Genomic DNA, 57,671 nt, shown 5'->3' on the forward strand with positions numbered 1-57,671 from the left:
GCTAACTCACGTTTTAAGTTAGTGGAAGCTCCTTTATACGGAAAGATAAAATGTGAAAACCCACGAATATCAGAGTGCTAACCGCAGTTGAGATTTTTGCCTTCGTGCCGTGTGCTTAACTTTTTATATTAATATGAAAGGAGTAATCTTATTCATTCTCAGCTTTAAAAAGTATCTCAATCTCCAAATTGCCTGTCAAGGAGAGCACTTGACAGCCAATTTGGAGATTGAGGAGCAGTTAGTAAGCTGAGAAGGAGATTCCCTAGCCTTGAAAAGGCTGAAACCTGTGACTATTATACTATTACATATTATTCATGAAAAACAAAATATTGAATTTCACCAAAAATTTTTTCGTTGATCTTCTTGTTTTCATCTTTTACATAGATTGTAATGTTGACAAAATTATGTTTTTAATATAATATTTTTTCTTTCTTTCATTTTCTCACTAAATTTTTATTTATTTCTTTAAGAAAAAGGGACTTTATTAATCCTTTTCTTTTAATTTTTAATAAAATTTTCATTTATGGTCTATTCATTTAGCAGAATATGTTCAATTTTGCAATTAATCCATATTTCTTCAATAATTTCACAAATATATCATAATATTACACAATTCCGCATTGTTCTACATTCCATTTCTGATACACCTTAAAATCGATAGATTTTCTCCAGTAAAACATGGTATATACACTTATCCCGCTTACTAAACATCGACTTAGTAAATCGCCACATGACTTTCGGTTTGGTCAGCCATTGAATTTTGCAATATTTTTTTGATTTTCGAGGACTTTCTTCGCAAGGAACTTCTTTACCGGTTCAACCATAGCGCCCAGGATGTTAAAAATTTTCCGGTTCTGTTCATCGAGCGAGTTCCGGAGAAATTCTGTTGCGACCATACCTGGACTTAGCGTGCCCACTTTGATATTTGTCTGCTTGGCCTCGATAGCCAATGAGCGGGTAAAATAGCTGACAGCACTTTTTGAGGTACCATACAAAGTCATCTTTTCGCGCATCATCCCATTGCTGCCGAATCCCTCTATGTTAAAGATTTGCCCGCAGCCTTGTTTTAACATGTGATGGAAAGCCACATGGCATCCATTCATCATACCTTTAAGATAGGTGTGAACCACCTTATCGTTCGCCTCTTCGTCCAGTTCCCAAAAGTATTTTCGCTCTTGGTCAATTCCAGCATTATTAATCCAAATATCAATCGTGCCAAACTGCTTTTCAGCATAATTCCACAACTGCTCCAATTCATCCCGATTATGTACTGCTGCCGCATACCCTTCAACCATATCGGGATACATTTCTCTAAGACTTTGTAATGCGGTATCAACACTTTCCTGTGATTGTCCATTGATCATGACCCTGCACCCTGTCCGTAAAAATTCCCGGGCCAGGCCATAGCCAATTCCTCTTGTACTCCCGGTAATGACAACATGCTTCATAACTTGCCAACTCCATTTCTATGAGAATACTGAGTACCTATTAATGCCATTATATGACTTTTTTTCAGTGGACATAGGCTGCTGGCAAGTGATGAATATATAAATTTCGTGAACAGATCGCCAAGATGATTTCTCTTTAGATACTTATATAACTTGCTCACTAACAATATACTTCATTATAATGGTAATATAGACGAACTCTGAAAAAATCTCTTTCATCCATTTCTATTTTATCTTCCAATTATTCTTCTTAATTTTTACTCACTATACACCTATGAAACTTCAAAATTCTGTACTCCATTTCAACAGCATGATCTCTCTTCTTGTTACTGTATATTTTTTTCAGCCACATTTTTCTGGACTTTTTATTTTTAATAATTTATTATAATGACTAAATAATAATTATTATAAATACTATTTAATAATTATTATAATTATAGTGTCTAAGTTTTTTACTAGATACATAATTATATATAAATAAATTTACATAAAAGGAGAGATAAGAAATATGGATGCTAAGCAAAATGGTAACATCGAGGGATGCCCGTTTCACGGCGGTGCGACTAGTGTCAAATCAAGTGGTACGACCAATCGGGACTGGTGGCCCAACGCGTTAAACTTGAATATACTCCGTCAACATGACAGAAAATCGAACCCTATGGGAGAAGACTTTGATTATACAGAGGAATTTAAAAAGTTAGACTATCCTGCGCTTAAGCAAGATCTTCGTGATCTCATGACAACCAGCCAAGATTGGTGGCCTGCTGACTATGGCCATTACGGTCCTTTCTTTATCCGTATGTCATGGCACGCGGCCGGTACCTACCGTTCTGGAGATGGCCGAGGAGGCGGCGGAACTGGCAACCAACGGTTTGCCCCGCTTAACAGCTGGCCTGACAACGCAAGCCTGGATAAGGCCCGACGACTACTTTGGCCAATTAAGCAAAAGTATGGGAACAAGATTTCATGGGCTGACTTGCTTGTACTGGCCGGTAATGTTGCGATTGAAGACATGGGTGGTCCGACAATCGGTTTTGGAGCAGGACGTGCTGACATCTGGCATCCGGAAGAAGACATTTATTGGGGTACTGAAACGGAATGGCTTGGGGATAATCGTTATACAGGTGATCGTAACCTTGAGAATCCACTTGCTGCTGTTCAAATGGGGCTTATCTATGTGAATCCGGAAGGTCCAAATGGTAAACCAGATCCGGTCGCAAGTGCCAAGGACATTCGTGAAACCTTTGCCCGCATGGGAATGAACGATGAAGAAACAGTGGCTCTCATTGCCGGCGGTCACACTTTCGGTAAGGCACATGGTGCTGGTGATGCCGCTCATGTTGGTCGAGAGCCAGAAGCGGCTCCGATTGAAGCACAAGGCTTAGGATGGATCAACTCCTACGGTTCCGGTAAAGGACGTGACACGATCACGAGCGGTATTGAAGGTGCTTGGACCGCGAACCCAACACAGTGGGATAATGGTTACTTTGAACTATTATATGGTTATGAATGGTGGCTGACAAAGAGTCCTGCAGGTGCATGGCAGTGGCTGATTGTCGACCCTGCTGAAGAGCATCTTGCCCCAGATGCAGAAGATTCGTCGATTAAAGTGCCAACGATGATGACCACGGCTGATATGGCTTTGCGTCATGATCCTATCTATGAGAAGATTGGTCGTCGTTTCTACGAGAACCCGAATGAATTTGCCGATGTATTCTCCCGCGCATGGTTCAAACTGTTACACCGTGACATGGGTCCTAAAGCAAGATATCTAGGTCCGGAAGTTCCGGAAGAAGATTTCGTCTGGCAGGATCCTGTACCAGCTGGTAATTATGAGTTAACAGAAACTGATATTGCTGATCTTAAAGCAAAAATCTTAGACTCGGGATTGACCGTTAGCAAGCTAGTAACCACGGCCTGGGCTTCTGCCAGTACCTATCGTGGCTCTGACCATCGCGGAGGTGCCAATGGTGCCCGCATTCGTCTTGCTCCACAGAAGGATTGGGAAGTCAATAAGCCAGAACAACTGGCACAAGTGCTTCAGGTACTAGAAGGCATTCAAAAGGAATTCGAAAAAGAAGTCAGCCTGGCCGATTTGATTGTCCTTGGCGGTTGTGCCGCTATCGAGAAAGCAGCCAAAGAGGCAGGCTTTGATGTAAATGTTCCGTTTGCTCCTGGTCGCGGTGATGCAACCCAAGAACAAACAGATGCTGAAAGCTTTGACGTGCTGGAGCCTGTCGCTGATGGTTTCCGCAATTATCAAAAGCAGCAGTTCAGTGTAAGTCCGGAAGAACTGCTAATCGATAAAGCTCAACTTTTAAACCTGACTGCACCGGAAATGACCGTTCTTATTGGTGGGATGCGTGTTCTGGGTACGAACTATGGCGGCACTGCACACGGCGTATTCACCGATTCTGTAGGACAACTCACGAATGACTTCTTTGTAAACTTGCTTGACATGGGAGTGGCGTGGAAGCCTGTCGGAGCAAACGTCTATGAAGGACGCGATCGCAAAACAGGTGAAGTTAAACGTACAGCGACTCGAGTGGACCTCGTGTTTGGTTCAAACTCCGTCCTCCGTGCCATTGCAGAAGTGTATGCTCAAGATGATAACAAAGAGAAGTTTGTCCGTGACTTTATCGCGGCTTGGGTTAAAGTGATGAATGCTGACCGCTTTGATCTTAAGGCGGTTGAACAGAAAAAAGCTCAATTAGCAGGTATGTAAGTTTTACGAAGAAACCGCCGTTGATTTGACGGCGGTTTTTGTCTTTGATGCCAGGCACCATCCAAATAGAGATTAATAATTCCCTGAATTGTTCCTCTCAAAATATCCCGCAATAGCCGGAAAACTCAAGAATTCCTTCCTCATCTCCCGAAACGAAATGGCCCCCTTTCCTCTAGTAAGCTCAAAATCTAGTGAATATTCATGACAATTCACTGGGGAATGATGAAAACTTTTAGAATAGAATTGAATTGCCTCTTGCTTGTTGCCTGCAAAGATAAAGACAAAATCCTTGTGGTTCATTTTCAATGAGTAGATGCCAACTTTATGAAAACCTAATACATTATTTTGAATCATTCCCTTTACTTTTTTATGGTCCGCTTGGTCTAAGTCGATTTTTGACATATGGTCATCTAATGAAATTTTCTTCTCCGCAAGTAAGTGGTGGATGTAATGGGCCAATGCTGATTCTTCAAAACGAAGACAATCCATGTAAAGATCTTTCACAATCATGTGATCACCCCTCAATATAAGTATTTTCGGCTAAATAGAGGTTACAACGGCAGATTGGATTCCTTTCGTTCTTCAATCCTTCCTGTTTCCTGGTTGTAATTTACAGCGAGGCTTCCAACGGGACCATTTCGGTTTTTAGAGATAATGATTTCAAGGGAATGATCCTGCGAGTTCTTGTTATAATACGCTTCACGATACACGATACAAGAACAAAATGACATCGGCATCCTGTTCGACACTGCCCGATTCTCGAATATCAGACATCATCGGCCGTTTATCAGCTCGTGATTCCACTGAGCGATTGAGCTGCGCCAGACAAATAACGGGGCAATCAAACTCCTTCGCCATCGTTTTCAGGGATTTCGATATTTCAGTGATTTGTAAATGAGAATTCCCTCCGAAAAATTGTCCTGAACGGATAAGTGTTAGATAATCGATAAACAGGATTGGTTTCTTGTGTGGAAATTGATTCATCAGCTTTCTCGTTTTTGCTCTCATTTCTGCAATCGTTTGGCCTCCCCCATCAAAAATTTGGATATGGGTTTCACTGAGGTTACTAATCACATCTGACCATCTATTCTTTTGATTTGAATTGAGCATTCTTTTTGGATCCCTCATTTTAGCCCGGTTAAAGCCCCCTGTCGAAGCCATTAATCGCGAAGTTATCAGCTTTTCAGGCATCTCTAAGGAAAAGACGAGCGGCAGAAATCCTGACCAGCCCGACATTTTTGCAAAATGGAGCATCATGTCGGTTTTTCCCATTGATGGTCTTGCTGCGAGAATCGTCACTTCCCCATTCCGAAAGCCACCCGTTACTTTATCGAGGTTTTCGATACCCGTTGTTGCCTGTTCCGTGAGTTTTTGATCTTCCCAGGGAGCCTCATAGATATCTGCCAACGCATTTTGCAGTGAGGTGTGATCATCCATTTTCATTTGGTTAATTTTATCCAATTCAGCAATGACTTTCGCAATCTCCCAATCATTCATCGCAGCAACGGTTAAGATGTTTCTCTTTTCTCGTTCCTTCCACGAGTCAAGAATCAGTTTCTCCATTGCATCAAATTTCTCCACGTCCGCATATGATAACAGCTCAGAAAGGTAAGACATACCCCCGAATAATTCGAGGTCAGGTAAGGTAGTAAAGGTAATCAAATCAACATTCTTCCCTACACGGTTAAACTCGACCATTCTTAGCATGATTTCTTTATGCCGTGTACTAGCTAGCTGTTCAGGTTGGATCACAGTATCCTTGAGCAAATACTCCGCCTTCATCAAGCTTCCTAAGAACGCTTTTTCCGCGATACTCATTCCTCTTCACCTGCCGTAAAATCGAGGTTAATTCCACGTGGAATATCTCTTCCTGCAGAAAACGGTACGGTTGAATGCCTTTGTACAGGCCTTTGCTCCTCTTGATAGGCATCGATTTCTTCTACGGTCAATAGATTTTCATTTTGCCAGTTTTTCAGAATTCCAACCACATAGTTCAACTTTCGCTTGTTACTAGCACAAGCAATATTCATGGCTTTTAAAATGATCTCTTTCGGCTGCAAGAAACTAGAATCATCTAACCAAGATAACAGCTGCTGTTTCGCATTTACGTTCGTGAAACCAAATCCATTATTGTCCCAAAAATCAACAATTTCTTTAACAACCACCTCTTTTTGATTCGTTCGTGACGGATGCTCGCTGTCTGGATTTTCCACTATATTTGGTTGAAAAGATTCTTGTTGTTTTTTATTTTTATTTTTATTTTCATTTTCTTTTTGTCCACGTACCGTATAACTAATCGAGTACGAATCATCTAACTGCTCGTAATCCTCTTCTATGTATGGATAACTTTCATCTTTGCCTCTATATTCCCCGGCAAATAACAGTTCTTCTTGTCCACAAAACGAATCAAAAAGACTACGCATTTCTTCCTTAAGAATGGATTCCGAAACATATCGAATCAGCGAGGTATCCACCACTTCCTTTAGTTCGGAATAAATACAATCCATGATCGGTTTCCCGCCTTTATGCAGGTTATTTCTTGCCCAGTCTTTAATTGCAAGTTCTCTTGTTTCTGGATTGTAACGAATCAATTTGTGAAGCTCGGTGAACCGTTCCATTAACGCCTGCACACTCTCAATCGAATATCCCAAATCAAAAGCCATCTGTTTTTTGGTAATTTTATAGATTCCAATTTGGGTCGTTTCTGGATTGGTAAGTAGATACAAATAGAAATATTTGTCCTCCGGACTCATCTCCTCAGAAACCATTGGATTCTTCCAAAAATCCGTGCGCACCATTCGATACTTTGCCATCTTCCACCACTGCCTTTCTTCTACTAAAATTCCTTCAAACTTTATATAGAAATAAATGAAGAAAAAGGTCATATGTTTTTCATTTAAATGTGGATAATTTATGACACCTTTTCATCACCTTGTCCTTTGCGAGGGCTTTTAGTGAAATTCCTCGTCTCAATTCCTCTACAATATATCGAGATCGGTGAAATCTAGCGAATGACCATTTTTCATATTTGAGGGCTATTTTAGAGCGTAAACGTCAAAAAACGCCTCCAAATGTGATTTTTGGAAGCGTTTTTTGCAATTTCAGTCACTTTTGAGCTTATTTTCGTACGAAGCTATTTATACTGTTTTAGGAGAACAATATGATACTATTCGCATGGACCTGAATTGGGTGTTTCTACAACGGGACATTTTTCCCCATCTCTGATTCGGGAAGTCTGTTTAATTGATTAAACGTTAATCCCGATACGTTGACTTCGCCCCATGGATAAATCCAGGGGATTCTTTTTTAAACCTTCATAAAAGCTGCCTGTCGGCGGTGGCTTCCAGGTCTTACTACTTCTCCAGCTCATTACGACATGTAGTAAAAACTACATACCGCAGCCCAATCATAGGCACTACGCCACTGCCCTTTTAGCTTCATTGTGCGAGACAATGGGAGCTAAAAGGACTCGACGATACTTTGTATCTCCTATTTTAGGTAGTTTCCGATTTTTCGTTATTTGTTTATTGACAGACTTATCCAATATATTTATGGCACCTACTACATCCCGATGTCCTTCAGCGCCGCACTGACAGTCGAAGTTTCGATTCCTTTGTTTGCTGAATTCTCCACATGACGGGCACGTGCCGGAAGTATAGGACTCTTCCACAAGTTGGAATTTAGCTCCTCGAAGTTTTAATTTGTATTTTATTTTTTTGATTAATTGCCCAAAACTCCAATTAGACAATTGTTGACGAATTTCTTTACGGTTTTTCTTTTTCTTTTTCGTATTTTTTTGAACGCCATCCGGGGTTCCTATATAGAGTGTTTTAATTTGGTTTTCCACACACCAATCCGTGACCATTTTCGAAATAGCATGCAATAGATACTCCATTTTCCGTTCCAGTTTTTCTAAAAAACGGCGTTTACGCAAAAAGAGTTTATACCTTTTATTCGAACCTGGCTTCTTCCGGCTAATCAGCTTTTGAAACTCTTTCAACCTTTTGTTTCTGTAGCGCTGTAACGAGCGAAGTTCCCTTCCTGTTACAATGAGGTGAATTTTCCCGTTACTTAAAACGGCCGCATGGATGATTCCTAAATCGCAGCCAGCTTCCTTTTTACCTTGAATCTGCATTTGTTTTGGTACTTCTACTGCTAGATGCATCCAGTATTGATTTTTGTGCCAAACGATTTCGGCACTTTTTATCGTATGGAAATCAATGTGCTTCGGTTGAGGGATCACTAAGGGGGATTGTTATTTTCCATTGCTAAACCTGAGATTTTTACCAGTTGATTTAATCGCAGCTTTTTTATATTTAACGGAAAAATATTTTTTGTATTTCCAGGGGTAACGCCACTGTTTCTCACCTTTTGCCCGTAGCTCCCTTGTTCTTTTGCACGTTTCTTCATGTAACTCAATGATCGCTTGAATCGTTTGCGAATGTAATTTATGTGTGGTCGCATTGTACCATTGCTTTTTTTCAGATGCACTTGTCCAAACCTGATAGGCATCATATAGCCACCAATGAAGATCTAAGCAGTCATTCCACAAATTTGCTGCTTCCTTACGTAAAGTATCGACTAAGCTTCTCTCCTCGCTGGTTAAACGGAGTGGAAATTTCCGAATGACAATATCTCCTATCGATTCTGTTTCCTTTTGTTCTTTCATGTTCTTTTTATGGGGTTCCATTTATTTTTTCACCTCCTTATAGAACATTTGTTCTATAAACTAATTATACTACTATGGATTAGGAAATGATAGTAAAAAGTTAAAAATATGGCTTATATCCCCATTTCTGAAGAAAGGGGTTTTACGCCACTATTTGATAATCATACCAAAAGACCCAACCATCCGTTTCTTTCCCCTTAAAGAGTAAACAGTCCAAAAAAAGTAAAGACAAGCAGTAAATGGGCCACAAAAACAAGAAACGTACCAGAAATGCTATCATGTTTACCTGCCACAAGGTTTAAAGAATGTGCCAACAATAGGAGGATTCCAGAGAGGAATTTTCATTCGTTTATCCTTACATAATAAATTTAGATAGGTCCTGTATGAACGCCCAACAGCAATGATTTGAAGAGATAGGATAAACACTATATATATATTAAATTCCATGTTTGTCCATTTCTAATTATGCTTGTTTAACATATTTTAAATTATATTCAAAACCTACGTTTAATTGGAGGCTCTTATGTCTAATCAAATTAATATTTTCAACCTGCATGTAAACGGGATGACATCAAATGCAAGCATTAATATAGGAAAAACCTTACACAATAGCCATACTGCAAACTTAAAATTATTTGGTGCTAATTTTTCAATGGGAGATTTTTCACCTGCTAAATCCATAATTATTACGGTGATTCAAGATTCCGATATAAGTGATCAAGGTCAAAATGAAAACCCATCTTCATCAGACAAAAGTCAATGATGGTTCTAGACCGAGACTTTGTAATAACTCCTTGCAAATTCCTTTTCCTCTTTTAAAAGTTTCCCTGCCATTTTTTTCACTACAAGTAATTGCTCTAGAACATTTAAATAGGGGATAAGATTTCTAGTTTGTAGGATAAATCCTATTTCCTCCCGCCGCAATTGTACTAAATCCATAGGTTTTAATTCATTAAGTCTTACCGTTAAGAATGACCTCACCTTTAGATGCATGGAGTAAGGCGAACAGTGACTGGCACTGTTTGCCTGGTGGACTTTCTTCAATGTTAACAGGGAAGAATGTTAAAGAAGCACAGAGCATAATTAAGCCCTGTGCATTTTTCATATGCTTTTCGCCATTATTCTATTGAAAAGTACTAGCTGATTCCAGGAAATCTCATTTTTAAGCGTTTGGTGACAGGAACACCGAGCTCCTTTTCCAGACGACGTTGCATCTTATCAGCGATATGCTTGGCATTATTAAGGAAATCGTGCTCCACGAGCGTTTGAATGTACTCCCAGTAGGTGCTTTTCAGGCATCTCTAAGGAAAAAAATAGTGGCAGAAATCCTGCCCAACCCGACATTTTTGCAAAATGAAGCATTAAGTCGGTTTTACCCATCGATGGTCTGTCGGCGAGAATCGTCATTTTCCCACTCAATAAAAATCACCACTGGCCAAGTAACACCACAGTCCATGCATTTGCGTGTTCCTTTCAATTTACGTTGTTATAGATATAATAGAACAGATGTGTTATAATATGTATAGAACAGATTGGAGGGAAGTAACATGATTATTCGAATTGAACCTGATTCCGATATTCCCATTTATCAACAAATCACCAATCAAATTATCGAAGGAATCGCTGGAGGATTGATTCAGCCAGGTGACTCCCTGCCGTCTGTAAGGGCTTTTGCATCAGACCTTGGCGTAAACATGCATACAGTTAATAAAAGCTATCACCAATTAGAGAAAAAGGGAATCATCCGCATAGCCCCTAAATCAGGAGCAGTGATCTCTTCCCCACAAGATTTCAATGAATCCTCAAGCGATCGATTGAAAGACGAATTTAAACCACTTATCGCAGAATCTCTAGTTGTAGGAATGTCCAATGAGCAAATTCAACAACTTGTCTCTTCTATTATTGAAGAGTTAAGGAAAAGCAATAAAAATCTCATGTAACAAGGGGGCGCATATCTATGACTTTGGCCATTTTTCTTATCATTGCGATTATTCTGGTTGGAATCCAAACCGGAGTTCCTTTTTTAGTCAAACGGACCGTTATATTTGGGGTCACCGTCCCAGAGAAATACCTAAAGAACGAAAAGCTTACATCTTACAAAAAGGGATATGCACTACTAGTTTCCCTTCTTTCATTTGTGGTTTTAGCCGGCTATCTTCTTTGGGCACTATTAAATAACCCTTCTGAAGAACAAACTGTGCTGGTTGGGACGCTCATCCAATTTGGCATCATTCTTTACAGCCTTTCCCTTTATTTTTTCTATCACGGAAAAACGCTTCAATTAAAGAGGAAAAATAAATGGGTTGAGGGTCTAAAACAAGTAAAAGTCACTGATTTATCCGTTCGGTCCCAGGATGAAATGCTTCCTTGGTATGTATATTTACTGCCAATCGTAATAACTGTTGGAGTCCTCGGATACACCATTCACCAATACGACCTGCTGCCGGAACAAATTCCAACTCACTGGGGAATTAACGGTGAAGCCGATGACTTTACAGAAAAAACGCCCATGTCTGCAATCTTAATGCCGCTAACCTTTTTAATTATGCAGTTCATGTTTTTAGCCATTCATAATGGGACGAAGAAATCCGGCATCAAATTAAGCGCCACTAATACTAGCGCTTCGCGCATGCGCCAGCTCACATTACGGAAAAATTCAAGCTGGTTTATGTTTATCATTAGTTTCTTGCTGACCATTATGTTTAGTTTCTTTCAATTAAAAACAATTCACCCTGATTTATTTGCAGGAATTTCCATGGCGGCAGTACCAATCATTTTCCTTGTCATTACATTTGCAGGAACCATCGCCTTTGCTGTAAAAGTAGGACGATCAGATAAGCTCGGCATGGATGAAGCTGAAGAGGGAATAACCGATTTCGACGAGGATGCCCATTGGAAAGGCGGCCTCATTTATTTCAATCGGAAGGATCCGTCAATCTTTGTTGAAAAACGATTTGGCATAAGCTGGACACTCAATTTTGGCAACCCGATTGGTTATCTTATTGTCCTTGTACCATTGGTGATCATCTTAGTGATTTCGTTTTTGTGAGGTTTGGTCCATTCATCTAAAAACCATTTTTGGGATTTTGTTAAATATTATTATTTTGACAAAAGGACGTCACTAGTAAACTTTGGTGTGCCGGCATTCTGGCCATTTTTTTCTCGCTTGAAAAGAGGATTTTATTGCCAATTCTAGATCCTCAAGTGAGGCACGAGGAATTTCAGCAATAGCCTCCCCGGAAAATGGCGAAAATAGACTGGTATATTCTTCTGCCTCCAGCCATTGACCGTTAATCAGTAACTTTTATTTCACTATACTTTTTACCAATAAAATCCCTCCGTTTTAGGCTTAAGGTCAAAATCTATACAGGAAACCGTAGACATCCAGACATTATTAAAATAGAAATGTGCCTCTGTTTGGTTTCATAGATTAGAGGCACATTTAACTTGTAATTATTAATTTAATCTGCAAAAAGTGGTTTAGGAGTTTGCCAATCTCTTAATGTTGTTTCTAAATGAGCACGAACCGCGTTTTCTGCTTCAATTGGATCCTTATTTTTCAACGCATCAATTATACGGAGATGCTCTGGAATGGACTTTACCTTTTCAATCGGATTTGTGTAAAAAGAATCCTTTAAAATTAAATAACAATCTGACCAGTTCACAAGCGAAGTTACTTGTTCGATTAAGCATTTATTTTCGGTTGCCAATGCTGGTAATCGATGAATTCGATTGTTTATATTGATAAAATTCTCAAAATTTCTAGCTTGGTACGCGTCAATTTCTTGTTCTGAGAGTAAAAGCAGCTCATCGATATATTTTTGTGTAATCACCGCAGCAGCTGTTCTAGCTGCAAATGACTCTAATAAGATTCGCACGGCGAAAACATCCCTAACCTCTTTGTCTGTAGGATCATGTACAAAAGCTCCCCTACGAGGGAGAATTTTTACTAAGCCTTCCTTTTCTAATTTTTTAAAGGCCCCTCTTACAGGTGTTCTACTCATGTTTAAATTTTTCCCAATCCATTCTTCCGTTAATTGTTGACCAGGAAGTAAGCGTTTTAACATAATGGCTCTCTTAATTTTTATATAAGCATCTTCTTCAGCATTTCTAAATTCATTCGTCATCATCATTCACCTTTAATCATTTAATATCTACACAGAAGATATTGTTTTTAAAGCTTAAAACTCTTCATTCGGTGATCAAAATACTACAACTTTGTCTCGCATCCTTTGAATTCCTTACCAATTTAAATGACCCACTCCTGGCTGAATAAATTCCCCGGAAGACCCTTTTTTCATTTGTGAAAGCCATTGATAGATATTATACGCTCCCATTGATACTTCCATATCCGCGTCAGAAGATGCTTGATTGGACTTTAATTTCCCAGGATGGATTGCGTGTACGGAAATCCCTTTCCTCCTATATTCTTGATCCAGACAGATGGTCAGCATATTCTGAGCTGCTTTTGCTATTCGGTAAGAATACGAAGTTCCTAGGTGGGTAAATTCTTGATTAGCTGTCATCTGAAGTGAACCTAATCTTGATGAAACATTAATAACTCTCGGAAATAGTGATTTTTCAAGAAAGCTTTCGGCAGCTTTAATCGTTCGAATTACACCTAAACAATGGACATTAAACACTTGTTGTACTTCATCAGTCGAAACTGCCTGAATTTCATTTCCTTTACCGGAATTACCGGCATTGTTTATAAGTATATCCAGGCGATCGGTTAATTTAGTCAATTCATTTCGAATAATCAATTCACTCTGATCTAAACTGATATCAGCTATGATAGGATAGATTCTTTCTTTAAACTCTGCCTTTAGAATCTCTGCCGATTGGGAGGTACGAACTGTAGGAAAAACCTCATTTCCTTCTTGATGAAAGATTTTCACCAGCTCATACCCTAATCCCCGACTCGCTCCAGTAATCAACACCTTATCCATTTGTCGTCCCCTTAAACATTTCTTCTTTCTAATCATTGGAACGAAAAATAGATTCCATGCTTAGATTTGATATTTTTTTGACTTTTATTTTCATGGTAATTATACGACAGTTGAAAATCTTGATAGAAATTGTTTTAATCGCTCTGATTCCGGATTTTCAAAGAGTTCCTTTGGTGATCCAGATTCCACAATATAACCGCCGTCCATGAAAATCACTCGATCACCAACCTCTTTGGCAAAGCCCATTTCATGTGTCACGATAATCATGGTCATACCTTCATCAGCTAACTTTTTAATTACCGCTAATACTTCTCCGACTAGTTCTGGGTCAAGGGCGGATGTTGGTTCATCAAACAAAATAACTTTAGGCTGCATCGCAAGAGCCCTTGCAATGGCTACCCGTTGTTTTTGACCGCCTGATAATTCATGTGGGTAATTATTTTCTTTGCCTTCTAATCCTACTTTTCGTAAAAACTCTTTTCCCATTTGAATTGCTTTTTCTTTTGGTATTTTACGGACCATAATAGGTCCTTCAATCACGTTTCCGAGTGCGGTTTTATGTTCAAATAAATTAAAGTTTTGAAAAACCATACTCGCATCCGCCCGTAACGAGCAGATTTCAGCATCGTTTCGATTTCTTTTGCTCTTTTTATCAAAATGAATTTTCTTACTGTCAATAATGACATCCCCTTCGTCTGGGGTTTCAAGAAAATTGATCATTCGGAGAAGTGTACTTTTACCGCTTCCACTCGGTCCAATTATACCGACGACCTCACCCTGCTCCACGTTGAATGATATATTTTTAAGTACTTCTGTTTGGTGAAAGGATTTTTTAATGTCTTTGACTTGAATCATTGCTCATCCTCCTTTCTAGTAAATTAACCGCACGGTCCATAGGAAAATGAAGTAACCAGTAAATCACCGCAACTAAGGTGAATATTTCAATATTTCTAAATGTGGTAGTTGCTAGATTCTCCCCCGTATGCATCAACTCATTAACTGCTATAACAGCTGCCAACGAAGAGTTCTTTAATAATAGAATTGCCGAATTCCCGATCGGAGGCAGAACATTTTTAATAGCCTGGGGCAATATAATTCTTCTCATCGCCATAGAATAGTTCATTCCGACTGCATAGGCCGCCTCTAATTGTCCCTTGCTAATGGACTTGATTCCGGCGCGGAAGATTTCAGCCAAGTATGCACCTTCATAGAGTGATAACCCTATTAATGCCGCTGTAAAAGCCGTTAATTTAATCCCAAACTCTGGAAAAACAAAATAAATATACATAAGTTGCACCAATAATGGGGTGCCTCGAATAATACTAATATACAATCCTGCTAGTTTACTAAAAAAGATATTGTTCGAAATGCGCGCAAACGCGGTTACTAAACCTATAACCAAGGCAATTATTAATGATAGAAGGGTTAATTCAACAGTTATTAGCGTTCCTTTCAATAACGCAGGCAAAAATCCGAGTATATCATTCATTAGTATGTCCCCCTATTCTGTCTTTTCTATTTTAGCCCCCGTTTTTTAAGAATTTTATCAATCTCTCCACTCTCTTTTAGTTTTTTAATTTCTTTATTGACTGCTTCCATTAATTCATCTGAACCTTTAGGCAGCCCAATACCAACCTTGCCCTTCCATTTTGGTTCATAACCATCAACAAGTTTAATCTTAAAGTCAGGATTTTCTTGAATCATGTGAACGATAATAGGATAATCCCCAAAAAAGGCATCTATTCTTCCATTCTCTAACTCTGAAACCATATCTGAGATTGACTTATACGATTGTGCTTCAATATCAGGAAAATTTTTCAATCCTTCTAAATAAATTGTTCCCTGCTGTACCCCTACCTTTTTCCCTTTTAAATCATCGAACGTTTTAATATTATTATCTGATTTTAGAATAACAAGACCTTCGCCATACTCATAAATCGGGTCAGAAAAATCAATAATTTTCTTCCGTTCATCGGTAATAATCATGCCTGCTGAAATCATATCGATTTTTTCCGCTTCAATAGCCGGAATCAGGGAAGCAAATTGCATACCTTGGATCTCAGTTTTAACTCCTAAGCCTACACCAATTTTCTTCGCAATATCAAACATTAATCCTACGTTTTCATTCTTTTCATTAATATAAGAAAATGGAGGGCCGGTTGTACTTCCACCTACCCGAACTGTTCCTTTTTCTTTAAGGGCTTCTAATGAGTTTGCTCCCTCCTTAGAAGAATTACTTTTTTCGGAACATGCACTTAAAATTAGCAGTAAGCATGACAAAATTGCTAACATAGAAATAAATTTTTTCATCCCATTCACTCCTTCGATTTATATTTTTTAATGGATAAAATTATAAGAAAGATGATCGACACATTCCGTTAATTGAGTTGGATTTAATCCCGATAACCCTAATCTATTAAGGGTTATTCCCTCGTTCCAATAATCTTTTCCAATCAATGAACCTGAAAGTGTAATGATGGCATCTATATTTGGCGTCGGAACATTAACCGTTTTCCCTATGCTTGACCAAAGTACTAATCCATTTGAGATATCTTCGATGAAATAGCGAGATGTTAAACTAAGAGGACCTTTAATTGGAGCGAACACTTCGCTCTGGTTGTATAGATCATGGAGGTTGTCTGAAGGTTTGGCATATCCAAGTGCCGTTAGTCGTTCTGAAGTTGAAATGTATTTTACACCCAATGCCTGACATAACGCTTGGCGTTCTTTTGATACAGCTTTAATAATGTTGCTCACATGTGGGGTTATTCCTTCGTTATATAAATAAAATTCACCACCAGAAAATTCAATCCTACCGGCATTTAATAAACTTGGTCCAGGATGAGTTTCAGGGTTACCATTATTTAAACATGTTTCCCATATATTCTTTGCGGGAATTAAAGCGGGGTACAATTCTTGCAATTGCTCAATTATTTCTGTAGTGCAGCTGCTAGGATAAGCGGCAAAAAGCAGTGAATCTACTTCCAGACCTAGTTCTACTTCTCCATTTTCGGTAACCCGGCTTGCATATGTTAAAGACGCAGTTTCTCCAATTTTAAAAGAGATATCCTTTTTAAACTTCTTTAGTATTGACAAATCTTAAACTCGACAAGGAAGCAGCACCATTTAGAAAGACAATTTGACCATTCTGTAAATAAGGTGCGCATTCAGCAGCAAATTCCTCGATCGCAAATGATGGAACAGTCAGCATGATAACCTCTGCCTCTCTAACGGCCTCGGCAATACTATTAGTAATTAAAGTTGGAGAACAAAACTCTACCGTCTTTTTTCTCTTTAAAGTGATTCCCCCTTTTGTTCTAATAGACGCTAATTGATCAAAAAAACGTGGTAATTCAAACAAACTTACATCCAATCCCCGTAATGTAAGGTCGGCAGCTGCAGTTATTCCACCATTTCCTGCCCCCAAAATCGCAATTTTTTTAATACTCATAACTTCCCCCTTTTTCTTTGTATACAATTTTAGAATACAACTAACATGTACAAACATAATTTTAAACAACCTACAAATTAATTTCAATACAATTTTCTAAAAATATTGACTTTTTAAAATATTAAGTTTAATATTCATTTATAAATTGTATACAATTTTCGTATCCAATTTGAAATGAAGGATTCAATTATTTAGGAGGTACATGTAATGAGCTTTCCTCAATCACTATGGGCAGCTACAAGTAATGCCAGTAATCAAAGAGCAGAATTAAATGAAACTATTCACTCTGATGTAGCCATTATAGGTGGAGGCTTTACTGGTCTAGCATCTGCCTACTTCTTAAGTAAGGCTGGAAAAAAAGTTGTTGTAGTAGAGAAAGAAAGAATTGGCTGGGGAGCTAGCGGACGTAATGCGGGGATGCTGACCACAGGGTATAAAAAGAGTATATTTGAATTAGAAAAAAAGCTTGGTACCGCAAAAGCGAAAGAATTAATGGACATGTCTGCCGATTGTGTTAAATTAGTTAAAGAAATTGTAGATGAACATCAATTCGATTGTGCTTTAGAAACTTGTGGCGGTATTAAGGTCGCCTATAAACCCTCCCACTTTGAAAAAATGAAGAAAGAACATGAACACCTACTAAAAAGTTTTCAATATGAAACTGAGTTAGTTGATGCGAATGATATTCACTCTGAAATTAATTCACCTATGTACCAATACGGCGGGTTAATTGATCGAAAAAGCTTTGCTTTTCACCCCCTTAATTATGTGATTGGTTTAGCAGATATTGCAGAGAAAATGGGAGCCTCTATTTACGAGAATACAGAAGTTATTTCGATAAATAAGAAACACGGAAATAACGAGAGATTTATCGTTAAAACAGCTAAAGGTGAAATAAAGTGCAAGCACATCATCATCGCCACCAATGGTTACACCTCTGAAATTACAAAACGATTGGCCAAGTCAATCATGCCAATTGGCAGCCACATCATCGCAACCCAACCACTTCCAGATCAACTAGCAAATCAAATCATTCCAAATAAACGAGTAGTTAGTGACACAAAAAATTTCTTATATTATTTCCGCTTAACCGCTGACCAACGCATGTTATTCGGGGGACGAGTCAGTTTTTCAACAAATTCAACACCAAATGAGTATGACCATATTTATTCTGCTCTTCACGAAAATCTGCTTACTGTATTCCCCGATTTAAAAGGAATGGACGTCGATTATCGTTGGGGTGGAACTACGGGATTCACCTTCGATTTCATGCCGCACATCGGAGAAACCGAAGATGGAATGCATTTTGCTTTAGGTTATTGTGGTCACGGCGCAGCCATGTCTACCCTTTTAGGCAAGATTTTAGCCTATAAAATTACTGGGGTGGAAAGAACAGAAACCGTTCTCGAATCTCTGCCATTAAGGACCATCCCCTTGCATGGTCAACGTGTGAAAGTCCTTAATTTAGTGGGTTATTATTATAAAATTGCTGACCAAATTTCATAATATTTCCCTTCAAAGTCGCATTGTCTTTGTTGTTTTCTATATAAAGAGAAAAGGATGATTGGAAATGGGATACCCTAGTTCCTTATGGAAACATACTGCAAAAAACTTAAAATTGCGTTATCCATTAACATCCGATGTGGAAGTGGATACTGCCATCATAGGCGGAGGCTACACTGGCTTGGCAACCGCCTATTTTTTACAGTCACTAGGCATTCAATCCGCTATTGTTGAACAGCACCATATTGGTTGGGGGGCAAGCGGTAGAAATGCAGGAATGTCTATCCCGGGATTCAAAATGCACATAGGAACCATTATGAAAAAGTGGGGGCATGAGGCAGCAAACGAAATGCTTAATATGTCTATTGATGGAATCAAACTGGTGACGGACATTATCCATGAACATGATATTGATTGTTCTTTATCCAACCAAGGGAGTATTAGTGCAGCATTCAAAGAAAGTCATTTTGAAACGTTTAAACGTAATCAAGAATTTATGGAGAAACATTTCCAATACAGGACCACAGTGTTGAACCGACACGAGGTTGAAACTGAATTAGGAACAGATATTTATCATGGCCTCCTTGTTGATCCACACGCTATATCTTTTCACCCACTTAATTACGCTTTAGGTTTAGCAAAAGCAGTAGAAGAACGTGGGGTTACTATTTTTGAAAAAACACCTGTTTCAAAGATTACTAAACAGCAAGATAAAGTCATCCTTGACACACCACAAGGCCGGGTTAAAGCATCTCACCTGGTCATCGCAACCAATGGCTACACAACTTCACTTACGCCCAAACTTTTTAAATCTGTTATTCCGATGGGGAGTTACATGATTGCTACAGAGCCGTTAGATAATGATTTAGCACAAAAACTCATTCCCCAAAGAAGATCGGTGTCAGATAGTAAAAAATTTCTCTATTACTTTAGACTGTCTCCTGATAATCGAATGATTTTTGGAGGACGAGTCAGCTTTGATTGTAACGAAACCCCAGAAGTTTATGAACAAACCCATAGGAATATGCTGTCTGTATTTCCGGAATTAAAAGATTATAAGGTTGATTACAAATGGGGTGGCCTAATCGCCTTAACCCCTGATATGCTTCCTCATATCGGGAAGACGGAAGAAGGCTTCCACTTTGCTCTTGGATATAGTGGGAGAGGTGCTACAATATCTACATTAATGGGAAAACTTTTAGCATTAAATATTAAAGCAGAAGAACGACCATTACATCATTTAGAGAAATTACCTTTACGTCAGATTCCATTACACTCCCAACGAGGTATGGCGCTTAATCTAGTTGGCGCTTATTATAAATTACTGGACAAATGGGGATAAGCCTCATCTATGCAGTTCGACTTTCTATAGAAAAATGCCTGGATTATTCTGCAATCCAAGCATTTTTCGTATTTCTACATCTTTAGATTTCTGATTATTTTACTTTTATACGGCATTTTTTATATTTATCATTCTTTATTATGTTTTGTTAAAAGGTCAGTAAGGACTTGTTGATTATTTAGGTATAGAATAAAGGAAAACAAGGGTCTGCCCCCCCCGGTGCAGAAACGCTTCTACAGTGGGGGACTAGGCACTTTATTTTTTTCCACATAATTCTTATTTGTTTTGACAAAATAACAAATATACTGTAAATTAACATATGTACGAACAATATGATTTAATTTTACTAGAATATTCGTGTTTGGGAGTGTAATTTATGGATAATGTATTTGATTATGAAGATATTCAACTGATTCCTGCTAAATCTATCGTTAACAGTAGATCTGAGTGTGATACGAGTGTCACATTTGGTGGACATACATTTAAATTGCCAGTTGTACCTGCAAATATGCAGACGATTATAGATGAAAAGCTTGCGATTTTCTTCGCGGAAAATGGTTACTTCTATATTATGCACCGTTTCCAGCCTGAAAAGCGGATTTCCTTCATCAAGGATATGCAAGGACGTGGACTTATCGCATCCATTAGTGTCGGTGTAAAAGAGGGAGAATATGATTTCATCAACCAGCTGGCCGATGAAAAGCTAACACCTGAATTTATTACCATTGATATTGCCCATGGTCACTCAAATGCCGTAATTAATATGATTAAGCATATTAAGAAACACTTACCTAATAGCTTTGTCATTGCTGGAAATGTCGGAACTCCAGAAGCTGTAAGGGAATTAGAGCATGCCGGTGCAGATGCGACGAAAGTTGGAATTGGACCTGGTAAAGTATGTATTACGAAAATTAAGACTGGATTTGGAACAGGCGGCTGGCAGTTAGCTGCACTTAGATGGTGTGCCAAGGCTGCAAGCAAACCAATTATCGCTGACGGCGGCATTCGCACACATGGTGATATCGCGAAATCCGTTCGATTTGGAGCATCAATGGTCATGATTGGTTCTTTATTTGCAGGACATGAAGAATCTCCTGGGGAAACAATTGAGAAGGACGGAAAGTGTGTGAAAGAATACTTCGGTTCAGCTTCGGAATTCCAAAAAGGCGAACGAAAAAATGTTGAAGGTAAAAAAATGTACGTAGAACACAAGGGCCGTTTAATCGATACATTGATCGAAATGGAACAGGATCTTCAGTCCTCTATTTCCTATGCCGGAGGTAACAAGTTAAAAGACATCCGTACAGTCGACTATGTCATCGTGAAGAATTCCATCTTTAACGGAGATAAAGTTTATTAAAAATAAGCTGCCTGTCCCCCTCACTTGGTTACCAAATGAGGGGGACAGGCAGTTTTGTTATTTTTCATTCTTTATATAGCAATCATTTTGATATCTTAAGCTTTGAATGGAAAGTACGGCTATACAGGGTGTACTTTTCAATCCTGTCGCGATTTGGTTCATACCCGATACCCGGAAGTTTGGGAATCGTAATCATTCCATCTTCAACAATCACCTCGGGATCGATAATATCTTCCTTCCAGTAATGTGCTGAGGCCGCTGTATCACCTGGAAGTTTAAAATTAGACAAGCTTGTGATTGCAATATTATGCGCCCTGCCAACTCCAGACTCTAGCATTCCTCCACACCAGACGGGAATTCCATTTGCCTCGCATAGATCATGGATCCGTTTGGACTCGGTTAGGCCTCCGACACGGCCGATCTTTATGTTTATTATTTTACAACTTCCCAGTTGTATCGCCTTTCTTACATCTTCGACACTATGGATACTTTCATCCAGACAAATCGGAGTCTCAATTTGCGCTTGCAGCTGCGCGTGGTCGATGATATCATCAAAGCCTAATGGCTGCTCAATCATTGTTAAGTTGAATTGGTCCATAGCCTTAAGCGTATCGATATCATCAAGTGTATAAGCGGTATTTGCGTCAGCCATCAATGGAATATCTGGGTACCGTTTACGTATCTCTGCTAAAATATTTAAATCCCATCCTGGTTGAATTTTCACCTTGATGCGCTTATATCCCTCTTGCAGACTACCTTCTATCAAACTCAATAGTTCTTCGACCGTATCCTGAATCCCAATACTGACACCAACTTCAATCTTTTCTAATTTTCCTCCGAGAGCGGTAGCAAGACTTACTCCCTGCTGTTTAGCATATGCATCCCAGATCGCCCCTTCCAGAGCAGCCTTCGCCATGTAATTTCCTCGAACATGATGGAACCGTTCGGAAACCTCATCCGGATGAGAAATCGGCTCTTTCAGAAGAAGGGGAATCAAAAAATCCTCCATCATATGCCAATTGGTTTTGACTGTCTCTTCCTTATATGTGGCATCTATCGCAGCAACGGATTCTGCCCATCCCGAAATGCCATCCTTCGTTAGGACTTCCACTAAAATAAAATCTTTATCATATTCCGTTCCAACCGCTGTTGTAAAAGGGTGTAAAAGATCCATTTTCATATGTCGTAATACGATTCGTTGAATTTCCATTCTATCTATCCCTCATTCCGTTTAGGTACGTTTCTTAGTTAATACATAGTGATGGAGGTAAGGAAAATTACTTTTTCGTAATGCCGTAACCGTCCATCCTTTGCTTAAATAATAGGTAAAAATCTCGCGCGTTTTCAGACGCCAATCCAATGCAGTTTCTAAATCATTCGCTTTAATGGTTTGAAATTGATTCGGAACTGGTACATACAGAACATTCACATTCCATTCGCTATCAAGTAACACAGTTTTCGGAATCGGGAAGCCCTGAGCATCCACTTCCACTTGAATCAAAAGGGGCACTTCTTCGACTTTAGCAGAATCTTCCGATGGCTTCGACGTTTCCCCAGCTATGTCCCATTCCACTAAAAAACGATCGGATGGTAAGCCTGCATTAAGAATATCAGGCATTTCACCGTAACAATTTTCAATATACTGCGTACAAACTCCACCCAATTTGCTTAAATTAAGATATCCATTAACCGTTTCTAGTGGATCATATGTCCACACGATTAATCGGTAGCCCTTTTTAAGAGCTTCTTCTCGCTGCCTTAATTTTAATTTTTCACCGATGCCCATTTTTTGAAAATCTGGGTGAATTCCCATACTGTGTGAGCAAAGATAAATGGTTGTCCCATCAAATCCAGGAAAGCTATATTGAAATCCAATTAAACGTGTTCCAGAAAAAGCGCCAATCACCAGCCCGCCATTTTTTACAACGGCAATGCTATGATTCACTGGGACCGGATCTTCATCCGCCCAAATAAGACTTTCTAAATCTCTCACGGCTGTCAATTCCTCTGCCGAATGTAACATACGTATCGTAATCGGTTCTAATAAATCCATCTTGAGTAACGCCCCTCCTGAAAATAGTTTAGATAACACTTTTAAGAAAGCTTTTTAAACGGTCACTGTTTGGATTGCTGAATAGTTGTAATGGCGGTCCTTGTTCCTCGATGACACCGTCACACATATAAATAACTCGATCGGCTACCTCTCTAGCAAACTTCATCTCGTGGGTTACGATTAGCATCGTCATTCCTTCTTCGGCTAACCCCTTCATAACATTAAGAACCTCACTAACTAGTTCTGGATCTAACGCAGAAGTCGGTTCATCAAAGAGCATAATTTTCGGATTCATCGCCATCGCCCGGGCAATCGCGACCCGCTGCTGCTGACCTCCGGAAAGCTTCCTTGGGTATACATCCTTTTTATCTTTAAGACCGACTCTTTCGAGGAGGACTAAAGCCTGTTCGACGGCTTCTGCTTTAGACTTCTTTAACGCCTGAATAGGCGCTTCCATAATATTTTGTAAGACGGTAAGGTGCGGGAATAGGTTAAATTGTTGGAATACCATTCCCACTTCCCGCCTAATTTGTTGAATACTACGCGGCAAATAGTTTAATTCCATTCCATCAATCGTAATTCGACCAGAAGACAGGGTCTCAAGCCCGTTCAGACAGCGGAGGAGCGTACTTTTACCCGAGCCGCTTGACCCAATCAGGGCTACAACCTCGCCAGGATACACCTGTAAATTAATCCCTTTTAAAACCTCCAGCTGATGGAAACTTTTATGGACTTTTTCAATTTCAATAATAGGATGAAGATGATCTTTCACATGATTTGACACATTAGGTCCTCCCTAAACTATCGTTCGCTAATCGACAACTTAAATTCTACTTTTCTTAAGAAAAACGAGAATATCGTGGTCATCACTAAGTAAAGAACGGCAGCTGTAATATAGAATTCAATAAATGCATAATTTGTTGACGCAAATCTTTGTGAAGTCATCATCAATTCTGATACGGTAACAAGCGACGCAAGCGATGAATCTTTTAATAATGTGATAGATTCATTGCCAATCGCAGGGATGCTTACTCTTAATGCCTGCGGGAGAATAATTCTTCTCATAATTGTGGGATAACTCAGTCCAAGTGACTGAGCTGCTTCCATCTGCCCTTTTGGGATGGACAAGATCCCCCCTCTTAAAATTTCAGCAATATAAGCACCGGCATTTATTCCTAACGCCAGCACTGACGCGGTAAAGGGATCTAATTCAATCCCAATTTGCGGAAGGCCGAAGTAGACAAGAAATAGTTGTACCAACAGCGGGGTCCCCCTTAGGACCCAAATATAAAAGTCTGCAAACAATGACAAAATCTTAAACTTTGAAATCTTCAGGATTACAATGATAATTCCCATCACTAACCCAAGTACTAAGGAAAGAATCGAGATTTCAAGTGTCATTATCGATGCCTTGAGTAAAAATGGAATGTATTCAGTTACAAGAGAAAAATCTAACATATCTTTAGCTCCTTATCGGATGTCTTTTCCAAACCATTTTTTACTAATTTCTTCATATTTACCGTCTTTTTGCATTTCGGCGATCACCTTATTGATTTCTTTACGGAAATCATTATCTTCTTTACGGATCGTCATGCCCGCTAATTCAGTATTTAATAGTCCGTCAATTGCTACTAAACTATAATTCTGATCGAGGATAATTTTGGCACCGACGCCTTGGTCTGTTGAAACACCATCAAGACGTCCATTTACTAAGTCTTCAAAAGCAAGAAAATCATTCTTATACAGTTTCACATCGGCCCCAAGCTTGGTTACCTCTTCTGCTGCAGTAGTAGAGATTGTTACACCAATCTTTTTTCCTTTCATGTCTTTTGGGTCTTTTATAGAAGAAGCTTTTGGAACAAACAACTGATTACCAGTGGTAAAATAAGGGTCGCTAAACGATACTTTCTTCTTTCTTTCCTCGGTAATCGCCATATCGGAAATGATAATATCAAACTTTTTCCCAGTTAATGCAGGGATCATACTATCCCAGGGGTTTGATACTAAAACCGCATTAACACCAAGTCTTTTTGCCACTTCTTGAGCAATATCCACGTCAAATCCTTCTAACTCATTGCTTTTATTAATGTAGTTATATGGAGGGTACGCTCCCTCAAGGGCAATCTTCATTTCTCCCTTATCCTTAATCGACTTAAGTGTATCTTCTTTTGCTGAACCGCTAGCATCCTTGCTCCCACCGCACGCAGCCACGATCATGACTAGACAAGCTATACACAAACCAACCATAAACTTTTTCATAAAAATCCCCCATTACCGTTTATTTTCATGATTATTTGAAGCAGCCTTATAAACTAGACTTGATAATATTTTCGTTCCATAGAGGAGCGCTTCTTGATTAAACTCCATCTCCGGGTGATGAAGACCAGGACGCAAGTCACAGCCAAGTCCAATCATGGTCGCCTTTAGTTCCGGATTTTGAAGGGTATAGAAATGAAAATCTTCACCCCCTTGTGAAATACAGTTGTCCACCACATTTTCTTCTCCCATGACAAAGGCCGCAGCTTCTTTTGCCATCTTAATCGCATCTTTATTTAATCTTGAGGCTGGAACAAATTCTTCCACGGTGGCGTTTATTCTTGTCCCAGTAAGAGCACCTACTTTCTCTAGCAAATCTAATGCTCTGGACTGCAGCTCTTCCATCGCTTCATTTGTTGCTGCCCGTAAATCTAATATAAAATTTGCAGTTTCAGGAATGACATTGGAGGAATTTCCCCCAGCATGTAAGCCCGTCATTTTTATCGAAAAAGAATCAGCGCTTTTTAAACGTATGTTTTGCAAGGCTTGAATTACGTATGATGCGGCTTCGATCGAATTGTTACCATCCTGGGGCCGCGATGCATGGGCTTGTTTTCCCTTAATAACTCCGTATATGGTGGCACAGGAACTATGAACGATGGCAGGAGCGACTTTCCCCATGGGAACTTCCATCCAGGGTCGAAGATGTACACCAAATAAGTAATGGACACCTTCCAAGGCTCCATCTTGCATCATTTGTAGTGCACCTTCGCCTTTTTCTTCAGCTGGTTGGAAAATGAAACGAACCGGCTTTGATCGTTCGGGTTTACAAGTCGCAAAAGCCAAGGCAGTATGTAGTACCATGGTGCTGTGGGCATCATGCCCACAGGAATGATTGGGTTGGACCTTCCCTTTCACTTCTTGTAATAGGGCATCCATATCCGCGCGTAAAGCCACGATTTCGTCGCCTTCACCTGGTATATCAGCAATAATCCCAGAATGACCAGCGAAGGTCTTACATGATATCCCCGCTCTTGCTAACTCTTCCTGAATATATCGGGAGGTCTTTTGTTCCTGCCAGCTGGGTTCAGCCAATTGGTGTAGGTCAGCATAAGTCTTTAAAATGGTTTGCTCCTGCTCATTTATATAATGAATAAGCTGGCTCATGAAATTTCTCCTCTCCTCAAAAGTGTTCATTCAATAAAAACATGGTAATTCGTGTAAAGCTCTTCTAATTTCTGCTGTCGAGCTTGAATCTGATAAGAATCTTTCACCTTCATTCCGGCAATGATAAAATCCAACAAAATGATGGCTGGTGTGATGGAATGGGCTGCCGACTCTGAATCTTCCTCCGTGGTTAATGTAAGGTCAGCGATTCGACCAATTGGAGACAATAAACGATCTGTCACGCAAATTAATGGTATCCCCTGTTTTTTGGCACACTCCGCAATATGAAGGGTTTCCTTCGAATAGCGCGGAAACGAGATAATAAATAAAACAGAACGCTCACTTAAATCTCCCAACCGCTCGTAGATTTCTCCTGTTGATGGGCAGAGTGTGACTTGATCCCGAAGAGAATGGAGCTGAAAAGAAAACCAGTGTGCCGGTGCATAGGATGCACCCATTCCCAAAATGAAGATTCGATCGGCTTTGATTAATTCATTAACGACCTTCCATAGTTCTGTTTCATTCAGTTGATGATTGGTTTGCCGCTGGGAAAGAATTTCTTTTTCCAGGATTTCTGTAAAGAGAGACGTGTGCTCTTCCTCTTTCCTTTCTACTTGCGGATCTGAACTAAATGGATGCAAACTTTTGTTTACAATCTGCTGTTGAATGTAATTCTGCATTTCACTGAAACCATTAAATCCCAATGCGTAGGATAGACGAATGACGGTGGTTTCACTAACTTCTACCTTTCGTCCTATCATCATCGCTGTGCTAAAAGCTGATTCATCCAGTTTCTCTATCAAATGTTTGGCAACTTTCTTTTGCCCAGGTGACAAGGTATCATATTTTTCTTTAATAATCGTTTCAAAACTTTTCATACGGACCTCCATATTGTGCAGTTAATACTTCATTTTCTAAAAATGTTGCAGTAACTTCTTTATTGTTTTTTATTATACTTCATTTCTTGAATATTTAGAAATATTTTTTTATTAAAAACTACTTTTTTTTAGCATGTTCGAAAAAATGAATTTGTATCGAATGTGTGTGAACAACTGAAAACCATGATTTAGTAGAAATACAGATTAATCCGCTCCATACCAATCACGTTCGCTTTATTATCAAGGTAGTCTGCAATGTAATAAAAAAACACCCACAAACGTTGATTTAACGCATTTGTAAGTGTTTTATATTGTTTGGAAAGGTCTTGAGTCGATACTCTTTTATTCCTGAAACAGCAGTTCAAGTTCCTCCTTCTCTTTAATTGATATTAACAAATTTTCTATTTACCAAATGGATTTAACTTGCTTCCCTCCAAATCATCTCCAACAGAAGAAAGTCCACCGGTTAGTGCGTTTAATAATTCTTGATCTACATCTACTTTCCAATCGCCATCTACTTTTACTAAATTGATTTTCACCTTATTAGTTACTTTTTTTGCTGAAGGTTCATTAACGCCGGTTACTAATTTGTTAGTCATTTCTTTTTCTATCGCTTCATCATCTGTCTCTTCACCTGAGAAAGCTTGTGCTAAAGCTTCCTGCATCACTTCTTGAATGATTGTCCCAAGGATGATTTTCGTATCCACTGTTTTAATTGTGGATTCTACTGTTGCTTTCTTTTCCACCTCGTTCACTTTGCCAACCGTCTCCATTCTTCTTGTGCCAAAGGAACCATTCCTATGGTCATAAACTTTCTTCTTTATTACGAACAAAGTTTTTTACTTCCATACATTACCATGTTAAAATTAGTATAAATATCCAAATTATACACCACAACAAATACAAAACAGAAGGATGGCACGAATGTTCGATGGCAATTACTTTAATGGTCTATATTATGATGTGAATGGAAATGGATTTCCAATGATCTTTTTGCATGGAATCGGTGGAAGTTCTGCAATGTTCAAGCCACAGGTAGAAGAGCTAGCAAATAACTTCCAGACAATTACAGTAGATTTAAAAGGGAATGGAAAATCCTCTTCAGTAACAACGTTAAATTATTTAAAGGTTCATATTGATTCAATTTTAGAGTTAATGCAACAACTACATATTGAAAAAGCTATTTTCGTCGGATTATCTTATGGTGGAATTGTCACCCAGGTATTCGCGACCAAATATCCAGACAAAGTGAAAAAGATGATTCTAATCGATACATACGCACAAACATTCCCAAAAGATAAAGAAGAATTAAAGCTCACCTTATTAGGAGCGTGTGTAGTTTTAGCCACTTGGATTCCTAAAAGAATACTGAAAAGAACATTATCTTATATCGCTCCTTATAAAAACTGGGATCTTGCTCAACAGGAATTGTTATCTATTACTCAAACTTGTCGTGCAAAAGATGTTACTCTTCAAATGATTGAAGTATTTAATATAAATCTATTAGAAGATCTGATTCAAATAGATATTCCTGTTTTGGTCATTGTTGGAGATCAGGTCAATTCCATTGTAAATAAATCGAAAGAAATTGCTCAACATCTCACAAAAGGCCAACTTTTGGTTGTTAATAATTCAGTCGACCCTACGAATCTATGCCAACCTATGATAGTCAATCAAGCCATATTAAACTTTGCTATCGAAAAGACCACTGTACTAACGTAGTTTATAAGTATTGTATTCTTTCAAATATTTATATTCTTGTCGATGAATTGACCAGTAATTCCTACCTAACATGTTTTGACAAAAAGGAGAGACACTAAATGAAAAATATGGATATAATTATTTCTGTCTTTGAAAAAGAATTTGGACCGCTAAAAATTGAACATGGTTCTAATTATGAGAATGCAGGCGTCTACGCATTCGATTTTATTAATAAAAACAAGATTACTCTAAAAATATTATTGATTGAAACAGAAACAAATCATTGGGTGATAAACCATGAATTTTCAAAAGAAAACCCCTTCTTTTTAAGAAAAGTTGTACGTATTTGTGAAAGAATACAACGGATCAACGATGACAAATATGGATCCTTTTCCTTATCAGCTGAGTTAAAAGATGTTCAAAAAGAGATGTTCCTTACGACAGCAATTAAATGTGCAATACAAAACAGATTAAATCATCTCACCTTGTTCCCACCTGTCAAGGAAAAACAATCCTATTCACCCAAGAAATCGATTGAAATGAAAGTGGATCGATAGTTACTTTCTCCACAGGTACGGTTCCCCTGGCTTTTTAATGAAGTTAGTACTGGCCAAAAGAACCGTCCCCCTGGCAGGCAAATCCGGGTCAGTCCCCCGGCACGTTAAAACATTACTTCTTTTTTCACACCGTAAAGAACAGCCTCACCTTATGAGCCTGCTCAAACATGAGTTAATGGAATACAAAAAACCCCGATTCTTGATTATATGTAGTAGGATCGAGGTTTTAAAATATTGAAATTGGATATTATGGAGGATTCTTTTTGGAGAGTTTTAGCTATTTTTCAACTTGTGAATTTCCCTGGAGTGTTCGGAAATCATCCGGTCATAATATTCTAGGTCATATTTTGTGGCCATAGAATTTTTGATTTCTTTCACATCATCTTTAACAATGTCTACTTTCGTTTCAATTGCATCCATTCTTTCATTTGTTTCGGAAATCTTTACATTCGTGGCTGCTACTGTATTAATTAATTGATGTAATAAATCACCTTGTCTTTTTTGTTCAGTAGTGAATCTTAGATCCATGTCAGTTATTCTTTGATCTATGCCAGTGATTCTTTGGTCCATGTCAGTTATCTTTTGATCCATGCCAGTGATTCTTTGGTCAATCGTGTTTACTTTTTGGTCCAAGGTATCAAGTTTGTCCAATATCAACTTAAGTGTTTTCTCCATCATTCTCACCTCCTTCTTTTATTGTTTACATTATAGCAGGTTTATGTAGATATTTGTCGAGCGCTTTCAAATTACTGTTCAAAATGGACGGGAAACAAATAACGTCTCGATCAAAAAAAAGTGCCTGACACCATCCAGGAAATTGGATGGTGTCAGGCACTCTTTTTATTTTTCCTATTTTACTTTTTGATGCTATTTTTTAAAAGCTGCATCAATGTATTCTTTATGAATCTGTTCTTTATAATTAAATGCTTTCTTGATGTAGCCTGCATCAGCTAATGTGTCAATGGAATCTTGCTGTGCGTTAATCGACTCTTCGGTAAATAGGATATTAGGTTTCTCCGCTGTGATGATTTTCTTAATGAGTTCAGCTGGTAGTTTGGTTGCACGTGAATATATTTCAGATGCTTCATCTGGATTTTCAATTTGCCAATCGGCTGCTTTTTTGTACACTCTTAAATAGGCCTGAACAATCTCAGGATGTTCTTTTGCAAAGCCTGACCTGGCAATAATAGCGCCAGGGGCAAATATTTTTTTGTTTACATTTAGAGTTACTGCATTCCCTTTTTCAACATTATTTAGATAATAAGGATTCCACGCGGACCATGCGTCTAATTTTTTTGATTCAAAGGCCGCTTGTGCATCATCGGGTTGAAGATTGATGAGTTTCACATCATCCGTCGTTAAACCATTCGCTTTCAAGGCTTTAATTAGATACACATGTGCCGTTGTACCAAGAGGAACACCCACTGTCCTGCCTTTTAATTCTTTAATGTTCTTTATATCCCCATTTTTTTGTACTAAAATCCGAACATTTGATTCTCCTGTACCGGTTTGGGCAATCACTTCAAATGGCAGTTTTTTGTCTAGACCTGCGATTAATGCACCATCTCCTAAAAACGATAAATCCACACGATTCGAAGCAAGAGATTCTAAAAGCGGGGGTCCGCTTGTGAATTCACTCCATTTTACATCGGCATTCAGCGCCTTAAACTCTTCTTCGAACCAGCCCTTTTCCCGAGCAATGACTAGAGGACCCATTTTTCCATTTAATGCAATATTCACTTTAACTGGAGCACCTTTGGCATCCGTTTTTTCTGCGGATGAATTGCATCCTGCTAATAAAAAGATCATTGAAATGACCAAAAATAATCCTAATAAGTGCTTACGATATTTCTCCATGTTTAAACCTCCTCGTATCACATCGCTTCATCCGCTGCATGTGTGTAACCTGGCTATGAAAAAAAGAGGTTCGCAATGAGCGTAATCCTTCTTATCGGAACCTCTATTTATTCAATGCGTTTGATTTTATTTCTTAACTATTAATTGGCTTACCTCATTTTCTTGATTAACAGGGACGTCTTTTCCGACTGTTACACGTCGTACCACGCGATGACGATCTCCGTAGTCTGCTACCGCATAATGTTGCGTGGCCAAGTTATCCCAAATAGCCACATCCCCTTCCGTCCATTTCCAGCGTACGGTATTTTCTAAACGAGTCACATACGAATCAAAGATACTTAACAATCGTTCAGATTCACTTGTTGTATAACCTTCTAACCTTCCTGCAAATCCTCCTAATAACAAATGCTTTTTGCCTGTTTCGGCGTGAACATGTACAACTGGATGTCTCGTTTTAAAAACCGTTGATTCAAAAACATCACGATATTTTTTTGTCACCTCATTAACATCACTATCACTTCGTTTATACTGCGCATAATCAAATTCATTGGAATGAATTCCCCATGACTTATCTGCTAATTCTTTCAAGCCATCCGGAAGGTCTTCATACGCTGTATTCGTATTTGCCCAAACGGTATCACCGCCAACTTCCGGAATTGTTACCCCTCTTAATATGGAGTATTTAGGAACTTCAGGAACAAAGGTAACATCCGTATGCCAATGATTCGCTTTTGCACCTACCTCAGAGTCCAGCTCAAAAATATAGTTCGTATTATTTTTTACCGGTACGGTCGGATGAGCATATGGTTCGCCTAATAATGTAGCAAATGCTTCTTGGCTAGCATCCGTTAAATGATTTTGCCCCTTAAAAAACACGACCTTGTATTCGTTTAGTGCTTGTTTAATTTCATGTAAAATACTTGGTTCTAAATCACCGCTTAATTGAACACCTTGAATTTCTGCACCAATTCTTCCTGCTTGCGGCACCACTTTTAATTGTTTTGTTTGAGAAGCTGTCATTTTCAATTCCTCCTATTTATCATGTTTTATTTTTTTCAAATCCAACGTAAATCTCTTTTGATTCGCCTCCTGACTTTTTATTTCCCACTTAACCTAGTGATATAGTTGGTTTAATAATCAAAAAACAAAAAGAGATCCAACAAAGCGAGCCTGGAGGCGTCTCTTTGTTAAATCTCTAGTCGTCTAGTGGATTCTATCACTTTCATTTAATTGGACTAAATTGGTAAGTGGTTTGCTTATGAATGCATCTTAACAGGGTTCTAAATAGTCTGTCAATTATTTTTTTGACTATTCCTATAAATTTAGTTGGTTTTAATGTCTTGATTATTACTATTATCCATGTTAAATTGTTATCAATTAATTCATTCGAATGAATCGACTAGTCTACTGGAGATTCGGCGAAAAGACACATATGTCTTTTCGCTGAATCTCTTTTTTTATTTTAGAAAGGATGATGAACATTATGGTATCAACAGTGACAATTAATCATGTAAGAAAAACTTTTACCAGTGACAATGAAAGTAATAAAGTTTTAGAGGATTTTAATCTTTCCGTAAAGTATGGTGAGTTTCTGACGATTATTGGTCCCAGCGGCTGCGGAAAAAGTACATTGTTAAAATTAATTGCCGGACTTGATTTAGATTATGAAGGCGAAATTATGATAGCTGATAAGGCAGTGAATGGTCCTTCTAAGGGTCGCGGCTTTATTTTTCAAGAGCATCGTTTGTTTCCCTGGTTAAACGTAGAAAACAATATTGCAGGTAACCTGTCATTAAAAGATCCGGATATACGTTCAAAAGTGGACCATTTAATTTCACTTGTAAAACTGAAAGGATTTGAAAAAGCCTATCCGCGCCAATTATCCGGGGGCATGTCACAACGTGTAGCCATTGCTAGGGCATTGCTGCGGAATCCTGAAGTGTTATTGTTAGATGAACCGTTTGGTGCTTTAGATGCATTCACTCGCAACCATCTCCAAGAAGCTTTACTTGAAATATGGGAGGAAAATCAGACGACAATGATGCTTGTCACCCACGATATTGATGAGGCAATCTTTTTGTCATCTAAAGTCGTCGTCATGGATGCAAAGCCCGGGCGAATTAAGGGGATTGTACCTATTGATTTACCATATCCAAGAACAAGGATCAGTAAAGCATTCCAAGAATACCGAACCGTTATTTTGAAACTCCTTGATCACCAAGTAAACGAAATAGAAGATTGGAGCATTTAACTTAAAAAAGAAAGGATGATAAAAATGTCTACACAAACAATTGCACAGAACAAAGCCATTTCCATTAAGAAAAAGAAATCACCAATTACTAAAAGCTACTCTATGTGGCGCGGATTATCCCTGCCTGTTTTCGTATTGATTGTATGGCAATTGTTAAGTTCCATCGGTATCTTGCCCGTTCAATTATTTTCTTCACCATTGTTAATTGTCACCCGCTTCGTTGAGCTAGTCCAGTCAGGGGAGATGGCTAAACACTTGCAAATCAGTTTAATCCGAGCATTTCTCGGCTTTGCCATTGGCGGTTTTCTTGGATTATTAATCGGTGTCATTGTTGGCATGAACAAACGGGCGGAGGAATATTTAAACCCAAGTATCCAAATGCTCCGCACTGTCCCACTGCTTGTGATTACACCGCTATTTATCATGTGGTTAGGGTTTGGGGAATTATCTAAAATATTACTCATTGCTTTAGGTGCTTTTTTCCCTTTATATTTACAAACCTTTTTAGGCATTCGTAATGTAGATAAAAAACTATACGATGTTGCTCAAATATTAGAGTACAGCCGAATAGAGCAAATAACTAAGTTGATGATTCCAGCTTCTTTACCTAATATTTTACTAGGTATACGCTTAGCACTAAGCGCTGCCTGGATGTGCTTAGTTGTCGCAGAGTTATTGGGCGCAGATAGAGGTGTGGGCTTCATGATCCAAGATGCCCGTTCATTTATGCAGACAGACACTGTCTTTGTCGGCATTATCATTTTTGCCCTTGCTGGTAAAATATCCGACTCGATTGTCCGCTTTTTAGAACATCGTTTACTAAAATGGCAAGATAGCTTTAAAGCTTAACCATACCAAACCATCCAGATCCGTACCTTTAACTTAGAAAAGTCGGCTAAACCTCCAAATAACTACAACATAAAAAGACTACTTCCAATTCATATGGAAGTAGTCTTTTTTGTAGGCAATCTGGAAATAAAAGTGGAGAAGTGATTTTCTACTTAAAGAAGTTAAATGCCATCTTTGTGTTGGATTCAAATAAATCCATAAATCCTTTTTGTGCAATTTTAAATTGATTTAAAGCCTCTTCACTAGTCTTTTTTTGCAGTTCGATACTTTCTTTAATCGATTGTTGGAACTGCTCTTGTGATTGATTTAATAAATTTAAACCTTCTTTGTATGGAGAGGAAGTTAACTGTTGAACACGGTTGTTTAATTCATCCAGTTCAGAATTCCAATTTTCGAAAGTTTGGCTTGTTTCTTCACCGTAAACTGTTTCAATATTTTGCTTTACGTAATCGCGAACTTCTGCAATTAGATTTTTCTGTTGTTCCTGGATTGAATTCATCTCACCAGTAATTTTCTCCAATGATTCTTTTTGTGTTGTAAATGCTTGAAGCAAAAGATTTTCTATTTCTTTTTGAGAATCAGTCACCTTGTCCAAACTGTTTGTCCAAATACTGAATAGAGATTCACCAAAATTTGTTACGAACTCATTATTAAATTCCATTATATAAAACCTCCTATTAATAAATAACCATATATGTAAATTACACCTATAAGAGAGATTTGTCAAATGAATATTGTTTAAAGTGTTTACTTTTTCTTCTTATATTAACCTAATTTTATTTAGAATTAATCGGGTATCATAAGTGTTAGAAAAAATGAAAGAATGAGGAGACAAAGTAAATGACTAAAAACTTAGATATGTTTGATATGTGGATAAACTCTTTTAACCAATCCAGTGCCCTATTCGATGAAAAAATGAAAGAACAATTTCCATCTCAGGCTATGGGGCAGCTTTTAGATATGAACCTTCTGTTCCAAAAAATGTTAAAGGAAACAACAAAACGCTATTTTGAGCAGATGAATGTCCCAACCCGTACCGACATGGAAAAGATCGCGTCTCTTATCGTCAATGTGGATACAAAAGTTGATGACTTAGAAGAACTTTTAGAAGAGTCAGAATCTAAACTACTAAACCAAGCAGAACTGCAATCCGATATTAAAAATCTTGGAAAAGAACTAAAAAGTCTAGACGCAAAACTTAACCAAATCCTTACTCAAGTAAATACTCTAATCGAAGTAAATAATAAGAAAGCTGCAGAGGCTTACGATAACAGGGAAGCAGCAAAGATTACCACAGCTGACAAAAACAAAGAAGTAACAAAGGCCAAAAGGAGAACATCAAAGACAAAGTAGCTGACAATAACAAAAGAGCAGCAAGTAACAAGGATGAGCATAAGAGCCAGTAAAATTCTTCAACATTTAATACAACGAAATCATTCCCTATTGTTAGGATACACCATACGATTCGCATTACTTTGAAAGGTGTGAGGAATCATAAGGATCCCAACTATAGAAGAACAGATTTCTGCAGCTATGCCGGAGCAATACCAAACTTATTATGCAAAAATAAAACGAGCAGCTGAGGTATTAACGAAGGATCAAGAACCAGAAGTAGGGCCAACACCAAAAGAAGTCATTTGGACAAAAAACAAAGCGACATTATACCGCTACACATCCGATTTGCCAAAAAGGCATAAAATTCCACTGCTAATGGTTTATGCCTTAATTAATAAACCTTATATACTGGATTTAACAAGAGGATTCAGTTTGGTTGAATATTTGGTAAACCGTGGTTTTGATGTGTATCTTCTTGACTGGGGTACACCTGGCAGTGAAGACAGAAATATGAAACTGGATAACTACATCATGGACTACCTTCCACGTGCCGTTCGTAAAGTATTGCGGACATCCCAGGCAGATGAAGTCTCAATCCTAGGTTACTGCATGGGTGGCACTATGACTTCCATTTTTACTGCTCTTCATCCTGAATTGCCGATTCGCAACGTCATATTTATGACAAGCCCATTTGATTTTGAAGACACTGGCTTATTTGGTTCTTTTCTTGATAAGAAGTATTTTGACATCAACAAGGTTGTCGATACATTAGGTATTATTCCACCCGAAATGATCGATTTTGGAAACAAAATGTTAAAGCCAATGACCAACTTTTACGGACCGTATGTTAGTTTGGTGGATCGCGCTAACAACGAAGAATTTATTAAAAGCTGGAAACTCATGCAAAAGTGGGTAGGCGACGGGATTGCCTTTCCGGGTGAAGCCTTCCGTCAGTGGGTCCGGGATTTCTACCAGCAAAATAAGCTGATTAAAGGGGAACTCGAAATTCGTGGGCGCAAGGTCAACTTAAGTAGCATCACCGCTAATGTACTCAACCTGTCTGCTGAAAGAGATCATATTGCCCAGCCGCACCAGGTGGAAGCGTTAATGAACATAATATCTAGTAAAGATAAAACGTATATTTCACTTCCAACCGGACACGTATCTGTAGCATTTGGCTCAAAAGCAACAAAAATCACTTATCCAACAATAGGAAATTGGCTGGAACAAAGGTCAGATTAACAAAGATTTCAGGATTGGCAACTAATTAGTGGAGTACAGAAGTAACTGCCTTCTTCTGTTTACGCCGAACGTCCAAGAGGAATCTCTTGGACGTTTTTTAATTATGACTTTACACAGTCTTCTATGCGTTCTAAAACCGTTTGATAACCATTACATCCATAATCTAATAGCTTCTTAACTCTTGTAATCGTAGTTGATGAGGCATTCGTTTCGATTTGAATATCCATATATGTATGACCTTCTTTTAGTAATCTTGCCACTTCAAGCCTTTGTACAAATGCCTTCATTTCATTCATCGTACATAAATCATCAAAAAATGCCGCACACTCTTCCTTTGATTGTAACGAAAGCATCGCATGAAATAGTTGATCAATGGGTTTCTGAGGTAATTTTTTTATATACATTTTCATGCCTCCACTGCACTTTGAATAAATGGTTTATATATAGTAGAAACTCGGATAATCATGCTATTCTTTTTTAAAGGAAGGGGTAATATCCTAAAAGATATTTCCCCTTCCCGGCATGGGTTAATCAAGTACAGAGACAAACCAATTGTTAAAAATCCTCTTTTTTATGTTGAATTCTCAATTAAAGGCTTATCCATTGCGACAATGTTCTCTTCCCGAAAATTTTCCCCGTTCTGTATATAATGAAAGGCTCCGTTCTTTGACCGCTCAATCTCCTCAGGAGTTAGTGTTCGAATCACCTTTGCCGGAACTCCAGCTACTAAAACACCAGGTTCAATCATTTTACCTTCCGGAACCAGTGCACCAGCTGCCACTAGGGTCCCTTCTCCAATCACGGCGCCATTTAAAATGGTTGCACCCATCCCAATTAATGCGCCATCCTTTACTGTACATCCATGTAACACCACATTATGCCCAATCGTGACGTACTCCCCAACACGAACTGGATAGCCTGAGTCTACATGGACAATGGCACCATCTTGAATATTAGAGCCTTTTCCTATCGTAATTTTTTTCATTATCTCCTCTAATAACAGCATTAAACCAAACAGATGTCTCTTCTTTAAGTTCAATATTGCCGATTAACTGAGCTCCAGGTGCAATATACGTACTTGAATGGACAGTTGGGTATTTTCCTTTATATTTATAAAGCATTTTTCCTACCCCTCCTTTACCCCTTGCACGATTTCACATCATTATAACGAGATGATTCCAGTAATCACTCCTACGATAATATAAATAAGCATAATTCCTAGAGACCATTTTGCTGCGTGCTTGTGGAGATCGCCTAAATTGATCCCTGTAATGTTAATTAGTAAATAAACAGACGCTACAAGCGGGCCCATGATACCAAATGGAGTCCCATATAATGAAGCAGTTCCAATTTTTAACGCATCAATCCCGTAACTAGATCCTGTTTCAGCTAAGATTGGGAGAATACCAAAGTAAAACCCATCCGCACCAATTAAGAAAAGGGCCGGACCACTTACAATAGCAGTAAATAACGCCATATAGGAACCCAGTCCATCAGGGATAATGGAAACCAACGTTTGGGCCATAGATTCAGAAATAGGCGTTCCTTTAAAGATTCCTGAAAAAATTCCTGCAGCTAAAACCACAACTACCACGGCTAATGCATTAGGGGCATGCGCTGCTAGCCGTTCACGCTGGTTCTGAAGAGCCGGATAATTAATTAGTAAGGCTAGCGACGTACCTAAGATAAAAACGGTTGCTGGTGGCAGCCATTCTAGTACAATGGCAATCATAATTAAGCTGGAAAGAATGAGGTTGAACCAAATTAATTTAGGACGTTTCACATTTAGATTTTCAGGTGTGATGTTTTCTATTACAGCGCTTTCAATTGCTGCATCGATAATTCCAACTTCCGAAATAGAAATGGATTCGCTGCTTGTCCTTTTAAATCTTGCACGCTCTTTCAACCCGATAAAATAAGCAACAGCAATAACGAAAAGTAAACTTACAATCATTCCTGGTAACATTTGAAGATATAATTGATTAGGTTCTAGATGTAGTACACTTGCTACCCTGCCGGCAGGGCCTCCCCAAGGAACGAGTGTAGTAATCCCAATTTGCATGATTGTAATAGAAGCTAAAATAATCGGACTGATTCCAAGTTTCTTATATAATGGAAGAAAAGCGGTTACAACAATCATCATTGTTGTCGATCCATCACCATCAAATCCGATGATTCCCGCTAACACAGCCGTTCCTACAATGATTTTTAATGGATCCCCTTTTGCTAACTGAATGATCTTTGAAGTTAATGGGTCAAATAATCCCGTGTCTAACATGATTCCAAAATACATGATGGCAAATAACAATAGAATGGCAGTAGGTGCTACCTTCAGAATTCCTTCCATCATTAAATTCCCTAGTTCTGATCCAAATCCTCCAATCAAACCATAAATAATCGGAATAATGGTTAAACCTAAAAACGGAGATACACGTTTTGTCAAAATCAAAAATAAGAAGGTAAAAATCATCAAAAACCCTAAAATAGACAACATATACATCTTCCTCCCCAATGTTCGTTATCGTATGCGGTTTCATTGGTGCTGGAATAAATTCCTTCCATTAATTTTGTATTAAAACCTATTCAATTGAAGGTTATCATGGCAATATTATTGCTACTATCAACCTCTTAAAAAACCAGACTACTTTTGCTTACAAAGTATTTGTCCAAGGATTTCTTCGTTATGTTGTCCGAGTTTTGGACCAATCCATTCCATACTTCCTGGGGTTTCCGATAATTTTGGAACAATACCAGGAACCAATACCTCTTCACCAGTAGGTAAAGTAACTGTTTGAAGCATTTCCCGTGCCTGGAACTGTTCATCATTTACAATATCTTCAATACTATAGATAGGTCCTACTGGTACGCCCGCCTCATCAAGGATTCTTTGTACTTCTTTTTGCGGATAAAGTTTTGTCCACATCTCAATAATCTGATCCAATTGTTCCGCTTGTTGAGATCTACCCTGATTATTTGAAAGATTAGGATCCTCAGCCAAGTCCGTTCGACCGATAGCCTCCATAAATCGTTTGAAAATGCCGTCACTATTAGCTGCAATAACGATATACTTACCATCCGCACAAGGGTACGTATTAGATGGAGCAATTCCTTCCAAAGTAGCGCCTGTTCTCTCTCTTACGATACCTTTTAAATCGTATTCAGGCAGTACCCCCTCAAGCAATGAGAAAACTGCTTCAGTAAGAGCAACATCAACATATTGGCCTCGTTTCAATGGATCGATATCTCTAGCTCTTAATGCCATTAACGTTCCATTCACTGCATATAGACCTGCAATCGAATCCCCGATTGCCAATCCAACACGAACTGGCGGACGATCAGGAAACCCGGTTAAATAACGAAGACCGCCCATTGATTCCGCCACACTGCCAAAACCTACTTTGTCACGATAAGGCCCCGTTTGACCATATCCAGAAATACGGGTCATAATGATACTTGGATTTATTTTTTTTAGATTTTCATAACCAATTCCCCATTTTTCTAAAGTTCCAGGCCGAAAATTTTCAATCACTACATCGGCATCTTTTACTAATTCCCGAACCATTTCCTGGCCTTCTGCTTCACGAAGGTTTAGGGTAATGGATTTTTTATTTCTTGCATGAACATACCACCATAGTGAGGTTCCTTTATGCATCACACGCCAATTCCTTATGGAATCGCCACTTTTTGGATCCTCTACTTTTATCACTTCGGCACCAAATTCGCCAAAAATCTTCCCAGCAAAGGGTGCTGCCACAAAATTTCCTAATTCTAAAACTTTGATTCCATCTAATGGTGTTCTCATGGGATATCCTCCTCTTCATTTATGTTCCCTTTTTTAAAATTATCTGAATATTTAGTTAATGTATGCAATTTTAAAAAGATTTACTCTTCCGCATCCTAAGCTTGTACAGTTTTTGTTAAAGCTTCTGCATCTCTTACCAATTGAGAAAATGAGTGGTCTAATTGCTTTAATCGCTCCAGATCCAGACCCGTCTGAATATTTTGCAGTTCTAAAAATTCTACAACACGGCTTGCCTGAACATTCCCTGGTGCACCAGGAGCATACGGACATCCTCCCAGTCCAGCTTGGGCTACATCCACTAAATGAACACCTGCCTGTATACCAGCCAATACATTCGCTAAGCCGAATCCATATGTATCATGCAAGTGAAGGCCAATGGGGATATCGGGGAATTTCTCAGCTAAACGGCTGCAGTATTCATATACCTGTCTCGGTGTTGCTTTACCGATTGTATCTCCAAGTCCTAATTCATCTACTCCAAAACTAACAAGATTGCTTGCAATCCTTTCTACTTCAGAGTATGGGACATGCCCCGCAAACGGACAGACAAATGCGGTTGAAATCGCCCCAATCACCCTTCTCTCTTCCACTTTAGTTTTTTCAACTAAACTCTTAATTTCTTCTAAAGATTCATCGGAACTTTTATTCAAATTTGCCTGGTTATGCTTCGTGCTTGCTGAAAGGAAAAAAACGGCATTATCAATCTTAGATTGTAAAAATCTATCTAATCCGCGTTGATTAGGAACAAGTGCTTCGTATTCAACTCCTGGAACCATGGGCAAGTTTTGTCCTAATAGATCGGCATCTTGCATGGCAGGAACCCATTTGGGATGGACAAAGGACGTCACTTCCAGCCGTCTGAAACCTGCATCAATTAAATCTTTAATTTTATTAATCTTATGATCGGTTTCTACAAACACTGGTTCATTTTGTAAACCGTCTCTTAATGAAACATCTCGTATTTGAATTTTTTCAGGAAAAATCACCTTAGAACCTCCATTCAAAAATTTTTTACAGAATTTTTTAATGTATTGATCTCGTCAATCTGCCTATTTGAATACTCATTATTATAAAATTGAAAATCACGTTGAATATGTGCCTTCATTAACTCCTCTGCAGCTTTTCCATTTCTTGTTTGAATTGCCTCCCATACTGCTTGGTGTTCCTTAGCACCATCCTCTAACCTCATTGGTATATTTAATACCGCATTTCGATAGAAAGACATGAGTGAATTTAACTGTTTCATCATTTTCATTAAGTAAGGGTTTTCACTTGCCTCCACAATAAAGAAGTGAAATTGTGTACTAAAATACTTTAATTTTTCCAGATCTTTCTTTTCCACCGCCCAGTTCATTTCTTCCATTACATTTCTTAAATGATTACGCTGCTCCTCATTCATCCGTATAGCGGCATAATAAGCGGCAGTTGGTTCCAGACCTAACCGGCATTCATAGAGATAGTTGAAATCTGAAAACGTTGGCCGATACACCCTTACTCCACCTCTTGGACTGACCGATACTAATCCATCACTATTTAACCGACGTATTGCTTCGCGAATTGGACTTCTGCTGACCCCTGTTTCCTGAGAAACTTGTTCTTCAACAATTCGATGTCCAGGAGGTATGAATCCGTTTACAATCTTTTCATGTAAGTACTCATAAACGTGATTTTGAAGAGTTTTAGACTGATTGATTTTTGATTTCAACTTTATCCCACCTGTAGTCTGAATTTTCAGATAATGTATGCAAAATAAAACATTCTACAACTTCGCATCCATTACTTATACTAATTTAATTATTTTCTATTTCCTATCATTCCTCCTAATTCTACTGTGATAATAGTGTTAAAGCAAGAAAAAACGAAAAACCATTTCTGATTTTTCTAAATATTATAATCACTTTTTATATAATGCAAACTTACACTTCAAAGCACCTTTGCACTAATGCGGTTTTACACTACTGTATTAAAGTTAATTAACTGTGGAATGTATTGGAACCATATGAAATTTTCCCTGCTCATTTATCTCAATTTCAAGTAAACCATTCTTAGATAAATAAATGGCATAAGCGTTCTTCCCGACTTTTAAATTGTTAATCCGCCGTATTGCCGAGGAAAATTTTCGTATGTAGTATTTTATACTATTCTTGCTAGTATCCACTTCCTTGATCAAGTAGTTCCTTAAAAACTCCATTTCAGTATTTGGGAATGTCTTATAAAAAAATTCAAGCAAATTTCCTGTTTGGAAGTCGTCATCAGAAGAGAAATAGGTCACACGAGGAATTCCATTAGCTGCAAAACCAGCCAAAATATAAACCGTTGCATAGTCCTGTTCTGGATTTAATTTTTTGAAAACATTCAAAGAAGACAAAAATAATTTTTTTGCATGAGCTTCTATTTCTTCCAGAGAATTTGTTTTCCTTGCGAGTGTTTTAAGTTCCTCGAGGGGCATATCTATGACATTTTTGACGCCAGCAAAAGCAAATATTACCTTAGGATTTAACACAATGATTTTCTTTTCATCATCGCTAAATTTTTCTGTTCCCCTATAGGTAATTCTTTTATCAGCCATAATTAATACACTATCTTCAAACTTGTTCCCAATCAACGCAGTCATCAGGATGCTCCTTCAAAATAAAGAATGCCCTACAATCCATTTTCGTAGGGCTTTCCTTTTATTTTACCATAAATTTACTCGTTCTGAAGGGATAATGCTTTCTCGGATCCTACTTGCTTACTACCACTCCTACCTTCATTTCAGTAACATATTGATTAATTTTTTCATAAAGTTTTTCCGGTTGATCAGTGACAATATTTTTTCCATCTACAAGTGCAAATGGTTCCAATAAACATTGTCCGCAATACAACAGGCATCTTTCTTCTATAACCTCCAAATCCCCTCGCTCCCTTAATTTTTCTTTTGTTCCTTCAAGCTCATCTTCAAAATTACAAGGACAAAATTTTACTTTAATGCTCACCTGTACCACTCCCTTTATTTGTTGCTCATATTTTATGGAAATATTTAAAAAATTCGCAAGAACTCACCGCAACGCACACTAGCTTTAACGCACTAAAACACTAACGCTAAAAAGAAAAACCGCGTTAAATCCTAGGTTTGCTCACGTTTTTTTTATGTATTATGATGTGTGACATTACAGGCAGTGAATTTCGAAAATTCTGTTTGTTATTTATCAAACACTTGAAGGAGCGATACTAATGGCTGAAAAAATGATGACAAAAACTAAAGTAAAAAAAGAAGAAGTATTTCCGGTCAAAAATGTTCATTACGTAGAAATTTATACAGGAAATGCAAAACAAGCGGCATATTATTACGCTAAAGCATTTGGCTTCAAGCTTGTAGCTTACCGAGGATTGGAAACAGGCTGCCGAGATCGTGTTTCCTATGTTTTGGAGCAAGGGGCCATTCGCTTAATCTTAACAGGAACATTATCGGATCAAACAGACATTGCCGCATTCATTAAAACACACGGTGAAGGTGTGAAAGATATCGCCCTTCTGGTAAAGGACTTAGAGAAAACTTATGAGGGTGCGATTGAACGCGGTGGTATTGCCATACGGGAGCCTTGGGTTGAAGAAGACGAAAACGGCAAAGTGAAAAAGGCGATTCTCGGTACATATGGCGATACGATTCATACACTAGTTGAACCTATCGATTATAAGGGTGTGTTTATGCCTGGGTTTGAGGCCCGAGAAGATATATTTCGAGCAAATCCAACGGGCTTAATTGGTGTCGACCACCTTGTAGGGAACGTTGAAGTAATGGAAGAATGGGTCAATTATTATGAAAAAGTATTCGGTTTTAACGTTCTTAAGCATTTTGATGATGAAGATATCTCCACTGAATACTCTGCCCTTATGTCAAAAGTGATGATGAATGGAACCGGACGCATTAAATTCCCAATTAATGAGCCCGCAGAAGGAAAACGCAAGTCTCAGATTCAGGAATACCTAGATTACTATAATGGACCAGGTGTTCAGCATCTTGCTCTATTAACCAATGATATCATTGGCACGGTTGCAGCACTTAGAGCAAACGGAGTTGAATTACTGTTTACTCCTGAGACCTATTACGAAGAACTCGCCAACCGTGTGGGGAAAATTGATGAGGATGTTAAACGGCTTCAGGAACTTAATATTCTTGTGGATCGGGATGATGAAGGTTATTTACTCCAAATTTTCACGAAACCACTTGTTGACAGACCAACCATGTTTATCGAAATTATTCAGCGAAAAGGTGCACTTGGTTTTGGGGATGGCAACTTTAAAGCCCTATTTGAATCTATTGAACGAGAACAGGAACTTCGAGGGAATATTTAATCGATTCGGGTCATGGCAGTTTCATCGCTGGCATGGCCTTATTCAAAGGAGGTGCTAGTCCATTGTTAACAAAAGTAAAGGTCAATTGGAAAGAGGATGCGGTCAGTCATTTTATGACAGAACTGATTGATTATGCAGGTTTATTCCCACCTGCAGCACTTCCACTTAAAGACGCGATCTTAAACTATCATTCTTATTTTCAAGAAGAGGATAGCTGGATGCTTGGACCATTTGTCATTCCGGCTTCACGATTAGGGGAACTTGAACCTTTTAGAGATTTATTTCATGAACAGTTGCCCCTTCGGCTCTCTATTATTCTTTCCAAATCTGTTGAGTTAAGCACAGATTTGGATGCTATTCAGCTTTTTTCGGAAACCTACCAAACGGCAGGAATGATAGAGGCGATTGAAGTCCCACCATCCTTTCAAATGAATCCTAGCATCTTCGATAAGCTAGATCAATTCATATCGGGATATAGAATTTATAGTGAAATAGCAGGAACGAATGAACAATTGCAATCCTCATTAAATAGAATCAAGAGGCTAAATCAAGACTCTTCACGACCTATAGGGGTTAAATTTCGTATGGGAGGAATCACGGCAAATTTGTTTCCATCTGCGAAAAAAGCAGCGTACGTGATTCATGAATGTAAAAGATTAGGCCTTTCGCTTAAATTTACAGCTGGTCTCCACCACCCGATTCGTCAATACCGTAAAGAAGTAGAGACCTTCATGCATGGATTCGTTAACGTTTTTACTGCATCGATTATGGCTTATTGTCTCTCCATTACAGAAGAAACGATTGAAGCGATATTACTTGAAGATCACCCGAAAAATTTTATTTTTACGACAAATGAACTCAGCTGGCGGAATTTTACTGTCAGTTCTAAAGAGATTAACAAAGCACGTAATGTCTTTGCTCTTTCATACGGAAGCTGCAGTTTTGATGAGCCACGAGAAGAACTAGGAGAGCTTGTTTTATTTCAGAAGGAGGCAGTAAGATGAAAAAATCTTTTATTAAAACAAAATCGGAATCACATTTCCCCATTCAAAATTTACCGTATGGCATATTCCGGGTAAAAAGTGAAAGTCCTCGTGTTGGAACGGCTATTGGAGAGTATGTTCTTGATTTATCCCTCATTGAACAAGCCGGCTTCTTAGATGGTACAGGTGTGGAAGGAAAAAATATTTTTTCATCCCCTTCCCTCAATTCATTTATGGCACTTGGCCGTTCAGTCTGGTCTGCCGTAAGGTCTAAACTTCAATATCTTTTAGATGAAAACACTCCTGTTTTACGTGATGATAAAAATCTTCGTGATCAAGCATTTCATCGTATCGAAAATGTAACCATGCTGCTTCCAGCGGAGATTGGTGATTATACCGATTTCTATGCTTCAAAGGAACATGCAACCAACGTAGGAACAATGTTTAGGAGTAAGGATAACGCTTTAATGCCAAATTGGACGCACTTGCCCGTTGGCTATCATGGTCGAGCTAGTTCGATTGTTCCAAGCGGCACCTCGGTTCGGCGCCCTTTAGGTCAAAGAAAACCAAAGGATTCAGAATATCCCGCATTCGGCCCATGTACCCAGCTTGATTTTGAACTGGAAATAGGTTGGTTTATCGGCCCAGGCAATACTCTTGGTGAACCTATTCCTGTTCATCAGGCGGAAGATCATGTTTTTGGACTCGTACTTGTGAATGATTGGAGTGCACGTGACATTCAAGCTTGGGAGTATCAGCCACTTGGCCCCTTCCTTGCGAAAAATTTTGCCACTTCCATCTCGCCTTGGGTTGTACCGTTAGAAGCACTCGAACCTTTTCGCACGGCTGGACCCAAGCAAGATCCAGAGCCCTTTCCTTACCTGCAGCAAGGAAAAAATGGATCATTTAATATTAATCTAGAAGTTTATTTAACACCAGAAAATACAGAAAAAGATACTAGAATTACAAAGACTAACTTCAACTATATGTATTGGTCCATTGCCCAACAGGTAGCCCATCATACCATTACGGGATGTAACATCCGTCCTGGTGACATGCAGGCATCCGGGACAATTAGCGGTCCTAACCGAGAAGAACGAGGCAGCCTGCTTGAACTTTCCTGGCGTGGTTCACAACCGGTCCAGCTAAACGGAGGCGGTGAGCGCAGCTGGATCGAAGACGGTGATACCTTGACGATTAGCGGCTGGTGCCAAGGAGATGGATATCGAATTGGTTTTGGTGAAGTAACCGGTCAGCTACTACCTGCACACTCTGAATCCAAAGTATTAGGCAAACAAGCTGCCGTAAAAATCTAAAATATATATAAAAAAAAGGAGTTTTGACTATGGCATATTATGTGAAAATGGGCCGCATCCCCCATAAACGGCATACTCAATTTCGCCAAGAAGACGGTAGTCTCTATTATGAGCAATTAATGGGTACGAAAGGTTTCTCTAGCATTCAATCACTGATCTATCATATTAATCAGCCGACACAAGTTAAAAAAGCGGAAAAAATTTGCGATGTTCGTTATGAATTTGAGGAAAGAGGCGCTCTAAAACATCGTCATTTTCGTACTTGGAATACAGAAGTTGGCGGTGATTTTCTATCCGCTCGCAAAATTTTCATGGCAAACGACGATCTAGCGTTTGGCGTGGCACGCCCTAATCGCCAGATGGACTATTTTTATCGTAACGGCGAAGGCGATGAAATGTTATTTGTTCATGAAGGAACCGGTAAAATTGAAAGTATTTTTGGGGAGTTAAGTTTTGGCCCCGGCGATTATCTGGTGATTCCTATTGGCACGACCTACCGTGTTGTTTTGGAATCAGAAGAAGCACGCTTTTTAGTAGTCGAATCCAATTCATCCATTGTTACTCCTAAGCGCTACCGAAATGAATTCGGCCAGCTTCTCGAACATTCTCCCTTCTGCGAGCGTGATATCCGGACACCGGAAAGATTGGAGCCCAAAAATGAAAAAGGTGAATTTGAAATTCGAGTCCGTGCACAAGGGATGATCACTTCTTATACATATGATTTCCATCCGCTTGATGCAGTTGGCTGGGATGGATATTTATACCCTTATGCATTCAGTATCCATGATTTTGAACCAATAACAGGCCGTGTTCATCAGCCGCCACCCGTCCATCAAACCTTTGAAGGGCATAATTTTGTCATCTGTTCATTTGTGCCGCGTTTATATGACTACCATCCAGAGGCCATACCTGCCCCTTATGTACACAGCAATGTGGACAGTGATGAAGTACTCTATTATGTGGATGGTGATTTTATGAGCCGGCGCGGTGTGGAGGAAGGCTCCATTACCCTTCATCCGTGCGGACTGCCTCATGGTCCACACCCAGGCAAAATCGAAGAAAGTATCGGTAAAAAAGAGACGCGCGAACTTGCAGTCATGATTGATACTTTCCGTCCACTCTATATTGTAAAGGATGCTCATCCTCTGGAAGTTGAGGATTATATGAGCAGCTGGCTGCCAAAATAATCTCAGCAGAAAATAATTGGCATAAATGGTTTTCTTTTCTATGAATCTTAATTAGTTCTTATCCTTTCCCTGGCGCAAGCTCCTCCTTGCGCCAATTAAAGTGCACACTTTAATAACATTGATTAATAGATATTGAAGTAAGAAGAACGAGGATAAAGCGGAAGAAAAATTTACCATTTTAGCTAAAACGGTATTATAATAGAAATGATAAGAACAAAAAATTTTTCGTATCAAAGGAGGTTTACATATGTCAAAAAATGTACAACCAGGGGAATTTTATATTGGAACTGTAAGCGAAAACTGGTCCGAGGATGCCCTTTTTTACGAGTATAGCACAGCTGCTGATCCCATTGGCAGTGGGATTACTAGTCCGATCCCGCCTAAAGAATTTGCACCTGAACTATATAATTCAGGAGAAACTCGTATGATATCATTGGATTTATCAAACGAGTTGAAAACCAAATATCCTGCAACAAGTCCATCCCTACTTGCACATTTTATCCGAATTAATGCAGGAGATACGATTCATACGAAACCCAACGCAACCAGTGAATTATACTATATTATTTCCGGGGCCGGTACAACGGAGGTCAATGGTCAAACAATCAGTTGGAAAAAAGGTGACTTTTTAACTCTTCCGTCCGGATCAGTTAGTCGTCATCTAGCGACAGAGGATTCAACCATTTACTATATTTTGGACACTCCACTTCTTGATTATTTGGGAGCTAAAGCAACGGAAGCACGTTTTAAGCCGACACTATATACGGCGGAACGGGCGAAAGCAAAATTAGATGAAGTAGCTAATGCACCCGATGCACATTTAAAAAATCGTATTTCCATTTTGCTAAATAATCAAAATTTCGAACAAACTTTAACCATTACGCATGTATTATGGGCAATGTTTGGCATTGTTCCCGCAGGCGCCAACCAAGCTCCGCACAGTCATAAATCCGTTGCACTTGACTTTGTTGCCTATGCTGCACCTGGGACATATACATTAGTTGGAGATAAGGTAGACCCAATAACAAGACAAATCATTGATCCGATTCGGATTGACTGGGTAACAGGAAAAGCCTTCGTTACCCCACCAGGGCTGTGGCACTCTCATCATAATGAATCAGGGGAACCCGCGTTCATTATCCCCATCCAAGATGCAGGTCTGCAAACCTACCTTCGTACATTGGATATCCAATTTACTCATTATGATGAGGAATAGAAGTATTCTAATAAAAGAAGAAAAAGTAGAATGAGAGTGGCTAAGTTTTGTGAGCGAAACATTAAAGTAACCGATTCGGACAAAGTCATTGACCTTCTTCGATTGCATTATCAAAACGATGTAGATGTTAGCATTGTAGACTGTTTTAGAAGGTGTTTAGAATGCAGGGTAAGACCATTCTGCCGTATTCAATTAACAACCATCGAGGCTGATGATGCTGAAAGCTTGGTAAATAAAATCCTTCAAACGGTTAAAACCATTCCGTAAGAAGAAAATCGCACTTCCGCGATAAAAATCACACCCAAGTGAGGATTAAATCACTTGGGTTTTTTCACGTTTGGACAGTTCAGTAGTGTTGAATATAAGTTTGAATTCCAGTTAGAGGTTGAAATAGTGAGAAAAAATGATGCTTATTAAAGTAGTAACATGGAATATACGAATAAGAGCTTCATAATAGAATAGAATTAAGCTTTCAATTATACTCATGATAAGGATGTGAGAAAGAAGGACTAAATATGCTATTTTATGTGTTTTCAATTCTTGTTATTGTGATGGACCAGCTTTCTAAATATCTAATTCGGGCTTATATTGACATCAATGAAACATTTACATTGTGGGGAATTCCACTCACACATATCGAAAATAGCGGGATGGCAAGAGGTTTATTTCAAGGCCATGCACGTCTCTTCGGAGTTGTGGCTGTGCTGTTCGTGATAGGTGTTTATTATTTTCGCAGAACCGGAGAAATGAAGGGTGCTCTCATTGATAGTAGTTTAGGATTCCTAGTGGGAGGAGCAATTGGAAATGGCATTGATCGACTTTTGTTTGGGCAAGTGACGGATTTTATCATTCGCTCTGGTGGTATCCTTAACTTGGCCGACCATGCGATTGAGATCGGGGTGTTCTTGCTTCTTATTTACGGAGTCGTTAGTTGGTTGAAAAATAAACACTAAAAGGGACCAAAAGATAACTTGGTCCCCTCTCTAATAACGTTCCGTATGTTTTCATAAAAATGTGATGTTTTATGAAAAAATATTTCTTTCTATTAAGATAATAATCTTTTATTTAATCTAGGAGTATACATGACCAAGAATCCAGAACGCCCAAACGTGTATAGAATGAAAGCCAGCCATAGGCCATGATTATGCCAGATTGGTGTTGCCGTAATTTGTATAAGGATATAGAGAATCATTGCGTAAATCATTGAGTTTCGAACGGGAGCAATTTCAGTTGCACCGATGAAGACACCATAAATGACAAGACCAAAACATGCGGCAAACGGGTAAAGAATCAGCCATTTTCCATAGGTAGTTGAAAGTTCGACAACACTTGGTAGATTGGTAAAAAGCGCAATAATTTGTTCTTGAAATAATCCATATATATACCAGCGATAACAAAAGCCGTAATCACCGACCATTGCTTTGATAAAGTAAGTGTTTTCTTATATAATTCCTTATCCTTTGACCCTACCGCTTTGCCCACGAGAATGCTCGTGGCATTGGCAAACCCATCGAAGAAATAAGCCATTATGTAATGAATTTGAAATAGAACAGCATTGGCAGCTAATAAGTCTGTACCAAACGAAGCACCTTTTGCTGTAAACATATTAATAACGACTAATAAACAAATCCTTGTTCACGTTAAACACGTTTTTCATCGACTGTGTATCTATAAGTTCCTTGTAGGACGGTAACCTCCATTCAAACGGTGATGCCTTCCTCACAATGAATATCCCTACTATAAAGGCTGTCACTTCAGCAATCAAAGCGGCAGCAGCGACCCCTTTTACAGCAAATGAAAAAACATGGACAAAAAGAATCGCCAAGATCATATTCAAAACATTCATTAACACTTGTAGAAATAATGATTCTTTAATCTTTGCCATCCCCATTAGCCAGCCAAGGATCACATAATTCAGCAAGGTAAAGGGTGCTCCCCAAATTCTAATTCGAAAATATTCAGCTGCAAACTGACTGACATCAGAATCGTTTGAAAACAATATCATAGCTATATATTCAATCGGCCATTGTAAGAGAATAAAACACACCCCAACCACAACAGCTAATAAAAATGGACGCGATAAAGCAAGTATTCCTTGGGCTTGATCACTTGCGCCATTTGCTTGTGCGGCAAAAGCAGATGTACTAACCCGTAAAAAACCGAATACCCAATACAAAGTATTAAAAATAAGAGTCCCTACTGCAACTCCTCCAATATAGGCAGAATCGGGAAGCTGCCCCACAACAGCTGTGTCTACAGCACCTAACAAGGACGTGGTCATTGTCGAGATCGTTAGGGGAATCGCCAAAGTGAGGTACGCACGATGATTCATTAGGAATTCCTCCTCCTTTCCATTTGTATAAGAACAATAACCTCGATTTTTCAAATGAAATCGAGGCATTCGAAAATATTAAAATTAAGCACGTCTAACCGAACGAAATCGTGGGTGCTCGGCCAGCATGGAATCTCTCATCTCATTTACTAGAGGATGTTTTGAAGTAAAAAACTGTTTTTTTTCATAATAAAGCTCTGCCAATTCTCCTTTATCTAGTACACCTAATCGATCACTAATCGTATAGGCAGCTTTAATATCATGTGTAATAAAAAGATAGGATAACCCGAAGTCTGCTTTTAACTCCTTGAGTAATTCTAAAATAAGAGTTTGATTCACCATATCTAGACTACTGACAGATTCGTCTAAGACAATCAGCTTTGGCTTGAGTGAGATGGCTCTTGCAATATTGATTCTTTGCAATTGCCCACCGCTAAATTGATTCGGATATTTTTTTAAGTCCTCCTCACTTAGCCCTACCCTTTCTAATAATTCAATAACGGTTCGTTTTTGCTCTGCCACTGTTAGCTTTTCATAGTTTTCTAGCGGCTCTGCAATAATTCGTTCCGCCGTCATTCGAGGGTTAACCGATGAGTAGGAGTCCTGAAAGACAGCTTGAAGTTCACGACGAATTTTTTGATGACTCTGCTTATCTTGGTTATAAATATCATGGCCTTGAAATAAAACCTGTCCACATTGCGGCCGTTCTAGACCAAGAATCACTCTTCCTAAGGTACTTTTACCAGCTCCGCTCCTACCAAGCAAACCTAAACAGGTTCCTTCCTCAATCTCTAGAGAAATGTCGGAAAGTATTTTCCTAGATTGATCTTTCCAGTTGAAAAACGTTCGAGATCCATAACTATGGGTTACTTCATTTACTTGTAATAAACTCATTTTTTTACCCCTTATCAATGCCTAAGTCAAGCTAAATGGATGGCAGGTTCATCTACATTTAAGATTGAGCGTGCCTTTAATAGTTTTTTGGTATACTCATGCTGTGGCTCATCAAATAGTTGGAATACACCAGCTTTTTCTACTATTCGACCGTTCTGCATCACGGCCACTTCATCAGCCATTTCAGCAATGACACCGAGATCATGGGATATAAATAAAATGGCAGAGCCATATTCAGAGCGAATTTTATCTAAGTGGTACAGCACTTTTTTTTGATTATTTACATCTAGTGCGGTAGTCGGTTCATCAGCAATAATTACCGCAGGATGTAAGCATGCTGCAATGGCAATCATCACCCGTTGAAGCATACCACCACTCAATTGAAAAGGATAGTATTTTAATAGTTTAACAGGATCTGGTAAGTTCACATGATGCATCGCCTCAATGGCCATCTCTGTTGCTTGTTTTTTATTCCATTGTGAATGTGAACGAATGGTTTCAATAAATTGGTGGCCAATTGTAAAAACAGGCGTAAAAGCGTTCATCGGATTTTGCATAATAAAGGCGATATCCTTGCCACGAATCATACGCATTTCTTTCTCACCTAAACCATTCAATTCGTGTCCTTTTAATTCGATACTGCCTTCAATCGTTGTCGTTTTCCGATTGAGAAGCTGAAGAATGGACATACTCGTCACGGTTTTACCGCATCCACTTTCCCCAACAAGACCTAGTACCTCTCCACGCTTCAGTTCAAAGTTGATATCCTCAACAAGCGTGGTAGCACCAGTTTTTGTTTTTACCTGTACATGTAAATTTCTCACTTGTAACACATTTGACTGTTCTGTACTCAACATTCTCATTCCTTTTTAAGATCGACGTTTGACACCGTAACGTTCGGATAATGCTTCGCCCAATAAATTGAAGGTCACAATCACGAACATAATCATCAAACCTGGAAAAAGCATTAATTCAGGATTCGTCCGAATATATGACTTTCCTTCGTGAATCATCGCTCCCCATTCAGGTGTAGGCGGTTGTACTCCTAAACCAAGAAACGACATGGCGGATATATCCATGATCGCCCAACCCATTTCTAATGTACCCATGACCACCAGTGGAGGGAGCACATTTGGGACAATATGATGTTTAATGATCTTCCATTGCGATGAGCCGCTTATTTTCGCCGCTGCAATAAAGTTTTGTTCCTTCAGACTTAGTACCATTCCTCGGAACATTCTCGCATAATATACCCATTGTACAAGCATCAGCGCTAAAATGACCTGCGAAAGTCCAGGACCGAAAATACCAACCAGACCAAGGATAAGGATCAGACTCGGAAAAGCCATCACACCATCACAAAATCTCATCAAAACCTGATCCACCCAGCCGCCTTTATATCCAGAAAAGGTGCCAATCATTAAACCAATCGTTAAAGATGAAATGAAAATGAGCATGGCAAAGCCTAATGATATTCGTCCACCATATAAAAGGCGTGATAAGTTACATCTTCCTAAATGATCCGTTCCTAATGGGAATTCCCAGGATGGAGGCTGTAATTTATAAGCTAAATTGACCGCAATTGGATCATTGGGTGCGATCCAGGGAGCCAATAACGTGATGATAAAAAGAATCCCTAATACAATGGTACATATCGGAATTACTTTTTTTATTTATAAATATCCTGCGAATACTGGTTATCATCGTTGTTGCCCTTCTTTCCTGGATATGCGCGGGTCAATAAACATTTGAATCAAATCCACCATTAGGTTGCTAAATATAAATAAACTAGCGTCTATGAGTACATAGCATTGAATGATAGGTATGTCACGGTTAAAAATCGCTTCAATAAAATAACGGCCAAACCCAGGCCAAGAAAAAACGGTCTCCACAATAATCGTTCCAGTCAGCAGTTTCCCAAGATCCATCCCCGGACCAGTAATCATCGGGGAAATGGCAATTCTTAAGACGTGCTTGGACATAATGATTTTTTCTTTAATCCCCCTTGTCCTTTGCGAAGGATTTATGTAAAATCCCGCATCTTTAGTACTTCTAAGATATCGAGATCGGCATGGAAAAGCGAACTTCCTTTTTTCATTTTCAGGGTATTTTTAGAGCGAAACGACAAAAATACGCCTTCAAAAATGATTTTTGAAGGCGTTTTTTCAATTTCAGTGATTTTATAGCCTTTTTACGTTACAGTTCATTTTGTAAATTGTAAAGTATTGGGTTGATAATTATAAACCCATTCGTTTTCGAAAATCCATCCTATTCGAAAAAAGCCTCCCCTTTTGACATTTGTTTACTTACTGTGTCCACTACATGATTGTTTATTTTTTCTTTTACTCTAAATGTGAACAATAAACGCAAACCCGGCAGGAAAAATTGCCGGGTTTGCCTTTATTTATTCTTTTATTCTCAGCCCGTCAGCCAGTTCCTCTATTGTTATGAACAGAGGTCGCTCGCTTCCGTGCGGGGTATCGGGATAATGGGTAGAGAGATAGGTTTGCCCGTCCAGGCCGGTGAACAGGCTTGAATGCCCTGCGTTCCGGTCCATTAACAACTCTTGTTCATGATGCCATGGACCTTCGATGCTCCCTGACTTGGAACGGGCCACGGCTACGGTGTAGCCTCCAAAGCCTTTGTCCCCATAGTTTGGAACAGAGTAGCTCGACCAGAGCATCAACAGGTCGCCGTTTTGTGCTTCATACATGAACGGGGCATCCGTAAGGAATCCCTTTTTTTCAATCCGCGGGTCTCCGAACAGCCGAATCCATTTCATTTCTGCTGCATTTAATATTTCAACTGGTTCGCCATAGCAGTGCTTCAAATCATGAGTGAGCCTGATTGCCTTGATTTTCCCTTCATATTCTTGGGTCCATTCATGGCAAAAAACCATCCAACGCTGCCCGTCCTTGTCTTCATAAAAAGTTCCGTCAAGGCATTCCCAATTACCAGGCGTCGCAGCACCTTCACTGTGCGGAACGTATGGCCCCGCCGGATGGTCAGCTACCAGGATACCTGTCCCACGGTGTTCACCGATCCCGCCTTTAAACGATGCAAACATATAAAACCTGTCATCAATTGAAAATACCTCGGGAGCCCAGTAATGCCGAACGCCCCAAAAGCCGCGCGGCGGGTCAAAAGCAATATAGGGTCCTTCCCATGTCTCCAAGTCTTGGCTGACATACACTTCAAAAACGGGGTCCTTGTCACCGCAGCCATCTGCGAACGTGGTCCCAAATAAATAATATTTATTTTCCTCAGCGTACGGGAACACAAATGGGTCCCTCATATGGATGTCTTCACGATTTACCTTTTGTACTGTACGGAAACCTTTTTCCATTGTTTAGCCCTCCACGATTTCAGTATGCCACATATCATTTATCTTCCGGATTTCTTTCAGCTCGCATTTTGGCTTACGTTCATATGTTAGTAATCCGTTGATTTCCTGTTCCACATCAGTTAATTGGGTATAGCAGTACCCATGGAGCACTTTTGAAGCATACACCGCTTCCATGATCCGCTTATAATCCGCTACGAATTCATCAGAGCCGGTAACTGAAGTGTAACCCCAGCCCGCTTCCTCGCCAACTTTAAAACCGATTCCGCCATACTCCGTCAGGATAATTGGCTCTCCCTGATGCTCAAAGCCATTGGCGTAAATTTTCCGTTTAGCTGGCTGCGACTGCAGAAGCTGCTCCTTTGTCGAAATCGACTGCTTATAGTGTTCATATTTTACTTTTTCATTATCATTCCCATGATTATAATTGTGAATTGCACAGATATCGGATCGTGTTATTTCCCAGCCATCATTAGAAATGACCAGACGGGTGGCATCTAAAGATTTAACAAGGTGGTACATAGCCAGCGAATGGTTTTGCTGTTGTATGTCCATACGCACATTCGGGATGCCCCAGCTTTCATTGAGCGGCACCCATGCAACGATGGAAGGATGATTGTAATCACGTTCAATAATCTCTATCCATTCTCTTGTTAGGCGGGCGGCAGCT

The 57,671-nt window shown here is 39.0% G+C and carries 60 protein-coding genes and 3 pseudogenes (1 of these 63 running past the window's edge); 20 read left to right on the forward strand and 43 right to left on the reverse strand.

The window, feature by feature from the left end; genetic code table 11:
- Window positions 1-746: 746 nt before the first annotated feature.
- Entirely contained in the window at window positions 747-1,448 is a 702-nt protein-coding gene (locus BR30_RS33280; RefSeq protein ID WP_051633588.1) for an SDR family oxidoreductase, read from the reverse strand.
- A 508-nt stretch (window positions 1,449-1,956) separates the two neighbouring features.
- Here BR30_RS33280 and katG point away from each other — a divergent pair.
- A complete protein-coding gene (gene katG / locus BR30_RS0112180) occupies window positions 1,957-4,173 on the forward strand; it encodes a catalase/peroxidase HPI (protein ID WP_026565266.1) in 2,217 nt (738 codons plus the stop codon).
- Window positions 4,174-4,245: 72 nt separating this feature from the next.
- Here the strand turns inward: katG and BR30_RS0112185 are convergent, their stop codons facing one another.
- The 6 genes from BR30_RS0112185 to BR30_RS35200 form a co-directional block, all read right to left on the reverse strand.
- Window positions 4,246-4,683, reverse strand: coding sequence for a hypothetical protein (locus BR30_RS0112185; protein WP_026565267.1), 438 nt, complete (start codon window positions 4,681-4,683; stop codon window positions 4,246-4,248).
- A gap of 41 nt (window positions 4,684-4,724) precedes the next feature.
- Entirely contained in the window at window positions 4,725-4,883 is a 159-nt protein-coding gene (locus tag BR30_RS37795; protein WP_231507689.1) for a DnaB-like helicase C-terminal domain-containing protein, read from the reverse strand.
- The gene (locus BR30_RS33285; RefSeq protein WP_231507690.1) at window positions 4,873-5,991 is read right to left on the reverse strand and encodes a DnaB-like helicase C-terminal domain-containing protein; all 1,119 of its coding nucleotides are present in this window, start codon (window positions 5,989-5,991) and stop codon (window positions 4,873-4,875) included. Before BR30_RS33285 ends, BR30_RS37795 begins: the two co-directional genes overlap by 11 nt.
- A complete protein-coding gene (locus tag BR30_RS0112195; RefSeq protein ID WP_231507691.1) occupies window positions 5,988-6,986 on the reverse strand; it encodes a DnaD domain-containing protein in 999 nt (332 codons plus the stop codon). Before BR30_RS0112195 ends, BR30_RS33285 begins: the two co-directional genes overlap by 4 nt.
- Before the next feature lie 602 nt (window positions 6,987-7,588).
- Window positions 7,589-8,416 (reverse strand): RNA-guided endonuclease InsQ/TnpB family protein, encoded by an 828-nt coding sequence (locus BR30_RS35195; protein WP_051633589.1) that lies wholly within the window; start codon window positions 8,414-8,416, stop codon window positions 7,589-7,591.
- Window positions 8,417-8,428: 12 nt separating this feature from the next.
- Window positions 8,429-8,863: a hypothetical protein gene (locus BR30_RS35200; protein WP_051633590.1), complete on the reverse strand. Its 435-nt coding sequence runs from the start codon at window positions 8,861-8,863 to the stop codon at window positions 8,429-8,431.
- A gap of 502 nt (window positions 8,864-9,365) precedes the next feature.
- On the opposite strand from BR30_RS35200, the gene BR30_RS0112205 reads away from it, so the two are divergent.
- Complete coding sequence (locus BR30_RS0112205) at window positions 9,366-9,605, forward strand: spore germination protein (RefSeq protein WP_026565269.1); 240 nt, start codon at window positions 9,366-9,368, stop codon at window positions 9,603-9,605.
- Between the two features lie 476 nt (window positions 9,606-10,081).
- Here the strand turns inward: BR30_RS0112205 and BR30_RS0112215 are convergent, their stop codons facing one another.
- The gene (locus BR30_RS0112215; RefSeq protein ID WP_026565270.1) at window positions 10,082-10,261 is read right to left on the reverse strand and encodes a DnaB-like helicase C-terminal domain-containing protein; all 180 of its coding nucleotides are present in this window, start codon (window positions 10,259-10,261) and stop codon (window positions 10,082-10,084) included.
- Between the two features lie 128 nt (window positions 10,262-10,389).
- On the opposite strand from BR30_RS0112215, the gene BR30_RS0112220 reads away from it, so the two are divergent.
- Both BR30_RS0112220 and BR30_RS0112225 read left to right on the forward strand, forming a co-directional pair.
- Window positions 10,390-10,782: a GntR family transcriptional regulator gene (locus BR30_RS0112220; RefSeq protein WP_026565271.1), complete on the forward strand. Its 393-nt coding sequence runs from the start codon at window positions 10,390-10,392 to the stop codon at window positions 10,780-10,782.
- Between the two features lie 17 nt (window positions 10,783-10,799).
- Window positions 10,800-11,891, forward strand: coding sequence for a DUF1648 domain-containing protein (locus BR30_RS0112225; RefSeq protein WP_026565272.1), 1,092 nt, complete (start codon window positions 10,800-10,802; stop codon window positions 11,889-11,891).
- Window positions 11,892-12,303: 412 nt separating this feature from the next.
- Here BR30_RS0112225 and BR30_RS0112230 read toward each other — a convergent pair whose 3' ends face one another.
- The 7 genes from BR30_RS0112230 to BR30_RS37800 form a co-directional block, all read right to left on the reverse strand.
- A complete protein-coding gene (locus BR30_RS0112230; protein WP_026565273.1) occupies window positions 12,304-12,969 on the reverse strand; it encodes a GntR family transcriptional regulator in 666 nt (221 codons plus the stop codon).
- A 114-nt stretch (window positions 12,970-13,083) separates the two neighbouring features.
- Window positions 13,084-13,791 carry an SDR family NAD(P)-dependent oxidoreductase gene (locus BR30_RS0112235; protein ID WP_035445471.1) on the reverse strand — a complete coding sequence of 236 codons (708 nt, stop codon included), beginning with the start codon at window positions 13,789-13,791 and terminating at the stop codon, window positions 13,084-13,086.
- A 99-nt stretch (window positions 13,792-13,890) separates the two neighbouring features.
- Entirely contained in the window at window positions 13,891-14,646 is a 756-nt protein-coding gene (locus BR30_RS0112240) for an amino acid ABC transporter ATP-binding protein (protein WP_026565275.1), read from the reverse strand.
- Window positions 14,624-15,280 (reverse strand): amino acid ABC transporter permease, encoded by a 657-nt coding sequence (locus BR30_RS0112245; protein WP_051633591.1) that lies wholly within the window; start codon window positions 15,278-15,280, stop codon window positions 14,624-14,626. Before BR30_RS0112245 ends, BR30_RS0112240 begins: the two co-directional genes overlap by 23 nt.
- A 26-nt stretch (window positions 15,281-15,306) precedes the next feature.
- Window positions 15,307-16,101, reverse strand: coding sequence for a substrate-binding periplasmic protein (locus BR30_RS0112250; RefSeq protein ID WP_081825429.1), 795 nt, complete (start codon window positions 16,099-16,101; stop codon window positions 15,307-15,309).
- Window positions 16,102-16,128: 27 nt separating this feature from the next.
- Window positions 16,129-16,887, reverse strand: coding sequence for an NAD/NADP octopine/nopaline dehydrogenase family protein (locus BR30_RS33295; RefSeq protein WP_231507692.1), 759 nt, complete (start codon window positions 16,885-16,887; stop codon window positions 16,129-16,131).
- Window positions 16,865-17,242, reverse strand: a complete 378-nt coding sequence (locus BR30_RS37800; RefSeq protein WP_231507693.1) for a ketopantoate reductase family protein — start codon at window positions 17,240-17,242, stop codon at window positions 16,865-16,867. Before BR30_RS37800 ends, BR30_RS33295 begins: the two co-directional genes overlap by 23 nt.
- A 207-nt stretch (window positions 17,243-17,449) precedes the next feature.
- Here BR30_RS37800 and BR30_RS0112260 point away from each other — a divergent pair, with 207 nt between their 5' ends.
- The 3 genes from BR30_RS0112260 (at window position 17,450) to guaC (ending at window position 21,447) form a co-directional block, all read left to right on the forward strand.
- Window positions 17,450-18,748 (forward strand): NAD(P)/FAD-dependent oxidoreductase, encoded by a 1,299-nt coding sequence (locus BR30_RS0112260; protein WP_026565278.1) that lies wholly within the window; start codon window positions 17,450-17,452, stop codon window positions 18,746-18,748.
- A gap of 64 nt (window positions 18,749-18,812) precedes the next feature.
- On the forward strand, window positions 18,813-20,087 hold the full coding sequence (locus tag BR30_RS0112265; protein WP_035445474.1) for an NAD(P)/FAD-dependent oxidoreductase: 1,275 nt from the start codon (window positions 18,813-18,815) through the stop codon (window positions 20,085-20,087).
- A 376-nt stretch (window positions 20,088-20,463) separates the two neighbouring features.
- Window positions 20,464-21,447 (forward strand): GMP reductase, encoded by a 984-nt coding sequence (gene guaC / locus BR30_RS0112270; protein ID WP_026565280.1) that lies wholly within the window; start codon window positions 20,464-20,466, stop codon window positions 21,445-21,447.
- A gap of 82 nt (window positions 21,448-21,529) precedes the next feature.
- Here the strand turns inward: guaC and menC are convergent, their stop codons facing one another.
- From menC to BR30_RS0112310, 8 genes are all read right to left on the reverse strand, one after another.
- Window positions 21,530-22,657 carry an o-succinylbenzoate synthase gene (gene menC / locus BR30_RS0112275; protein WP_026565281.1) on the reverse strand — a complete coding sequence of 376 codons (1,128 nt, stop codon included), beginning with the start codon at window positions 22,655-22,657 and terminating at the stop codon, window positions 21,530-21,532.
- Window positions 22,658-22,678: 21 nt separating this feature from the next.
- On the reverse strand, window positions 22,679-23,500 hold the full coding sequence (locus tag BR30_RS0112280) for a GNAT family N-acetyltransferase (RefSeq protein WP_026565282.1): 822 nt from the start codon (window positions 23,498-23,500) through the stop codon (window positions 22,679-22,681).
- A gap of 28 nt (window positions 23,501-23,528) precedes the next feature.
- On the reverse strand, window positions 23,529-24,251 hold the full coding sequence (locus BR30_RS0112285) for an amino acid ABC transporter ATP-binding protein (RefSeq protein ID WP_026565283.1): 723 nt from the start codon (window positions 24,249-24,251) through the stop codon (window positions 23,529-23,531).
- Between the two features lie 50 nt (window positions 24,252-24,301).
- On the reverse strand, window positions 24,302-24,958 hold the full coding sequence (locus BR30_RS0112290) for an amino acid ABC transporter permease (RefSeq protein WP_026565284.1): 657 nt from the start codon (window positions 24,956-24,958) through the stop codon (window positions 24,302-24,304).
- Between the two features lie 12 nt (window positions 24,959-24,970).
- Complete coding sequence (locus BR30_RS0112295) at window positions 24,971-25,759, reverse strand: transporter substrate-binding domain-containing protein (protein ID WP_026565285.1); 789 nt, start codon at window positions 25,757-25,759, stop codon at window positions 24,971-24,973.
- Between the two features lie 12 nt (window positions 25,760-25,771).
- Window positions 25,772-26,923, reverse strand: a complete 1,152-nt coding sequence (locus BR30_RS0112300) for an amidohydrolase (protein ID WP_026565286.1) — start codon at window positions 26,921-26,923, stop codon at window positions 25,772-25,774.
- Between the two features lie 26 nt (window positions 26,924-26,949).
- Window positions 26,950-27,801: a MurR/RpiR family transcriptional regulator gene (locus BR30_RS0112305; RefSeq protein ID WP_035445475.1), complete on the reverse strand. Its 852-nt coding sequence runs from the start codon at window positions 27,799-27,801 to the stop codon at window positions 26,950-26,952.
- A 401-nt stretch (window positions 27,802-28,202) separates the two neighbouring features.
- Window positions 28,203-28,574, reverse strand: a complete 372-nt coding sequence (locus BR30_RS0112310; protein WP_155928587.1) for a DUF5105 domain-containing protein — start codon at window positions 28,572-28,574, stop codon at window positions 28,203-28,205.
- 151 nt (window positions 28,575-28,725) lie between these two features.
- Between BR30_RS0112310 and BR30_RS0112315 the strand changes: the two genes are divergently transcribed.
- Both BR30_RS0112315 and BR30_RS0112320 read left to right on the forward strand, forming a co-directional pair.
- Entirely contained in the window at window positions 28,726-29,523 is a 798-nt protein-coding gene (locus tag BR30_RS0112315) for an alpha/beta fold hydrolase (RefSeq protein ID WP_026565289.1), read from the forward strand.
- Window positions 29,524-29,621: 98 nt separating this feature from the next.
- On the forward strand, window positions 29,622-30,059 hold the full coding sequence (locus tag BR30_RS0112320; protein ID WP_026565290.1) for a hypothetical protein: 438 nt from the start codon (window positions 29,622-29,624) through the stop codon (window positions 30,057-30,059).
- 273 nt (window positions 30,060-30,332) lie between these two features.
- Here the strand turns inward: BR30_RS0112320 and BR30_RS33300 are convergent, their stop codons facing one another.
- From BR30_RS33300 to BR30_RS0112335, 3 genes are all read right to left on the reverse strand, one after another.
- Entirely contained in the window at window positions 30,333-30,734 is a 402-nt protein-coding gene (locus BR30_RS33300; RefSeq protein ID WP_035445476.1) for a hypothetical protein, read from the reverse strand.
- 192 nt (window positions 30,735-30,926) lie between these two features.
- Window positions 30,927-31,916, reverse strand: coding sequence for an ABC transporter substrate-binding protein (locus tag BR30_RS0112330; protein ID WP_026565291.1), 990 nt, complete (start codon window positions 31,914-31,916; stop codon window positions 30,927-30,929).
- A gap of 126 nt (window positions 31,917-32,042) precedes the next feature.
- The gene (locus BR30_RS0112335; RefSeq protein WP_026565292.1) at window positions 32,043-32,936 is read right to left on the reverse strand and encodes a TauD/TfdA dioxygenase family protein; all 894 of its coding nucleotides are present in this window, start codon (window positions 32,934-32,936) and stop codon (window positions 32,043-32,045) included.
- Window positions 32,937-33,399: 463 nt separating this feature from the next.
- Here BR30_RS0112335 and BR30_RS0112340 point away from each other — a divergent pair, with 463 nt between their 5' ends.
- Window positions 33,400-34,167: an ABC transporter ATP-binding protein gene (locus BR30_RS0112340; RefSeq protein WP_026565293.1), complete on the forward strand. Its 768-nt coding sequence runs from the start codon at window positions 33,400-33,402 to the stop codon at window positions 34,165-34,167.
- 24 nt (window positions 34,168-34,191) lie between these two features.
- Window positions 34,192-35,016, forward strand: coding sequence for an ABC transporter permease (locus tag BR30_RS0112345; protein ID WP_026565294.1), 825 nt, complete (start codon window positions 34,192-34,194; stop codon window positions 35,014-35,016).
- A 148-nt stretch (window positions 35,017-35,164) separates the two neighbouring features.
- Here the strand turns inward: BR30_RS0112345 and BR30_RS0112350 are convergent, their stop codons facing one another.
- Entirely contained in the window at window positions 35,165-35,677 is a 513-nt protein-coding gene (locus BR30_RS0112350; RefSeq protein WP_026565295.1) for a hypothetical protein, read from the reverse strand.
- 179 nt (window positions 35,678-35,856) lie between these two features.
- Between BR30_RS0112350 and BR30_RS33305 the strand changes: the two genes are divergently transcribed.
- Window positions 35,857-36,369 carry a hypothetical protein gene (locus tag BR30_RS33305; RefSeq protein WP_051633592.1) on the forward strand — a complete coding sequence of 171 codons (513 nt, stop codon included), beginning with the start codon at window positions 35,857-35,859 and terminating at the stop codon, window positions 36,367-36,369.
- 180 nt (window positions 36,370-36,549) lie between these two features.
- A complete protein-coding gene (gene phaC, locus BR30_RS0112360) occupies window positions 36,550-37,593 on the forward strand; it encodes a class III poly(R)-hydroxyalkanoic acid synthase subunit PhaC (RefSeq protein ID WP_051633593.1) in 1,044 nt (347 codons plus the stop codon).
- Between the two features lie 101 nt (window positions 37,594-37,694).
- Here the strand turns inward: phaC and BR30_RS0112365 are convergent, their stop codons facing one another.
- The 9 genes from BR30_RS0112365 to BR30_RS33320 all read right to left on the reverse strand — a co-directional run bounded on the left by BR30_RS0112365 (window position 37,695) and on the right by BR30_RS33320 (window position 44,370).
- Window positions 37,695-37,997 carry a YerC/YecD family TrpR-related protein gene (locus BR30_RS0112365; RefSeq protein ID WP_026565297.1) on the reverse strand — a complete coding sequence of 101 codons (303 nt, stop codon included), beginning with the start codon at window positions 37,995-37,997 and terminating at the stop codon, window positions 37,695-37,697.
- Between the two features lie 167 nt (window positions 37,998-38,164).
- A complete protein-coding gene (locus tag BR30_RS33310; RefSeq protein ID WP_231507694.1) occupies window positions 38,165-38,578 on the reverse strand; it encodes a gamma carbonic anhydrase family protein in 414 nt (137 codons plus the stop codon).
- Window positions 38,547-38,714, reverse strand: coding sequence for a hypothetical protein (locus BR30_RS37805; RefSeq protein ID WP_231507695.1), 168 nt, complete (start codon window positions 38,712-38,714; stop codon window positions 38,547-38,549). Before BR30_RS37805 ends, BR30_RS33310 begins: the two co-directional genes overlap by 32 nt.
- 41 nt (window positions 38,715-38,755) lie before the next feature.
- Window positions 38,756-40,087, reverse strand: a complete 1,332-nt coding sequence (locus tag BR30_RS0112375; RefSeq protein WP_026565298.1) for a CitMHS family transporter — start codon at window positions 40,085-40,087, stop codon at window positions 38,756-38,758.
- Window positions 40,088-40,234: 147 nt separating this feature from the next.
- Entirely contained in the window at window positions 40,235-41,395 is a 1,161-nt protein-coding gene (locus BR30_RS0112380) for a CaiB/BaiF CoA transferase family protein (protein WP_026565299.1), read from the reverse strand.
- Between the two features lie 95 nt (window positions 41,396-41,490).
- Window positions 41,491-42,381 (reverse strand): hydroxymethylglutaryl-CoA lyase, encoded by an 891-nt coding sequence (locus BR30_RS0112385; protein WP_026565300.1) that lies wholly within the window; start codon window positions 42,379-42,381, stop codon window positions 41,491-41,493.
- Between the two features lie 14 nt (window positions 42,382-42,395).
- Window positions 42,396-43,100 (reverse strand): GntR family transcriptional regulator, encoded by a 705-nt coding sequence (locus BR30_RS33315; protein ID WP_081825432.1) that lies wholly within the window; start codon window positions 43,098-43,100, stop codon window positions 42,396-42,398.
- A gap of 264 nt (window positions 43,101-43,364) precedes the next feature.
- Window positions 43,365-44,009, reverse strand: a complete 645-nt coding sequence (locus BR30_RS0112395) for an Ntn hydrolase family protein (protein ID WP_026565301.1) — start codon at window positions 44,007-44,009, stop codon at window positions 43,365-43,367.
- A gap of 109 nt (window positions 44,010-44,118) precedes the next feature.
- The gene (locus tag BR30_RS33320) at window positions 44,119-44,370 is read right to left on the reverse strand and encodes a DUF1450 domain-containing protein (protein WP_035445480.1); all 252 of its coding nucleotides are present in this window, start codon (window positions 44,368-44,370) and stop codon (window positions 44,119-44,121) included.
- 238 nt (window positions 44,371-44,608) lie between these two features.
- Here BR30_RS33320 and hppD point away from each other — a divergent pair, with 238 nt between their 5' ends.
- From hppD to lspA, 7 genes are all read left to right on the forward strand, one after another.
- Window positions 44,609-45,730 carry a 4-hydroxyphenylpyruvate dioxygenase gene (gene hppD, locus BR30_RS0112405; RefSeq protein ID WP_051633594.1) on the forward strand — a complete coding sequence of 374 codons (1,122 nt, stop codon included), beginning with the start codon at window positions 44,609-44,611 and terminating at the stop codon, window positions 45,728-45,730.
- A 62-nt stretch (window positions 45,731-45,792) separates the two neighbouring features.
- Window positions 45,793-46,734, forward strand: coding sequence for a hypothetical protein (locus BR30_RS0112410; RefSeq protein WP_051633595.1), 942 nt, complete (start codon window positions 45,793-45,795; stop codon window positions 46,732-46,734).
- Window positions 46,731-48,029 carry a fumarylacetoacetase gene (gene fahA / locus BR30_RS0112415; RefSeq protein WP_026565304.1) on the forward strand — a complete coding sequence of 433 codons (1,299 nt, stop codon included), beginning with the start codon at window positions 46,731-46,733 and terminating at the stop codon, window positions 48,027-48,029. The genes BR30_RS0112410 and fahA overlap by 4 nt, the downstream gene beginning before the upstream one ends.
- A 29-nt stretch (window positions 48,030-48,058) precedes the next feature.
- Window positions 48,059-49,216, forward strand: a complete 1,158-nt coding sequence (locus BR30_RS0112420; RefSeq protein ID WP_026565305.1) for a homogentisate 1,2-dioxygenase — start codon at window positions 48,059-48,061, stop codon at window positions 49,214-49,216.
- Window positions 49,217-49,463: 247 nt separating this feature from the next.
- Complete coding sequence (locus BR30_RS0112425; protein ID WP_051633596.1) at window positions 49,464-50,432, forward strand: cupin domain-containing protein; 969 nt, start codon at window positions 49,464-49,466, stop codon at window positions 50,430-50,432.
- 30 nt (window positions 50,433-50,462) lie between these two features.
- The gene (locus tag BR30_RS0112430) at window positions 50,463-50,699 is read left to right on the forward strand and encodes a DUF1450 domain-containing protein (protein ID WP_026565307.1); all 237 of its coding nucleotides are present in this window, start codon (window positions 50,463-50,465) and stop codon (window positions 50,697-50,699) included.
- 248 nt (window positions 50,700-50,947) lie between these two features.
- Window positions 50,948-51,385: a signal peptidase II gene (lspA, locus tag BR30_RS0112435; protein ID WP_026565308.1), complete on the forward strand. Its 438-nt coding sequence runs from the start codon at window positions 50,948-50,950 to the stop codon at window positions 51,383-51,385.
- A gap of 92 nt (window positions 51,386-51,477) precedes the next feature.
- Here the strand turns inward: lspA and BR30_RS33325 are convergent.
- From BR30_RS33325 to BR30_RS0112470, 7 genes and pseudogenes are all read right to left on the reverse strand, one after another.
- Window positions 51,478-52,764, reverse strand: a pseudogene (locus BR30_RS33325) (MATE family efflux transporter).
- An 84-nt stretch (window positions 52,765-52,848) separates the two neighbouring features.
- Window positions 52,849-53,658 carry a nickel import ATP-binding protein NikE gene (gene nikE, locus BR30_RS0112445; RefSeq protein ID WP_026565309.1) on the reverse strand — a complete coding sequence of 270 codons (810 nt, stop codon included), beginning with the start codon at window positions 53,656-53,658 and terminating at the stop codon, window positions 52,849-52,851.
- A 26-nt stretch (window positions 53,659-53,684) separates the two neighbouring features.
- Window positions 53,685-54,512, reverse strand: a complete 828-nt coding sequence (gene nikD, locus BR30_RS0112450; RefSeq protein WP_026565310.1) for a nickel import ATP-binding protein NikD — start codon at window positions 54,510-54,512, stop codon at window positions 53,685-53,687.
- 15 nt (window positions 54,513-54,527) lie between these two features.
- Window positions 54,528-55,362 (reverse strand): annotated as a pseudogene (gene nikC, locus BR30_RS33330) (nickel ABC transporter permease subunit NikC).
- A pseudogene (locus BR30_RS0112460) lies at window positions 55,359-55,670 on the reverse strand (ABC transporter permease subunit); the annotation flags it as partial. The pseudogenes BR30_RS0112460 and nikC, both read right to left, overlap by 4 nt.
- A gap of 392 nt (window positions 55,671-56,062) precedes the next feature.
- Window positions 56,063-57,004, reverse strand: a complete 942-nt coding sequence (locus BR30_RS0112465) for a glycoside hydrolase family 43 protein (protein ID WP_026565312.1) — start codon at window positions 57,002-57,004, stop codon at window positions 56,063-56,065.
- Between the two features lie 3 nt (window positions 57,005-57,007).
- Window positions 57,008-57,671, reverse strand: partial view of a glycoside hydrolase family 2 protein gene (locus BR30_RS0112470; RefSeq protein ID WP_026565313.1) — the 3' portion only. It continues 1,133 nt past the right edge of the window; the window shows 664 of its 1,797 coding nt (coding positions 1,134-1,797); the start codon falls outside the window, past its right edge; it ends in the stop codon at window positions 57,008-57,010.

It is taken from the genome of Bacillus sp. UNC41MFS5 (genome assembly GCF_000686805.1).

Excerpts from the sequence above, each read along its gene's own strand:
- BR30_RS33280 (WP_051633588.1), bottom strand. The coding sequence starts at position 1,448 with ATGAAGCATGTTGTCATTACCGGGAGTACAAGAGGAATTGGCTATGGC.
- katG (WP_026565266.1), top strand. The coding sequence starts at position 1,957 with ATGGATGCTAAGCAAAATGGTAACATCGAGGGATGCCCGTTTCACGGC.
- BR30_RS0112185 (WP_026565267.1), bottom strand. The coding sequence starts at position 4,683 with ATGATTGTGAAAGATCTTTACATGGATTGTCTTCGTTTTGAAGAATCA.
- BR30_RS33285 (WP_231507690.1), bottom strand. The coding sequence starts at position 5,991 with ATGAGTATCGCGGAAAAAGCGTTCTTAGGAAGCTTGATGAAGGCGGAG.
- BR30_RS0112195 (WP_231507691.1), bottom strand. The coding sequence starts at position 6,986 with ATGGCAAAGTATCGAATGGTGCGCACGGATTTTTGGAAGAATCCAATG.
- BR30_RS35200 (WP_051633590.1), bottom strand. The coding sequence starts at position 8,863 with ATGGAACCCCATAAAAAGAACATGAAAGAACAAAAGGAAACAGAATCG.
- BR30_RS0112205 (WP_026565269.1), top strand. The coding sequence starts at position 9,366 with ATGTCTAATCAAATTAATATTTTCAACCTGCATGTAAACGGGATGACA.
- BR30_RS0112220 (WP_026565271.1), top strand. The coding sequence starts at position 10,390 with ATGATTATTCGAATTGAACCTGATTCCGATATTCCCATTTATCAACAA.
- BR30_RS0112225 (WP_026565272.1), top strand. The coding sequence starts at position 10,800 with ATGACTTTGGCCATTTTTCTTATCATTGCGATTATTCTGGTTGGAATC.
- BR30_RS0112230 (WP_026565273.1), bottom strand. The coding sequence starts at position 12,969 with ATGACGAATGAATTTAGAAATGCTGAAGAAGATGCTTATATAAAAATT.
- BR30_RS0112235 (WP_035445471.1), bottom strand. The coding sequence starts at position 13,791 with ATGGATAAGGTGTTGATTACTGGAGCGAGTCGGGGATTAGGGTATGAG.
- BR30_RS0112240 (WP_026565275.1), bottom strand. The coding sequence starts at position 14,646 with ATGATTCAAGTCAAAGACATTAAAAAATCCTTTCACCAAACAGAAGTA.
- BR30_RS0112245 (WP_051633591.1), bottom strand. The coding sequence starts at position 15,280 with ATGAATGATATACTCGGATTTTTGCCTGCGTTATTGAAAGGAACGCTA.
- BR30_RS0112250 (WP_081825429.1), bottom strand. The coding sequence starts at position 16,101 with ATGAAAAAATTTATTTCTATGTTAGCAATTTTGTCATGCTTACTGCTA.
- BR30_RS37800 (WP_231507693.1), bottom strand. The coding sequence starts at position 17,242 with ATGAGTATTAAAAAAATTGCGATTTTGGGGGCAGGAAATGGTGGAATA.
- BR30_RS0112260 (WP_026565278.1), top strand. The coding sequence starts at position 17,450 with ATGAGCTTTCCTCAATCACTATGGGCAGCTACAAGTAATGCCAGTAAT.
- BR30_RS0112265 (WP_035445474.1), top strand. The coding sequence starts at position 18,813 with ATGGGATACCCTAGTTCCTTATGGAAACATACTGCAAAAAACTTAAAA.
- guaC (WP_026565280.1), top strand. The coding sequence starts at position 20,464 with ATGGATAATGTATTTGATTATGAAGATATTCAACTGATTCCTGCTAAA.
- menC (WP_026565281.1), bottom strand. The coding sequence starts at position 22,657 with ATGGAAATTCAACGAATCGTATTACGACATATGAAAATGGATCTTTTA.
- BR30_RS0112280 (WP_026565282.1), bottom strand. The coding sequence starts at position 23,500 with ATGGATTTATTAGAACCGATTACGATACGTATGTTACATTCGGCAGAG.
- BR30_RS0112290 (WP_026565284.1), bottom strand. The coding sequence starts at position 24,958 with ATGTTAGATTTTTCTCTTGTAACTGAATACATTCCATTTTTACTCAAG.
- BR30_RS0112295 (WP_026565285.1), bottom strand. The coding sequence starts at position 25,759 with ATGAAAAAGTTTATGGTTGGTTTGTGTATAGCTTGTCTAGTCATGATC.
- BR30_RS0112300 (WP_026565286.1), bottom strand. The coding sequence starts at position 26,923 with ATGAGCCAGCTTATTCATTATATAAATGAGCAGGAGCAAACCATTTTA.
- BR30_RS0112305 (WP_035445475.1), bottom strand. The coding sequence starts at position 27,801 with ATGAAAAGTTTTGAAACGATTATTAAAGAAAAATATGATACCTTGTCA.
- BR30_RS0112310 (WP_155928587.1), bottom strand. The coding sequence starts at position 28,574 with ATGGAGACGGTTGGCAAAGTGAACGAGGTGGAAAAGAAAGCAACAGTA.
- BR30_RS0112315 (WP_026565289.1), top strand. The coding sequence starts at position 28,726 with ATGTTCGATGGCAATTACTTTAATGGTCTATATTATGATGTGAATGGA.
- BR30_RS0112320 (WP_026565290.1), top strand. The coding sequence starts at position 29,622 with ATGAAAAATATGGATATAATTATTTCTGTCTTTGAAAAAGAATTTGGA.
- BR30_RS33300 (WP_035445476.1), bottom strand. The coding sequence starts at position 30,734 with ATGGAGAAAACACTTAAGTTGATATTGGACAAACTTGATACCTTGGAC.
- BR30_RS0112330 (WP_026565291.1), bottom strand. The coding sequence starts at position 31,916 with ATGGAGAAATATCGTAAGCACTTATTAGGATTATTTTTGGTCATTTCA.
- BR30_RS0112335 (WP_026565292.1), bottom strand. The coding sequence starts at position 32,936 with ATGACAGCTTCTCAAACAAAACAATTAAAAGTGGTGCCGCAAGCAGGA.
- BR30_RS0112340 (WP_026565293.1), top strand. The coding sequence starts at position 33,400 with ATGGTATCAACAGTGACAATTAATCATGTAAGAAAAACTTTTACCAGT.
- BR30_RS0112345 (WP_026565294.1), top strand. The coding sequence starts at position 34,192 with ATGTCTACACAAACAATTGCACAGAACAAAGCCATTTCCATTAAGAAA.
- BR30_RS0112350 (WP_026565295.1), bottom strand. The coding sequence starts at position 35,677 with ATGGAATTTAATAATGAGTTCGTAACAAATTTTGGTGAATCTCTATTC.
- BR30_RS33305 (WP_051633592.1), top strand. The coding sequence starts at position 35,857 with ATGACTAAAAACTTAGATATGTTTGATATGTGGATAAACTCTTTTAAC.
- phaC (WP_051633593.1), top strand. The coding sequence starts at position 36,550 with ATGCCGGAGCAATACCAAACTTATTATGCAAAAATAAAACGAGCAGCT.
- BR30_RS0112365 (WP_026565297.1), bottom strand. The coding sequence starts at position 37,997 with ATGTATATAAAAAAATTACCTCAGAAACCCATTGATCAACTATTTCAT.
- BR30_RS33310 (WP_231507694.1), bottom strand. The coding sequence starts at position 38,578 with ATGAAAAAAATTACGATAGGAAAAGGCTCTAATATTCAAGATGGTGCC.
- BR30_RS37805 (WP_231507695.1), bottom strand. The coding sequence starts at position 38,714 with ATGCTTTATAAATATAAAGGAAAATACCCAACTGTCCATTCAAGTACG.
- BR30_RS0112375 (WP_026565298.1), bottom strand. The coding sequence starts at position 40,087 with ATGTTGTCTATTTTAGGGTTTTTGATGATTTTTACCTTCTTATTTTTG.
- BR30_RS0112380 (WP_026565299.1), bottom strand. The coding sequence starts at position 41,395 with ATGAGAACACCATTAGATGGAATCAAAGTTTTAGAATTAGGAAATTTT.
- BR30_RS0112395 (WP_026565301.1), bottom strand. The coding sequence starts at position 44,009 with ATGACTGCGTTGATTGGGAACAAGTTTGAAGATAGTGTATTAATTATG.
- hppD (WP_051633594.1), top strand. The coding sequence starts at position 44,609 with ATGGCTGAAAAAATGATGACAAAAACTAAAGTAAAAAAAGAAGAAGTA.
- fahA (WP_026565304.1), top strand. The coding sequence starts at position 46,731 with ATGAAAAAATCTTTTATTAAAACAAAATCGGAATCACATTTCCCCATT.
- BR30_RS0112420 (WP_026565305.1), top strand. The coding sequence starts at position 48,059 with ATGGCATATTATGTGAAAATGGGCCGCATCCCCCATAAACGGCATACT.
- BR30_RS0112425 (WP_051633596.1), top strand. The coding sequence starts at position 49,464 with ATGTCAAAAAATGTACAACCAGGGGAATTTTATATTGGAACTGTAAGC.
- BR30_RS0112430 (WP_026565307.1), top strand. The coding sequence starts at position 50,463 with ATGAGAGTGGCTAAGTTTTGTGAGCGAAACATTAAAGTAACCGATTCG.
- lspA (WP_026565308.1), top strand. The coding sequence starts at position 50,948 with ATGCTATTTTATGTGTTTTCAATTCTTGTTATTGTGATGGACCAGCTT.
- nikE (WP_026565309.1), bottom strand. The coding sequence starts at position 53,658 with ATGAGTTTATTACAAGTAAATGAAGTAACCCATAGTTATGGATCTCGA.
- BR30_RS0112465 (WP_026565312.1), bottom strand. The coding sequence starts at position 57,004 with ATGGAAAAAGGTTTCCGTACAGTACAAAAGGTAAATCGTGAAGACATC.